This is a genomic window from Streptomyces sp. NBC_01717 (assembly GCF_036248255.1).
Lineage (GTDB): Bacteria > Actinomycetota > Actinomycetes > Streptomycetales > Streptomycetaceae > Streptomyces.
In genome coordinates, this window is the sequence record NZ_CP109178.1 from 8,966,841 (window position 1) to 9,024,511 (window position 57,671).

The 57,671-nt window shown below is 67.7% G+C and carries 52 protein-coding genes (2 of these 52 cut by a window edge); 29 read left to right on the forward strand and 23 right to left on the reverse strand.

What is annotated here, in order from left to right; genetic code table 11:
• The 5 genes from OHB49_RS40510 to OHB49_RS45965 form a co-directional block, all read right to left on the reverse strand.
• Positions 1-68, reverse strand: the start of a protein-coding gene (locus OHB49_RS40510) for a hypothetical protein (RefSeq protein WP_329165951.1). The gene continues 631 nt to the left of window position 1, outside the view; only the first 68 of its 699 coding nucleotides appear in the window; its start codon is at positions 66-68; its stop codon lies beyond the left edge, outside the window.
• Positions 69-558: 490 nt separating this feature from the next.
• Entirely contained in the window at positions 559-1,023 is a 465-nt protein-coding gene (locus tag OHB49_RS40515; RefSeq protein WP_030979859.1) for an SRPBCC family protein, read from the reverse strand.
• Positions 1,024-1,167: 144 nt separating this feature from the next.
• Positions 1,168-1,659 (reverse strand): nucleotidyltransferase domain-containing protein, encoded by a 492-nt coding sequence (locus OHB49_RS40520; protein ID WP_329165952.1) that lies wholly within the window; start codon positions 1,657-1,659, stop codon positions 1,168-1,170.
• 146 nt (positions 1,660-1,805) lie between these two features.
• Entirely contained in the window at positions 1,806-2,558 is a 753-nt protein-coding gene (locus OHB49_RS40525; protein ID WP_329165953.1) for an SDR family NAD(P)-dependent oxidoreductase, read from the reverse strand.
• A 255-nt stretch (positions 2,559-2,813) separates the two neighbouring features.
• Positions 2,814-3,239, reverse strand: a complete 426-nt coding sequence (locus OHB49_RS45965; RefSeq protein ID WP_443079620.1) for an STAS domain-containing protein — start codon at positions 3,237-3,239, stop codon at positions 2,814-2,816.
• A 592-nt stretch (positions 3,240-3,831) separates the two neighbouring features.
• Here OHB49_RS45965 and OHB49_RS40530 point away from each other — a divergent pair.
• The 3 genes from OHB49_RS40530 (at position 3,832) to OHB49_RS40540 (ending at position 7,612) form a co-directional block, all read left to right on the forward strand.
• Positions 3,832-5,028, forward strand: a complete 1,197-nt coding sequence (locus tag OHB49_RS40530) for an NAD(P)/FAD-dependent oxidoreductase (protein ID WP_329165954.1) — start codon at positions 3,832-3,834, stop codon at positions 5,026-5,028.
• Between the two features lie 717 nt (positions 5,029-5,745).
• On the forward strand, positions 5,746-6,642 hold the full coding sequence (locus OHB49_RS40535; protein WP_329165956.1) for an RNA polymerase sigma-70 factor: 897 nt from the start codon (positions 5,746-5,748) through the stop codon (positions 6,640-6,642).
• Positions 6,643-6,835: 193 nt separating this feature from the next.
• Positions 6,836-7,612, forward strand: coding sequence for a sigma factor-like helix-turn-helix DNA-binding protein (locus OHB49_RS40540; RefSeq protein WP_329165957.1), 777 nt, complete (start codon positions 6,836-6,838; stop codon positions 7,610-7,612).
• 164 nt (positions 7,613-7,776) lie between these two features.
• On the opposite strand, the gene OHB49_RS40545 is transcribed toward OHB49_RS40540, so the two are convergent.
• The gene (locus OHB49_RS40545) at positions 7,777-8,910 is read right to left on the reverse strand and encodes a glutathione-independent formaldehyde dehydrogenase (protein ID WP_030979866.1); all 1,134 of its coding nucleotides are present in this window, start codon (positions 8,908-8,910) and stop codon (positions 7,777-7,779) included.
• 170 nt (positions 8,911-9,080) lie between these two features.
• On the opposite strand from OHB49_RS40545, the gene OHB49_RS40550 reads away from it, so the two are divergent.
• Positions 9,081-9,272 (forward strand): hypothetical protein, encoded by a 192-nt coding sequence (locus tag OHB49_RS40550; RefSeq protein WP_329165958.1) that lies wholly within the window; start codon positions 9,081-9,083, stop codon positions 9,270-9,272.
• 180 nt (positions 9,273-9,452) lie between these two features.
• Positions 9,453-10,016 (forward strand): GNAT family N-acetyltransferase, encoded by a 564-nt coding sequence (locus tag OHB49_RS40555; RefSeq protein WP_443079693.1) that lies wholly within the window; start codon positions 9,453-9,455, stop codon positions 10,014-10,016.
• Positions 10,017-10,221: 205 nt separating this feature from the next.
• Here OHB49_RS40555 and OHB49_RS40560 read toward each other — a convergent pair whose 3' ends face one another.
• On the reverse strand, positions 10,222-10,350 hold the full coding sequence (locus OHB49_RS40560; protein WP_257548903.1) for a hypothetical protein: 129 nt from the start codon (positions 10,348-10,350) through the stop codon (positions 10,222-10,224).
• Positions 10,351-10,355: 5 nt separating this feature from the next.
• Between OHB49_RS40560 and OHB49_RS40565 the strand changes: the two genes are divergently transcribed.
• On the forward strand, positions 10,356-10,940 hold the full coding sequence (locus tag OHB49_RS40565; RefSeq protein WP_329165961.1) for a DinB family protein: 585 nt from the start codon (positions 10,356-10,358) through the stop codon (positions 10,938-10,940).
• A 224-nt stretch (positions 10,941-11,164) separates the two neighbouring features.
• Here OHB49_RS40565 and OHB49_RS40570 read toward each other — a convergent pair whose 3' ends face one another.
• Positions 11,165-12,352 (reverse strand): IS4 family transposase, encoded by a 1,188-nt coding sequence (locus OHB49_RS40570; protein WP_329165962.1) that lies wholly within the window; start codon positions 12,350-12,352, stop codon positions 11,165-11,167.
• Between the two features lie 105 nt (positions 12,353-12,457).
• On the opposite strand from OHB49_RS40570, the gene OHB49_RS40575 reads away from it, so the two are divergent.
• Positions 12,458-13,276: an IS5 family transposase gene (locus tag OHB49_RS40575; protein WP_329165963.1), complete on the forward strand. Its 819-nt coding sequence runs from the start codon at positions 12,458-12,460 to the stop codon at positions 13,274-13,276.
• A 37-nt stretch (positions 13,277-13,313) separates the two neighbouring features.
• Here OHB49_RS40575 and grpE read toward each other — a convergent pair whose 3' ends face one another.
• Complete coding sequence (grpE, locus tag OHB49_RS40580; protein ID WP_329165965.1) at positions 13,314-13,910, reverse strand: nucleotide exchange factor GrpE; 597 nt, start codon at positions 13,908-13,910, stop codon at positions 13,314-13,316.
• Positions 13,907-15,778 (reverse strand): molecular chaperone DnaK, encoded by a 1,872-nt coding sequence (gene dnaK, locus OHB49_RS40585; RefSeq protein WP_329165967.1) that lies wholly within the window; start codon positions 15,776-15,778, stop codon positions 13,907-13,909. Before dnaK ends, grpE begins: the two co-directional genes overlap by 4 nt.
• Positions 15,779-16,557: 779 nt before the next feature.
• On the opposite strand from dnaK, the gene OHB49_RS40590 reads away from it, so the two are divergent.
• The 8 genes from OHB49_RS40590 to OHB49_RS40625 all read left to right on the forward strand — a co-directional run bounded on the left by OHB49_RS40590 (position 16,558) and on the right by OHB49_RS40625 (position 21,355).
• Complete coding sequence (locus tag OHB49_RS40590; RefSeq protein ID WP_030980856.1) at positions 16,558-16,929, forward strand: hypothetical protein; 372 nt, start codon at positions 16,558-16,560, stop codon at positions 16,927-16,929.
• Between the two features lie 547 nt (positions 16,930-17,476).
• On the forward strand, positions 17,477-17,650 hold the full coding sequence (locus tag OHB49_RS40595) for a CsbD family protein (RefSeq protein ID WP_078853197.1): 174 nt from the start codon (positions 17,477-17,479) through the stop codon (positions 17,648-17,650).
• 258 nt (positions 17,651-17,908) lie between these two features.
• Positions 17,909-18,085 (forward strand): hypothetical protein, encoded by a 177-nt coding sequence (locus OHB49_RS40600; protein WP_329165969.1) that lies wholly within the window; start codon positions 17,909-17,911, stop codon positions 18,083-18,085.
• 15 nt (positions 18,086-18,100) lie between these two features.
• Positions 18,101-18,760 (forward strand): HemK2/MTQ2 family protein methyltransferase, encoded by a 660-nt coding sequence (locus OHB49_RS40605; RefSeq protein WP_329165970.1) that lies wholly within the window; start codon positions 18,101-18,103, stop codon positions 18,758-18,760.
• Between the two features lie 61 nt (positions 18,761-18,821).
• Positions 18,822-19,004: a CDGSH iron-sulfur domain-containing protein gene (locus OHB49_RS40610; protein WP_329165971.1), complete on the forward strand. Its 183-nt coding sequence runs from the start codon at positions 18,822-18,824 to the stop codon at positions 19,002-19,004.
• A gap of 241 nt (positions 19,005-19,245) precedes the next feature.
• A complete protein-coding gene (locus OHB49_RS40615) occupies positions 19,246-19,794 on the forward strand; it encodes a hemerythrin domain-containing protein (protein WP_329165972.1) in 549 nt (182 codons plus the stop codon).
• A gap of 197 nt (positions 19,795-19,991) precedes the next feature.
• Positions 19,992-20,933: a non-homologous end joining protein Ku gene (gene ku / locus OHB49_RS40620; protein WP_329165973.1), complete on the forward strand. Its 942-nt coding sequence runs from the start codon at positions 19,992-19,994 to the stop codon at positions 20,931-20,933.
• A gap of 107 nt (positions 20,934-21,040) precedes the next feature.
• A complete protein-coding gene (locus OHB49_RS40625) occupies positions 21,041-21,355 on the forward strand; it encodes a hypothetical protein (RefSeq protein ID WP_329165974.1) in 315 nt (104 codons plus the stop codon).
• Positions 21,356-21,659: 304 nt separating this feature from the next.
• Here the strand turns inward: OHB49_RS40625 and OHB49_RS40630 are convergent, their stop codons facing one another.
• Positions 21,660-22,169 (reverse strand): DinB family protein, encoded by a 510-nt coding sequence (locus tag OHB49_RS40630; RefSeq protein WP_030980859.1) that lies wholly within the window; start codon positions 22,167-22,169, stop codon positions 21,660-21,662.
• Positions 22,170-22,464: 295 nt separating this feature from the next.
• Here OHB49_RS40630 and OHB49_RS40635 point away from each other — a divergent pair, with 295 nt between their 5' ends.
• A complete protein-coding gene (locus OHB49_RS40635; RefSeq protein ID WP_329165976.1) occupies positions 22,465-23,064 on the forward strand; it encodes a DinB family protein in 600 nt (199 codons plus the stop codon).
• Positions 23,065-23,233: 169 nt separating this feature from the next.
• Here the strand turns inward: OHB49_RS40635 and OHB49_RS40640 are convergent, their stop codons facing one another.
• The 5 genes from OHB49_RS40640 to OHB49_RS40660 all read right to left on the reverse strand — a co-directional run bounded on the left by OHB49_RS40640 (position 23,234) and on the right by OHB49_RS40660 (position 29,375).
• The gene (locus tag OHB49_RS40640; RefSeq protein ID WP_329165977.1) at positions 23,234-24,982 is read right to left on the reverse strand and encodes a thiamine pyrophosphate-dependent enzyme; all 1,749 of its coding nucleotides are present in this window, start codon (positions 24,980-24,982) and stop codon (positions 23,234-23,236) included.
• 13 nt (positions 24,983-24,995) lie between these two features.
• Complete coding sequence (locus OHB49_RS40645; protein ID WP_443079621.1) at positions 24,996-26,579, reverse strand: FMN-binding glutamate synthase family protein; 1,584 nt, start codon at positions 26,577-26,579, stop codon at positions 24,996-24,998.
• 305 nt (positions 26,580-26,884) lie between these two features.
• The gene (locus OHB49_RS40650) at positions 26,885-27,253 is read right to left on the reverse strand and encodes a PRC-barrel domain containing protein (protein WP_329165979.1); all 369 of its coding nucleotides are present in this window, start codon (positions 27,251-27,253) and stop codon (positions 26,885-26,887) included.
• 354 nt (positions 27,254-27,607) lie between these two features.
• Positions 27,608-27,769 carry a hydrophobic protein gene (locus tag OHB49_RS40655; protein WP_329165981.1) on the reverse strand — a complete coding sequence of 54 codons (162 nt, stop codon included), beginning with the start codon at positions 27,767-27,769 and terminating at the stop codon, positions 27,608-27,610.
• A 625-nt stretch (positions 27,770-28,394) separates the two neighbouring features.
• A complete protein-coding gene (locus OHB49_RS40660) occupies positions 28,395-29,375 on the reverse strand; it encodes an aldo/keto reductase (protein WP_329165983.1) in 981 nt (326 codons plus the stop codon).
• Between the two features lie 345 nt (positions 29,376-29,720).
• On the opposite strand from OHB49_RS40660, the gene OHB49_RS40665 reads away from it, so the two are divergent.
• Positions 29,721-30,608 (forward strand): helix-turn-helix transcriptional regulator, encoded by an 888-nt coding sequence (locus OHB49_RS40665; RefSeq protein ID WP_329165984.1) that lies wholly within the window; start codon positions 29,721-29,723, stop codon positions 30,606-30,608.
• Between the two features lie 113 nt (positions 30,609-30,721).
• On the opposite strand, the gene OHB49_RS40670 is transcribed toward OHB49_RS40665, so the two are convergent.
• From OHB49_RS40670 to OHB49_RS40680, 3 genes are all read right to left on the reverse strand, one after another.
• Positions 30,722-32,053, reverse strand: a complete 1,332-nt coding sequence (locus OHB49_RS40670) for a PP2C family protein-serine/threonine phosphatase (protein WP_329165985.1) — start codon at positions 32,051-32,053, stop codon at positions 30,722-30,724.
• A gap of 263 nt (positions 32,054-32,316) precedes the next feature.
• The gene (locus OHB49_RS40675; protein WP_329165987.1) at positions 32,317-32,481 is read right to left on the reverse strand and encodes a hypothetical protein; all 165 of its coding nucleotides are present in this window, start codon (positions 32,479-32,481) and stop codon (positions 32,317-32,319) included.
• A 29-nt stretch (positions 32,482-32,510) separates the two neighbouring features.
• Entirely contained in the window at positions 32,511-32,918 is a 408-nt protein-coding gene (locus tag OHB49_RS40680; protein WP_030979975.1) for an SH3 domain-containing protein, read from the reverse strand.
• Positions 32,919-33,539: 621 nt separating this feature from the next.
• Between OHB49_RS40680 and OHB49_RS40685 the strand changes: the two genes are divergently transcribed.
• Positions 33,540-34,298 (forward strand): IclR family transcriptional regulator, encoded by a 759-nt coding sequence (locus OHB49_RS40685; RefSeq protein ID WP_329165989.1) that lies wholly within the window; start codon positions 33,540-33,542, stop codon positions 34,296-34,298.
• Between the two features lie 39 nt (positions 34,299-34,337).
• Here OHB49_RS40685 and OHB49_RS40690 read toward each other — a convergent pair whose 3' ends face one another.
• Entirely contained in the window at positions 34,338-36,725 is a 2,388-nt protein-coding gene (locus OHB49_RS40690; protein WP_329165990.1) for a SpoIIE family protein phosphatase, read from the reverse strand.
• A gap of 589 nt (positions 36,726-37,314) precedes the next feature.
• On the opposite strand from OHB49_RS40690, the gene OHB49_RS40695 reads away from it, so the two are divergent.
• From OHB49_RS40695 to OHB49_RS40710, 4 genes are all read left to right on the forward strand, one after another.
• On the forward strand, positions 37,315-39,402 hold the full coding sequence (locus OHB49_RS40695; protein WP_329165991.1) for a SpoIIE family protein phosphatase: 2,088 nt from the start codon (positions 37,315-37,317) through the stop codon (positions 39,400-39,402).
• A gap of 170 nt (positions 39,403-39,572) precedes the next feature.
• Positions 39,573-40,370, forward strand: a complete 798-nt coding sequence (locus OHB49_RS40700) for a VanZ family protein (protein ID WP_329165992.1) — start codon at positions 39,573-39,575, stop codon at positions 40,368-40,370.
• 245 nt (positions 40,371-40,615) lie between these two features.
• Positions 40,616-41,077, forward strand: a complete 462-nt coding sequence (locus OHB49_RS40705) for an ATP-binding protein (RefSeq protein ID WP_329165994.1) — start codon at positions 40,616-40,618, stop codon at positions 41,075-41,077.
• Between the two features lie 156 nt (positions 41,078-41,233).
• On the forward strand, positions 41,234-41,494 hold the full coding sequence (locus OHB49_RS40710; RefSeq protein WP_030979981.1) for a hypothetical protein: 261 nt from the start codon (positions 41,234-41,236) through the stop codon (positions 41,492-41,494).
• A 299-nt stretch (positions 41,495-41,793) separates the two neighbouring features.
• Here the strand turns inward: OHB49_RS40710 and OHB49_RS40715 are convergent, their stop codons facing one another.
• Together OHB49_RS40715 and OHB49_RS40720 are read right to left on the reverse strand one after the other, a co-directional pair.
• Positions 41,794-42,798 carry a bile acid:sodium symporter family protein gene (locus OHB49_RS40715; protein WP_329165995.1) on the reverse strand — a complete coding sequence of 335 codons (1,005 nt, stop codon included), beginning with the start codon at positions 42,796-42,798 and terminating at the stop codon, positions 41,794-41,796.
• A gap of 690 nt (positions 42,799-43,488) precedes the next feature.
• Positions 43,489-43,968 carry a winged helix-turn-helix transcriptional regulator gene (locus OHB49_RS40720; protein ID WP_329165997.1) on the reverse strand — a complete coding sequence of 160 codons (480 nt, stop codon included), beginning with the start codon at positions 43,966-43,968 and terminating at the stop codon, positions 43,489-43,491.
• Positions 43,969-44,062: 94 nt separating this feature from the next.
• Here OHB49_RS40720 and OHB49_RS40725 point away from each other — a divergent pair, with 94 nt between their 5' ends.
• The gene (locus OHB49_RS40725) at positions 44,063-44,356 is read left to right on the forward strand and encodes a hypothetical protein (RefSeq protein WP_329165998.1); all 294 of its coding nucleotides are present in this window, start codon (positions 44,063-44,065) and stop codon (positions 44,354-44,356) included.
• A 271-nt stretch (positions 44,357-44,627) separates the two neighbouring features.
• Entirely contained in the window at positions 44,628-45,797 is a 1,170-nt protein-coding gene (locus OHB49_RS40730) for a thiolase family protein (protein WP_329166000.1), read from the forward strand.
• Between the two features lie 387 nt (positions 45,798-46,184).
• Here the strand turns inward: OHB49_RS40730 and OHB49_RS40735 are convergent, their stop codons facing one another.
• Positions 46,185-47,063, reverse strand: a complete 879-nt coding sequence (locus tag OHB49_RS40735; protein ID WP_329166002.1) for an isocitrate lyase/PEP mutase family protein — start codon at positions 47,061-47,063, stop codon at positions 46,185-46,187.
• A 751-nt stretch (positions 47,064-47,814) separates the two neighbouring features.
• Here OHB49_RS40735 and OHB49_RS40740 point away from each other — a divergent pair.
• From OHB49_RS40740 to OHB49_RS40760, 5 genes are all read left to right on the forward strand, one after another.
• Positions 47,815-48,717, forward strand: a complete 903-nt coding sequence (locus OHB49_RS40740; protein WP_329166003.1) for a phosphotransferase family protein — start codon at positions 47,815-47,817, stop codon at positions 48,715-48,717.
• Between the two features lie 516 nt (positions 48,718-49,233).
• Positions 49,234-49,575, forward strand: a complete 342-nt coding sequence (locus OHB49_RS40745; protein WP_329166004.1) for a DUF6299 family protein — start codon at positions 49,234-49,236, stop codon at positions 49,573-49,575.
• Positions 49,576-52,317: 2,742 nt separating this feature from the next.
• Positions 52,318-54,378 carry a phosphocholine-specific phospholipase C gene (locus tag OHB49_RS40750; protein WP_329166005.1) on the forward strand — a complete coding sequence of 687 codons (2,061 nt, stop codon included), beginning with the start codon at positions 52,318-52,320 and terminating at the stop codon, positions 54,376-54,378.
• Between the two features lie 663 nt (positions 54,379-55,041).
• Positions 55,042-56,031 (forward strand): LacI family DNA-binding transcriptional regulator, encoded by a 990-nt coding sequence (locus OHB49_RS40755; RefSeq protein WP_329166006.1) that lies wholly within the window; start codon positions 55,042-55,044, stop codon positions 56,029-56,031.
• A gap of 238 nt (positions 56,032-56,269) precedes the next feature.
• A protein-coding gene (locus OHB49_RS40760; RefSeq protein WP_329166007.1) for a pectate lyase family protein crosses the window boundary here: on the forward strand, positions 56,270-57,671 show its 5' portion. 146 nt of this gene lie beyond the right edge of the window; only the first 1,402 of its 1,548 coding nucleotides appear in the window; the start codon lies at positions 56,270-56,272; its stop codon lies beyond the right edge, outside the window.

Genomic DNA, 57,671 nt, shown 5'->3' on the forward strand with positions numbered 1-57,671 from the left:
AGGTCGCCCGTCACCTGGGCGATGTACTGCGATGTCAGTCCTGTGGCGTGGGCCTGAATTTCAGACATGTCATGGGCCTTTCTGCAGCTCGCGGGTACGGCGGTGAGAAGCACGAACCCGGTACGCGAGCGGGTGGAGGCAGGTGCCCAGGCTGTGCTGACTGGGACACCCGCAGGACATAACTGCCGCAATGTGCAGCAGTGTCTAGAGATAGTACGCACGAGTAGAGCCCTCATGTGCCAGTCGAGTGATGTCTCACTCTTCCCTTGAGGGTGAGGAACCAGCAGATGCGGGGCATGCGACGACGAGACCGACCAAGGCACTGTCACTGTTGATGCACCGTGTGGCCCACCCGGGCCTGCTCGGGAGGCAGGCGTCAGATGGCTTCGCCGGTATCCCCGTTGACGGGGCAGATGGGACTTGTGATGTGTCGGGCACCGGCTTTGAAGGTGTTCGAACGTGGGTCCCATGGCACATGGCAACCATTGCGGGACCGCCCGATGGCATCTCCGGCTGCCTACTGTGATCGGTCCCAAGGTCCGTCAGGCAGTGGGAGGTTCAGCTGCTGCGGCCCTCTACCGCCGTGGCGACGTCGTCCAGGTCCTTCGCGATCGCCTTGCTGACGGCCCGTGCGCCCACTCCGCCCAGGACCTTGGCGAGCAGGCCCGTGAAGCCGCCGGCCGGCACGGCCGTGAAGGTCATGCGGACCGTCGTCGTGGCCGGGCCGTCCGCCCGCAGCGCCCACTCCGAGACGTAGTGGGTGCCGTGGGATTCGGCCTCCACCACGTAGCGCCTGGGCGGCTCGCTCGCGCTCACCCACATCTCCTCGGTGGCGTCCTTGCCGAACATGCGCCGGGTCTCACGCCACCGCGTGCCCACGTCAAACGCCCCGTCTGTGAGAACTTCGGTCCTCGAAACGCTGCTGAGTACCTGCTCCATGCCCCTGAGATCGGTGAGGGCTTCCCATACGGTTCCCTGGGCTGCGGCGATGCGGCGCTCGACGACGACTGTCCTGCTGGTCATGGACCCCATAGAACCACCGGGGTTCGGCAGCCGCCTGCTGCAGCGGTGCACCGGGGTGCGCCCGGCCGGAGTCCGCGAGGTTCTCGTCCGGGGGCGGGACCGCTCAGCCGAGTTCGTTCGCGTGTTCGCCGAACGCCGCCCACGTCAGAAGTGCGTGGCGATTCCGAAGGCATGCCGGAGCTGGGCCATGTCGTGACGGTCACGGTCGGTCGGCTCGTAGCCCTGGTGGAAATAGACCTGCTGCTCGGCCGACAGACATGGAACCGACGTGTCACCGATCATGCCGGTCACGAAGCACGGCGCGGGATAGACGAACGGGCGCTCTGCGTCGAGGGATGCCTGCACGGCAGAGCCGTCCGCTGCAAAAGTGAGGGGGTGGAGGTCGATTTCCCGTCCGCCCGATGCCGCGACCACGAACCGCACGGGCCGCCAGTTCAAGCTCTCCACGAAGCCGACACCGTTCAGGGCTCTCACGACATCGTCTTCCCGGCCCCCGGGGTGCAGGAGATCCAGGTCGCGGTGCTCACGGGTCTGCTTGCCGAGCAGGGCATCTATGCCCCATCCCCCGCCGATCCAGACTCCGACCCCGGCCCGTCGCATCAGCGCAAGCACAGACAACACGTCATCCGCCGTCATCACCCGAAGCACGCTAGTACACCGAGACCTGCGCAGGCCGAGTTCAGCCGGATCGCCTTCTTACCTCGGCGGAGCCGATTCTGTTACCGCGGGGGAGTCCAAAGGACTCGGACAGCACGGCACCTGTCGCTGGGCATGCGCCGTGATCAGGCGAGTTCGAGCCCGCCGTCGACCGTGAGCACTTGGCCGGTGAGCCAGGCGGTCTGCGCGTCGGCCAGGCGCAGGATCCATTCGGCCACTTCTTCGGGTTCGCCACGGCGGCCCAACGGAATGCGTGCTGCCTCGGCATCCTTGAGGTGATCGATTTCCTTGGCGGACAAGCCGGCGCCGGCCAACGCTCCGCTTTCGGTGGGGCCGGGAGCCACTGCGTTGACCCGGATGTTGTCGGGCGCCAACTCCAGTGCCCAGCTTCGGGTCAGCTGTTCGATCGCAGCCTTCGAGGCGCCGTAGTGAGAGGCGTGCGCGATTGGCCTGTGCCCGAACGTGCTGCTGATGTTGACGATCACCCCCTGGGAGCGCCGCAGGTACGGAAGGGCGGCGCTTGCCAGAAGGCTCGGAGCGGTGACGTTGGTGGCCAGTACCTGGTTGATGCCTTCGGCGGTCACCTGACCCAGGGGCATCATCGCGAGGACTCCGGCGTTGTTGACGAGGACATCGATGCGGCCCCATCGATCGACCGCGGCCTGCACGATCCGTTCGGGTGCGCCTGTGGCGCTGACGTCGGCACTGAGCGTCTCGATGGCCGGATGGAGATCGGCCGTCTCCCGCAATGCCTCGGCTCGTCTCCCGACTCCCAGCACCCGCGCTCCCGCTTTCGCGAACGCCAGTGCGGCAGCTTGCCCGATCCCGGAACCAGCTCCGGTCAGGATCACAACATGGTTGGCGAAACGGCTGGGCATCACTGGCACATCCTTATTATTCGATGTCTATCGAAGATTGAAGAGGTTGTGGAACGAGCCGACTACGGGCAGCGGTGGCAAAGTCGTCCCTGAGCCATCACCTGAAGATCCTCACGCGGACGAAGCTGCAGAACGGTCACGCTGTCCGCGGTGAGGGCACCTCCTCCGGTACCCCGGCCGGTTGTCGCGGTGTCGGAGAGGGGAGGGCGCATGCTCTGCTGGCGCGGAGCCCGCCACCGTGCGGCGCGAACTGTCCTATGCCGTGAGGGCCGTGCAGACGTCGCGGTGGAGCGTGACAACTGTGTCCATCCCGGTCAGCCGATACGTTTTCTCCAACGTCGGCGAGAGACCTGCAAGGGCGACTGAGGCCCCGACGTCGGTCGCGCTGCGGTATGCGGACGCGACAGCTCCCATGCCGCTGGAGTCCCAGAAGGACAGGAATGAAAAGTCCAGTACCAATTTCCGGGCGCCCGCTGCGATTTCCTCCAAAGCGGTGGCTCGCAGCGCGCCGGCATTGGCCCAGTCCACAGCGCCCGTCACGGCAAGGACGACGCGACCGCCGTCCATACGTGTGACGTGGATGCAGAACGGCCTGATACTCGAGGCCGTGGTCGGTCGAATTCCGGGGCAGCCATGGCGATGGGGCGGGGACGCAGGCCGGTCGTGACAGTTGGAGAACATCGACTTCGCCTTTCGCTCGCAGTTGGATGTCCGCTTTCCTGGGCCCGGGGCCGAAACGAGGGGTCCTGGTCACCCGCCGGTCGGTGCCAGGCGTGACGGAGCGAGTGTCGGACCCTCCCGTGTCGATCACGTGAACCATCGAGAACCGACGTTCCGCGGTGGCCATGAGTACTCCGGTTGCAATCGCAGTTGTGGGTTCGTCGGCTATGACCGGCTCTCCTTGCAATTTGTGACATGACGGCCATTTGGTCTCGGTCCGGTTGGCCGACGACCGGGCCGGGCCATGCCGCGCGCCGAGGGCGAGGACGTGCCGAGGTGATGCCGAGCATGGTGCGGTGGGGACGCCACCGACCCTCTGGCGGAACCGCGGAGGATCTTCCAGGCCCTTCTGCGGGCGAATTCCGGGAAGGCGGAGCGCAACACCTTGCGCGGCCCGGGCCATGCCCGCGTCCAGCACGTGCCGGCAGGGGCGACTGCGCTCCGGATCCGGTGGCCCGGCAGCAGAGATGCACATCAGATTCTCCGTCCTGTCACACTTCGCCTCGCCGTCTTGCCAACGCTGCGCAATCGTCAACGCGGCATGGGAGAAGAAATGAAGGACGTCCTTGTCATCGGTGGAGGATTCGCCGGCGTGTGGAGCGCGGCAGGAGCCGTGCGCGCCACGCGTGAGGCAGGCGAGGAGGTGCGGGTGACCCTGGTCAGTGGTGGTGACGATCTGGTCGTGCGGCCCCGTCTCTACGAAGAGGAACCGGAGAGCAAGCGGGTGCCTCTGGACCGTGTTCTCGGGCCCATCGGGGTGCGCCGGGTCACAGCGACGGTGACCGGTATCGACACCGGGGCCCGTACGGTGCGGGCCGTCGGACGAGCAGGCGAGGATCTGACACTGTCGTACGACAAGCTCGTGCTGGCCGCAGGCAGTCGGCTGGTGCGCCCCGACTTCCCGGGCGCGCGCAACGTCTTCGACGTCGACACCCTGTCGACGGCGGCCGCGTTCGACCATCACCTGCGGCGGCTGCCGCAGCGGGCGCCGTCCCCGGGCCGGTACACGGCCGTCGTGGTGGGCGCCGGCTTCACCGGCCTGGAAGTGGCGACCGGCCTGGGAGAACGGCTGCGGGCGATCGCCCACGCGCACGGCGCGGGCGAGGAGGTGCGGGTCGTCCTGGTCGACCGCGCCGACGTCCTCGGACCGGAGCTCGGTTCTGGACCCCGTCCGCAGATCGACGGCGCGGTCGACGAACTGAAGATCGAGCGACGCCTGGGACGCACCGTGGCGTCGGCCACCCAGGACGACGTCACGCTCTCGGACGGTGAGGTGATCCCCACAGCCACCGTCGTGTGGACGGCCGGCATGGTCGCCAGTTCTCTGACGGCACAGATCCCGGGGGAACGCGACCGTCTGGGACGGCTGAGCGTGGACGCCTACCTGCGGGTGACGGGAGTCCCTGACGTCTACGCCGCCGGCGACACCGCCTCCGCCCTCGCCGAGGAAGGGCATTACACGACTCAGAGCTGCCAGCACGCTCAGCCGATGGGTAAGTTCGCCGGACACAACGTAGCCGCCGACCTCCTGGGCACGGACCCGCTGCCCTTCACCCCTGATCCCTACGGCGTCTGCCTGGATCTCGGGCCGGCGGGCGCCGTGGTCACACAGGGCTGGGACCGCACGGTCCAGATGACCGGCGAGGGCGCCAAGTCCCTCAAGCGGGACATCAATACGCTGTGGATCTACCCCCCGGTCGATGACGCCGAGCAGATCCTCGCCCAGGCAGGGCGCTTCTCCAACCTCTGACAGCGCGGGCGACCGCGCATCCCGCCCGCCGGTCCTGCCGGATCGCCGCCGGCTCCACGGCGAAACGGCATTGCGGACAGGCATCGCTCTCGCTCGGTGAGCGCGATGCCTGTCTCGTGGCGGCTGGGCAACCGGCGGCGGTCCCGCCCGTGCCTGTCCCCGCTGTACGGCCACGAGAAGTCCGAGGCGTCGGCCAGGGCCGATGACCGGTCGGCAGGTGAGAGCCCTTCCACGACTCATGTCGGCCGTTCGGGTTCTGTGTCGTCGGCTTCGAGAGATCGGGTCACACATCAATGGACTACTCGGTCATAGCTATGAGAAGCATGTTCTCGCTACGGCCGAGGAGCAGCTATGTACACGTCCGAAAGGCGGATCGCCACGTCCGTCCTGGTCATCAGTAGGGAGGATTCGGCCTGCTCGACGCCGACGAACTCGCCGGACGCAGGGTCTGCGTCCTCGCGGGTGGGCAAGCGGCCGAAGACGGATGGATACGGTAAGCCTCGAGGATCACGGCACCGGGGTCGACGGCCTGTACGCGATCGGCGAGGCGTCGAGCGCTCTGCACTCTCGACCCTGCGCTGCAGGTCAACCGGGTGTGGTCCGGTCCCGGGCCGGTGGAACGGAAGGCCGTACCGCCCGATCCCCGACGACATGCGGCGCTCATGCGTGAGGTCTCGGCCGCCGGCAATCCCGTCGAGTAGCAAAGGGTCACGAACCATGTCGTCGAAGAACGATCCAGCGGAAGACGTCGAGAGCCTTCAGGGGGCCGAGGCGGTGTTCCGCAATGCCCGCGGTCGCATGTTCGGGATCGCCTACCGAATGCTGGGCAGCGTCAGCGAGGCGGAAGACATCCTCCAGGAGGTCTGGATCCGCTGGCAGACCTACGACCGGTCCAAGGTGCAGAACGCGCAGGCGTTCCTCGCGACGACCACCACGAGGCTCGCGATCAACGTCCTGCAATCCGCGAGGGTCCGTCGTGAGACCTATGTCGGTCCGTGGCTGCCGGAACCGGTCGACACCAGCGGTGACCCGGCGCTGGGCGCCGAGCGCGGGGAGGCTCTGGAGGTCGCGGTGCTGATGCTGCTGGAGAAGCTCACTCCTACGGAGCGTGCGGCATACGTTCTGCGGCAGGCGTTCGACTACCCGTATGAGCAGATCGCGGAGATCATCGGTCAGACGAATGCGAACGTACGCCAGTTGGTGAGCCGGGCGCGTAAGCATCTGGCCGCGGAGAAGCGTGCGAGTGTCGCGGCTGACGAGCACCAGCGGTTCCTGACCGCGTTCGTGGCGGCCGCACAGACAGGGAATGTGACCGCATTGGAGGAGCTGTTCGCACAGGACGTCGTCTCGTACTCCGACGGCGGAGGGGCCGTTCGGGCCTCGAAGTTCCCCGTTGTGGGCCGTCACCGTGTGGCGAGGTTCGTCCACGCGTTCGCCGACACCTTCTGGTCCGGTGTGACGGTGGAGCCGGTCGAGAGCAACGGCCGGGCCGCGGTGCGTCTGTACCGTGGCGGGAACGTGATCGCCGTTGTCACGGTGAGTGTGAGTGCAGACGGTATCGACCGGGTGCTGTGGATGATGAACCCGTCGAAACTCGCCGCCATGGCCGCCTGAGCCATCCGGCCCGCCCCGTCCCACCGGGCACGGATGATCAACGGGCCGGCGGAAGCGACTGGGGGCGCACCGCGGCCACGCGGTGGCTGTGCGGCGCGTTGTCCCATCGCTTGTGCGAGGACCGCGTACCTCCGGCATCCGACGCGAGCCCGGTGGCCGTCGTCCGACGCTCCAGCAGAAAGGATCATCCCTCATGGATGAGAACCAGGAAGAGGACCTGTCCATTGCTGAGGTCATCGAGGTACCGCAGGTGGGGCTGACACACGTCGCTGCACACATACGCCTCGACATCCTCGACTCCGCCCGGCACCGGCGGAAGCTGTACGTGGGTGAGTGGCTGCCTGAGCCGGTGCCGGACGGGACGACCACCGTGGCTTCGACTCCGGTGAGGGCGTCGGTCACGCTCGACAAGTCCGGGAAAACGGCGCCGATGGTCATGCTGGAATCCCTGACGCCTGCGGCCCGGGCCGCGTTCGTCCTGCGCGACATGTTCGCCCTGTCGTTCGGAGAGATTGTCGCGATCGTCGGCCGTACCCCGCAGATGTGCCGAAACCTCGCGTCCTCCGCCTGTCGGCACGTGCGCGACCGGCGTCGACAGGAGACCGCGTCCGATGTGCACACCCGCATCGTCACGGCCTTCTGGGCCGCCTGCGACACCCGCGACCTCGCCGCTCTCGTCTCGCTGCTCGACCCGGAGGCCACCACACTCAGCGACGGTGGCGGCAAGGTACGCGCTGCCCTGAAGCCGATCCACGGCGCGGACCGCACGGCCCGCTTCATGCTTGCCGCACTGTTGCAGTACCCCAAGCTCGAAGCCACCCTGCAATCGGTGAACGGCAAGACCGGTCTGGTCCTCCGCCACGACACCACCGTGTCCGGTGTCGTCAGTTTCCACGTCCGAAGCGAGAAGATCACGGACGTGTGGCTGGTGCTCAACCCCGACAAGCTCCGCAGCTGGAACCGCAGCTGACGGGTGGCTCTTCGGAGGGGACCGGCCCGTCTCCGGCGGGCCCCCTGCTTCGCCACCGGCCGCCCCTCCGCTCCCCGAGGCGGGCCCGCTGCTCCCCGGCTCCGACACCTCTGGCATGGCCTGTCGCGCTCGGCGATGCATGGCGAGCCCTGTCGAGCCTTCCGCTACGGGTGCAGCACGACCTTCGTGTAGCCCTCGATCCGCTTGTCGAACTTGTCGTACGCCGACGACGCCTGGTCCAGAGGAAGTTCATGCGAGACGACGAAGCTCGGCGTCGCCCGGCCCTCGATGATCATGTCGCGCAGGTACCGGTTGTAGCGCTTCACGTTGCACTGCCCTGTACCGATCCGCAGGCCCTTCTCGAAGAGCTTGCCGATCGAGACGAGGAGCATGCCGTGCTTGGCCTGCTCGTTGGGGCCTCCGGGGTCGGCCGGGACGTAGAGTCCGGGCACGCCGAGCGCTCCAGTGGCCCGGACCGTGCCGACGAGCGAGTTCAGGACCGTCGCCGGTTCCTCGCGGTCCGTGCCCTGAGCCGTCGCCTGGTAGCCGACGGCGTCCACGCCCTTGTCCGTGCCGATGCCCTCGGTCTGCTCCCTGATCTGCTCCACGGGATCGCCCTCGGCGAAGTTGATCGGAACCGCACCGATCTCCCGGGCCTTCTCCAGCCGCTCGGGGACCCGGTCCACGACGAACACCTTCTTCGCGCCGCGCAGCAGGGCCGAGTACGCGGCCATGAGCCCGACCGGCCCGCCGCCGTACACGGCGACGCTCTCGCCCGGGCGGACATCGGCGAGTTCACAGCCGTGGTAGCCGGTGGGGAAGATGTCGGCGAGCAGCATGAAGTCGGTCTCCTGCTCGTCTCCTGGTGGCAGCTTCAGACAGTTGAAGTCGGCGTAGGGAACGCGCAGGTATTCTGCTTGGCCGCCCGGCCAGGGTCCCATGGCGACATAGCCGTAAGCGCCGCCCGCGAAGCCGGGATTGACGGTCTGACAGAATCCGGTGAATCCCTCCACGCAATTGATGCAGAACCCGCAGGCGACATTGAAGGGCATGACCACGCGGTCGCCTTCTTTGAGCGAGGTGATGCCCTGGCCGATTTCCTCGATGATTCCCATGTTCTCGTGGCCGAAGACGATGCCGGGCTCAGCCGCGGTGCGACCCTCGTACATGTGCAGGTCAGAGCCGCAGATCGCGGTGGAGGTGATCCGTACGATCACATCGTTCGGGTGCTGAATCCTGGGCTTTTCAACGTCTTCGACCGCCACGGTGAACGGTCCCTTGTACACGACGGCTTTCACGCTGCCACCTCCGCTCGGCGAAGCACGCACGCTTCCCACCCCGGGCCCTGCGCTGTTCCGCGTGACCCATCTCTCATGATTCTCCGGCCTGCGCCAACAGACAACCCGGTAATCTCGGGAGAAATACCCACCCAGGTGTCGCACCGAGATATGGAAAAGGAGGGCGAGGAGTGGCAGCACAACGGCTCGGGACCCTGCTCGTCCCAGTACCTGGCCTGTCCGGTACCACGTACCCGCCCGGCACGACGGTGACTGTCCGCGGTCGCGGCGCGACTGTGGATGCCTTCGTCAACGGCGACTGGCTACCCCTGTCGTGGTGGGAGTTCTCCGACGGCCTCCGCGAGGACGTCGCCGACCGCTGAACCCGGCGCGCCAAACGCGTTCGGCGGCTTCGACGGGCTGACTGCTGTGCGAACCGATGAACCACGAACCCTCGATGATGTGCCGCGTGGCCGGAAGCATGGGTCAGTAACGGGGCTCGGCTGACACCGCGATGCAGGAACTCCGGCTGATTCTTTAGGGTGCCCCTCATGAATACGGCCATGACCAGCAGCGGGACTGCTGAACCCGTCATCCTTGACGTGGCGGAGCTGACGTCCGATCCAGAACTTGGAGCCCGGTTGGTGGAGTCGACCCACCGGATCCTGGCGGACCTGGTCCGGGAAGGTGCCGCGCTGGGTTGGGTCGAGCCCCCCTCGCGCGATGAGGTGACGGAACTCCTCGGCCACGTCGTCACTGCCGTGCAGGCCGGGGACGGGGCGCTGCGTGCCGCATACCTCGACCGTCGGCTTGTCGGGTTGGGGTACTGGCTGCGCTACGTGCGCCCGACTCATCGACCGCACGCTGATCTGGAGAAGATCGCGGTGGATGCTGCTGTCCAGGGTCGTGGCGTCGGTCGTGCGCTGACCACTGCTTTGATCGCTGACGCCCGGCGGGCGGGTGTGGAGGTCCTCACCCTGGACGCCCGCGGCGACAACAGCGATGCCCTGCGCCTCTACCGGTCGCTGGGCTTCACCGAGTACGGCCGTCTGCCCGACTTCGTCGCCGTCGGTGAACGCCGCTACGACAAGGTCTTCTACATGTTGGACTTCCGCCGACACGGCTGACACCGCACACGAGGTCAGGGAACGGCCACATCGCCTGCAAAGACTCGGCAGGGTCGAGATGGGCCGCGTCGCCCGGGATGACGTGAACTTGTCGTCGGTCAGCTCGATGGCCGCGCCGAGGAGGTTGTTGGCTCCTCATGCCGTGGACCATGTACACGGCATGCCGCTGCTCCTGCATGAGGCAATTCCCGACTCGGAGGGTGTCTCACGTGGCAAGTTTCGCGAGTTTCTTGTAGCAGGTCAGGGCGGCGGCCATGGCCAGGCCTCGGCTCTGCCAGTCGTTGCGGACCACGTACGGGATCTTGAGACCACGAGCAGCCCATGGCAGGCTCATGCCGCATGATCGATGAATTCGCGAAAGACAATCTGCACGGGAGACTGCGGCGGGACCGCGAGGCGCTGCTCTGGAAACTCGACGGCTTGTCCGAATACGACGCCCGCAGACCTTTGACGGCGACCGGGACCAACCTGCTCGGCCTGGTCAAGCACGTGGCCACCGTCGAGGCCAGGTACTTCGGCGAGGTCTTCGACCGCCCTTCCGCGGAACCGCTGTCCCGGTGGCAGGACTCCGACGGCGGCGATCAGTGGGCGGCCGAGGACGAGACCCGCGATCAGATCATCGGGTTCTACCGGCGCACGTGGGAACACTCGGACGCGACGATCAACGAGCTTCCCCTCGACGCTCCCGGCCACGTGCCGTGGTGGCCGGAGCCTTACTCCAACACGAACCTGTTCGCTGTCATGACCCATGTCCTCGGCGAGACCGTCCGGCATGCCGGGCACGCCGACATCCTGCGCGAGGGCCTCGACGGCCGGACCGGGGTGCGCGTCGAAAACGAGCAGCAGATCGACGAGGATGCCCGTGCAGCCCACCGCGCGAAGATCGAGCAGGCCGCCCGGTCGGCCGCACCAATCAAGGCTTAGAGGCAATGCCGTTGCTTTACGGGTCTGGAGATCTGGGTCGTCTGATGCGGATGGCTTGGGTGCCGGTGTGGGTGGGTTGGGGCCATGTGTAGTGCTCAGCTCGTTTGAGCCAGTAGTTGGACATCTTGCGCTTGACGACACGGGGCTGGCTCCTGGGTCGTCTGGTGGGCAGGAGTCTTTCCAGCAGGTCCTCTTGGAGTACTTGCAGTGCTTGGACCAGAAGTTCAGGGGGAAAAACCGCCCGGGGTGACAGTCACACTGCGGCGGGCGGAGCGCAGGGTCTCGGTGAAAGAGATGCGGTCAGGGTCGAGTTGGCGTGTGGCTGCGGTTCTCAGCATCAGTTCCCGCAGCGCGTGGTGGACCAGGAGGTGAGCCCAGATCTGTTGGAGGACACCGTCGGGTGTCTTGCTGCTGAGGACCACCTTCGCGCCGCGCTGGCAGGTCTTGATCTCGGCGAAGACGGATTCGATTTCCCAGCGCTCACGGTAGAGCGCGGCCAGCTGCCTGGCTGGATAACGGCGGGGGTCCAGAAGAGTGGTGACCAGGCGGTAGCCGTCTGGTCCAGCGGCGCTGCCGGTGTCTTGGAGTTGGTAGGCAAGGACGCGGACCTGCGCCGGGTCTCGTTTCGCAGGGTCGGTGCCGGCGTGGATGTCGGAGAGCCATGATCCGTCACGAAGCAGCTTGCGGACGGGCAGGACGCGGTTGGCCGGCACCCGCCACAGCAGGTCAGCCCCGGTGGCAGTGAAGGCTCGCCACAGCGGGACGCCGAGGAACCCGCGGTCAGCCAGGACCAGCTGGCCCGCGCCGCAGGACCGGGGCAGGCGGCCGACGAGGGTGACTTCACCAGTCCGGCAGCCGGCGAGTTCCGCGTCCAGCACCGCATGGCTGCCTACTTCCACCAGGGCCGCCATCCGCACCTGGACGAATGCACTGCGCCTGGTTCCGCGGCCGTTGCCGGGACGGCCGAAGGCGGCCTGGTTGGCTTCGGTATCGGCGACGTCCCAGCAGGTCCCGTCGACGGCCAGCAGCCGCAGGCCCCGCCAGAATGCGCCAGGCGTCGACTCGTTGGCCATCGGCTTTGCAGTCGCCGCGAACAGCACCTGGAGCGGTTCGAAGCCGAGCCGTTGCCGGGCTCTGAACAGCGAAGACTTCGCCGGAACGTTCCATTTACCCAGCAGTACCAGCCCCCGCAGACCCGCGATCAGATGCCGCATGACCTCGAGATAAGGAGCAGGCGAGAACAGTGCCAGCCCTAATACGAAGTACACGACCAACCGCGCAGGAAGCAGTCGCCTACGTTGCTCTGAACGTCCGCACGCCGCCACCACCCGGTCCACCAACCCCGGCGGATACACCCAGGTCAACAGACCAAGACCCGATAAGTCAGACGCACTCGCAGCCACCCACACCACCCCCGGGACCCACTGCCAGCCAGCCTACGCTCACGGCAAAAGCAACGGCATTGGGCTTAGAGGTTGTCTCACGTGACTTGATGTTCGTGGGGCATGATGCCGGTCGTGGGTGCTGATCTATCGAAGCGTCTCGTTCCTGCTGAACTCTGGGAGCTGGCCGCCCCGTTGCTGCCGTCGTTCGCTGCTCGTCCGCAAGGTGGTGGGACCGCTCCGTGTGACGAGCGGGCCGTGTTCACGGCAGTGGTGTACGCGCTGACCAGCGGCTGTGACTGGCGGCATCTGCCGCCGACGTTCGGCACGTCGCCCGCCACCGCGCATCGCCGCTTCACGGTATGGACCGAGGCCGGCCTGTGGCGTCGGCTGCACCGGGCGGTGCTGGACGAACTCGGGGCCCGGGGCGAGGTGGACTGGACCTCGGCGATCGTCGACGCGGCCTCCGTTCGCGCCAAAAAGGGGGGATCGCTGACCGGGCCGAACCCGGTCGATCGCGGCAAGGAGGGCAGCAAGCTGCACGTGCTGTCCGATGCCCAGGGCATCCCGCACGCCGTCGCCGTGTCCGGCGCGAACATGCACGACAGCCTCGCCCTCAAACCGCTCATCCGCGGCATACCCGCCGTCCGGTCCCGCCGGGGACCACGGCGGCGCCGACCCGTCAAACTCCGCGCGGACAATGCGTACTTCTCCGCCGAACACCTGGCCCGGCTGCGCGAGCGCGGGCTCGTCGCGCGCATCGCGCGGCCCGGCATCGAGTCCGGCGAACGCCTCGGTCGGCACCGCTGGAAGATCGAACGGTCGATCGCTTGGCTCTTCGGCTACCGTCGCCTCACCGTCCGATACGAACGACAGGGCTCGCACTTCCTCGCCTTCCTCGGCCTGGCCGCCGCCCTGACCTGCTACAAGAAGCTCGCGAAACTTGCCACGTGAGAGACCCTCTGAGCCTCGGGAATTGCCTCATCCAGGGCTATGCGGCAGGGGCGGGTCCTGCCACCGCCACCTGGGCCGGGCGCAGGAGGTGGTCGCCGACCCGGTAGCCGTGGCGCAGCACCTCGGTGCACACGGCTTCATGGTCCGCACCGGACGCGCGGTAGTCGAGTGCCTCATGGGTGTTCGGGTCGAAGGGTTCGCCCGCTGCACCGACGGTGCGCAGCCCCAGCGCCGCCATCCGCTCCTCGAGTAGGTCGAAGAGGACCGCCGCAGCGCCGTGGCCGTCTCCCTGCCGTCGAGCCGCCTCCACGACATCCAGGACCGGAAGCAGGCCGGTGAGCACATTGACCACCGCGATCTCCCGTACGGCCAGGCGGTCGCGGCGCACCCTCTTGCGGTAGTTGTCGTACTCGGCCTTCACCCGCTGCAGATCCTCGGTCAGCTCCGCGATCTGCTCACGCAGCCGTGCGGCGTCCGCCCGATCGGAGTCCGGGCGTCCCTGACCGACGCCGTCCGGACCGGACACATCCTGGCGTCGCCGGGACTGCAGGATGACCGGGTCGATCCTGCGCACGTCGCGCACCACTACAGGTGACCGCTCACCCTGATGCCTGAGGTGCGGGTCCTTGCTCATCCGGCGCCTCCCTTCCGCTCGTCATCGACGATCTCCGCATCGACGACGTCCTCGTCGCCGGTGCTGCCCGCGCCCTCAGCCGTGCTGCTGTCGGCCGCGCCGCCCTCACCGGTTTCGGCCTGTGTCTGCGCGTACAGGGCGGTGCCGATCCGCTGTGCGGCCGTACTTGCCTTCTCGGTGGCGGTACGGATCTCGGCGGTGTCCTCGCCCTTGAGCTTCTCCTTCAGCTCGGTGAGCGCGTCCTCCACCTCCGTCTTCACGTCACCAGGGATCTTGTCCGTATTGTCCTGCAGCAGCTTCTCGGTCTGGTAGACCAGGGACTCCGCCTGGTTGCGGGTCTCGGCGGCCTCGCGACGGCGGTGGTCCTCCTCCGCGTACTGCTCGGCCTCCTGCACCATGCGGTCGATGTCGTCCCTGGGCAGCGAGGAGCCACCGGTGACGGTCATCTTCTGCTCCTTGCCGGTGCCGAGGTCCTTGGCAGCGACGTGCATGATGCCGTTGGCATCGATGTCGAACGTGACCTCGATCTGTGGGACACCACGCGGGGCCGGTGGCAGACCGGTCAGGTCGAAGACGCCGAGCTTCTTGTTGTACGCCGCGATCTCGCGCTCGCCCTGGTAGACCTGGATCTGCACCGACGGCTGGTTGTCGTCGGCCGTCGTGAAGGTCTCGGACCGCTTGGTCGGGATCGTGGTGTTGCGCTCGATGAGCTTCGTCATGATGCCGCCCTTGGTCTCGATACCGAGGGACAGCGGCGTGACGTCGAGGAGCAGAACGTCCTTGACCTCACCCTTGAGGACACCGGCCTGGAGCGAGGCGCCGATGGCGACGACCTCGTCGGGGTTCACACCCTTGTGCGGATCCTTGGAGGTCAGCTCCTTCACCAGCTCGGTCACTGCCGGCATCCGCGTCGAACCGCCCACCAGGATCACATGGTCGATGTCCGACACCTTGATCCCGGCGTCCTTGACCGCGTTGTGGAACGGACCCTTGCAGCGCTCCAGGAGGTCCGCGGTGAGCTGCTCGAACTGCGCACGCGTCAGCTTCTCGTCCAGGTGCAGCGGGCCCTCGGCCGACGCCGAGATGTAAGGCAGGTTGATCGTCGTCTCGGTCGCGGACGACAGTTCGATCTTCGCCTTCTCCGCGGCCTCGCGGAGACGCTGCAGCGCCATCTTGTCCTTGGACAAGTCAACGCCGTAGCCGTTCTTGAACTGCTTCACCAAGTGGTCGACGATCTGCTGGTCCCAGTCGTCACCGCCGAGGTGCGTGTCGCCATTGGTCGCCTTGACCTCCACCAGGCCCTCGCCGATCTCCAGCAGGGATACGTCGAAGGTGCCGCCGCCGAGGTCGAACACGAGGATCGTCTGTTCGTTCTCCTTGTCCAGGCCGTAGGCCAGCGCCGCGGACGTCGGCTCATTGATGATCCGCAGCACGTTCAGGCCCGCGATGTGGCCCGCCTCCTTGGTCGCGGTGCGCTGGGAGTCGTTGAAGTACGCCGGGACGGTGATCACCGCGTCGGTGACGTCCTCCCCGAGATGCGCTTCGGCGTCCCGCTTCAGTTTCTGCAGCACGCGCGCGGAGATCTCCTGCGCGGTGTACCGCTTGCCATCGATGTCGCCGGACTCGGGAAAACGCCACTGCGCCTCTCCCATGTGCCGCTTGACCGACCGCGCGGTGCGCTCGACATTCGTCACTGCCTGCCGCTTGGCGATCTCGCCGACGAGCACCTCACCCGTCTTGGCGAACGCCACCACCGACGGAGTGGTCCGCGCACCCTCGGTATTCGCAATGACCGTCGGCTCCCCGGCCTCGAGCACAGACACCACGGAGTTCGTCGTTCCCAGGTCAACGCCCACAGCCCGTGCCATCACTGCCTCCATTTCCCGGCAATGCTTGATGCTCTTCCATTGATAAAACCTGAGTGCATCTGGGTCAATTATGGTCCACCTCTCTGTCTGGATCGCGGCGGTCCACCTGGCATGGGTGCGCGTGAGCGAGCGGCTCGACGAGGCGGGCGGCGTCGCTGATGTCGATCGCACTCCGGGAGGGGGACGCCCTGACGCCGACAACCCTGCAATTCGGGGGCGAACCGGCTCGGAGTACCGGGCGGCCACGTGCTGATACTCCCTGTGGCCATTGTCCCCGTTCGCCGTGTCACCGGCCTGCTCGCCGGCGTTTCGACCCTGCGGGCCCTGATAGCCAGGGTCACCAGTTCCGCATCACCGAGAATCCCGCGGCCGATCGGTGTGAGTGCCGCGGCAGAGTGCGATGAATACGCCGCCTCGCCGACGATGTGATCAATCCCAAGGACCGAAGCCGCCACCGGGCTACAAAGGATGCGAACTCGGCCCGGTGGCCTCACTGACGCGAGAGGACATCCCGCCCGGCCGGCCCTGTGGACGACGGGACCGGAGTCGTCGGACATGCCTGTGGTCGTGCGGCGGCCCCGGAGTCGTCGTCGGCCGCAGAAGAGCCATCGAGCCCCGACCGGCATGGAATCCGCAGCCGTCGGCTGTTCCAGGGACGCCTTGCTGAGGAAATTCTCGACGGCGCGATGGAGACCAGGACCGCGTTCACAGCATTGCGAAGGGGCTTGGACGAGGCACCGGATCCGGCCGTCCTCGCAACACGACAATGAGGAGAGGTCATGGCGCGGGTGGAAGTGGAGGGCACCGATATCGTTGTTCGCCTCTCATGGTGGGAGAGGGCGGCGACACGCCACCGCGAGGTGCGGGTACCGGGATCGGCACTTCGCCGGCTGTATCTCGAGCCCGACTGGTGGCGGGCGCTCCGTGGTGGGCGCGGCCGGGGCACCTGGATTCCTGGACGGCTGTGCGCGGGCATCCGCCCACTTCAGGAGGGGCAGGACTTCGCGTTGGTACGGGCCGGCGGGCCGGTGCTGTGTCTGGAACTGCGCCGGTGTGCACCGTTCAGCAGGCTGGCGATCTCCGTCACCGACCCTGAGGCGGCGATGCGGGTTCTGCTGCCGCTGGTCCCGCGGGATCGGCTGGGAACGTGAGCGCCGGTCATTTGATGTCGCTGATCGGACCCTCCCTGGCCGACTCCTTCGTCCGACCGGGACATGAAGCCCGGCGGACTGTGCCCCACGGAGCCCGCCACCCGGACGGGGGGAATCGGCAACAGGTGCTGCCGCCTTGCGTCAGGGGACATGTAATCCCGGACAGTTCACTCTCCGCTACGCCGCATCGATTCCGACCGGGAACCGAGAGTTCGGTCCGGTGCCGATGCCCAGCACAGCGAATGGAGTTGCGACGGCCGCCGTCGCTGCCGGGGGGCGAATCGTCATCGGTGCCTCAAGGGCGCTTTCATCATCCGTAACCCCGACGGCGCCCTCTTCACCGTGTCCGACACGAAGGGCGGCGACCTCATTCAGCGTACTCAAGTCGACTGCGCCGACCAGGTGCGCGGCCGGCCGCGGGCGTGCGCCCCTACGACCCTTCCTCGCCGGACTGCTCTCATGCGCGCGGCACCTCACCGATTGCGGCCTCAGAGTGATCGGCGCAGGGTGAGTACGTCAGTCCCCCTCACAGTGAAGGACAGCATCGATGAGCAAGGCAAAGGCGAAGGCCAAGCAGGTCAAGGGCAAGCTGAAGGAAACCGCTGGCGATGCCATGGGCGACAAGGGCATGCAGGCGGAGGGCCGCAGCGAGCAACTGACGGGCAAGGCCCAGGAGACCGCGGCCAAGGCGGCTGAGCGGCTGAAGAAGTCCGGACGGTAGTTGCCTGGACGCAGGAAGGACCGCGCAGCCGGGGTGACGGCATCTGTGCTTCACGCTCGTGCGCCGGGGCTTCAGATTTCGGTGCTACTGAACTTCGCCGGCGTTCAGCGAACGCCGAGTCGAGTTGCTTGCAACACCGGTTCGGAGGCCGATCACCCGGCATGCATGCCTCTCCACAGGTGGAGTCATCGCGCCCGGCCCGTTGTCCCGCGCCCGCCATGGCTGTTCCTGAGCGTTCGTGTTGCGCACAGGACAGCCATGGCGGGGTGGACGGGTCTTCGGACCTACTCCTTTCCATGGCTGGACTCCCAGCGGCACGCCTCGTACGCATGGAGCCTGCTCGGCGTGGCCGCACAGGCCGCGGGCGGTGACCATCGGCAACTTTCCGCCGACGGGGCGGAGAAGATCCTGCTGCCCGCTCTGCGTGAGTGTTGAGAGTCGGACGCGACAGTGAAACTCCTCAAGCCTCCAGGTGTCTACGCGCCGCAGGAAGACACAGCCATGCTGATATCCGCTCTGCGGCGCGAACATCTGTCACCCCAAGCCGATGTGCTCGATGTGGGCACCGGTACCGGTGCAGTGGCGATCGCCGCAGCCCACCACGGTGCTGCCCGCGTTGTCGCCATCGACACGTCGGCGGCGGCGGTGCTCACCACACGGCTGAACGCACTGCTGTCCGGGCAGGCGCGGGTAATCCGGGTCAGCCGCGGCGACCTGACGGAACCTGTGACCGGTCTGAGATTCGAGCTGGTGCTGGCGAACCCACCGTACGTACCGTCTGCGGACGTCCGCATGGCCGGACGCGGTGCGGCTCGGGCGTGGGAGGCGGGGATCGACGGCCGGGTGGTCATCGACCGGCTCTGTGCCAAGGTTCCCGCTCTGCTGCGCCCAAAGGGTGTGCTGCTCGTGGTCCACTCCGTGATGAGCAACCCGGCGATGACCGTGGCACGACTGACTGAAGCCGGACTGGACGTCACCGTGACCGAGCGCCGGTTCGTTTCCTTCGGCCCTGTGCTGCGTGAACGCGCCGACTGGCTGGAGGCCCAGGGCCTGATCGAGCACGGCCAGGAGAAAGAGGAACTGGTGGTGATCCGTGCAGAACAGCCGTAATGAACCAGGGACCGCGCCTCGGACGGCCGCACGACGCGTCATGCAGGAGCCGGGCGGACCCATGCTCGTGGAAGGGCCCGTCGAAGTCCTCCAGGAGGACGGCACCATTGCTCGCTCGGACCGGCCTGTCGTCGCACTGTGCACCTGCCGTCGGAGCCTAATCTTCCCTTGGTGCGACACGAGCCACCGCGGCCGGAAGAAGCGGAAGGCCCCACCGCCGGCTTCAGAGCGGCGCGTGGAGTGAGGACTCGCCGTCCCGCCGTGTGAGTGGCGAGGGGCCGACGCCCTCCGATACCGGCTTGTGGGCGTGCCCTGCCGTAGGGAAGGGGGCCGCTGGGGAAGTGGCTGGGGCGTGGCTGCGCCGGGGAGGTGAGTGCGGTGTCCGTCTTCGCGCGCAGAGCGCAGGTTTTGCTTCCTTGACCTGTTGTCTTAGGTGTCTGCGGCTCCGTTCTGCGGAGAGCGACGAACCCGACGAAGGGACTGTCATGGGACACGGCGGCAATGTGATCGTGGAGCTCACGGCCGATCATCGTGAGCTGGAGGAGTTGTTCGCGCAGATCGAAGCGCAGCCGGTCGACCATCCGCGGCGACGTGAGCTGGCTGACCGGCTGACCGCGGAACTGGTGCGGCACTCCGTCGCCGAGGAGATGTACCTGTATCCGACGGTACGCAGACACGTACCGCACGGTGGGGCACTGGCGGACAAGGAACTCGCCGATCACGCCAAGGTGGAGCAGATGCTCAAGGACCTCGAAGACCTGCACGCCGACGATCCGCAGTTCAACGACATCGTTGCGAAGCTGAAGTTCGAGGTCGCCTCCCACGTGCGTGAGGAGGAGCACGAGCTGTTCCCGACACTCGTGGAGTCGTCTTCATCCGACGAGTTGGACGATCTGGGGCGGCTGGTGCGCCGGGCCAAGGAGATGGCCTCCACCCGACCGCACCCCTCCCTCCCGAACACCCCGCCCGCGGCCGGCGTCGGACTGGTGGACCGTGTACGCGACCTGCTCAGCAGCCGCACGACCACAGGCTGAACCGTCGACCGGTGTCCGCAAGGGAGCACGGCACCATGACGGGACTTCTCTTGCCCTGCGTATGCGATCACGGCCGGTTCGCGTAAGGATCGGATTACGGGCGGTGGCCCGGTTGCGCCCCGACCTTGCGTCGGCCCCTTCCCCGGCGCTCCGGTCCGCTTCCCGGCCCACACTGCCAGGGGGGCCTGGAGGAACGCATGCCGCGGCCCTTGTGGACCGGTGCCATCTCGTTCGGCCTGGTCACGATCCCGATCAAGATCATCAGTGCGACCGAGGACCGTTCGTTGCACTTCCACCAGGTGCACCTCGAGGACATGGGGAGGGTCCGCACCCGAAAGGTGTGCGAGATCGAGGACGAGGTCGTACCGCAGGAGGAGATCGGCAAGGGCTACGAGATCGGTGCGGGACAGGTCGTCCCGGTCACTGACGAAGAGCTCGCGGGGATGCCGCTGCCGACGGCGAAGGCGATCGAGATCGTGGCGTTCGTCGACGCCGAGAGCATCGACCCGATCCGTATCACCGACTCCTACTTTCTCGCGACCGACGGACAGGTCGCCGCGAAGCCGTACACCCTGCTCCGCAAGGCCCTGGAGCGCTCCGACAAGGTCGCCGTCGCGAAGTTCGCCTGGCACGGCCGTGAACGCCTCGGCCTGTTGCGGGTACGCGAGGGCGCGATCGTGCTGCACTCGATGCGGTGGCCGGACGAGATCCGCAGCCCCGAATCCCTCAGACCCGAAGTCACCGACTTGGATGACGCCGAGATCGAACGTGCCGTCCAGCTCACTGACACCATGGCCATGGACGACATCTCCGGATTCCGGGATCAGTACCGCGACGCGCTGGAAAGGCTGATCGCGGCAAAGTCTGAGGGCAAGGAGCTCCAGGAGCCGGCCGAGGGCGAGGAGCGGGAGTCCGGCAAGGTCGTGGACCTGATGGCCGCCCTGAACGCCTCGGTGGAGGCGGCCAGGAAGAGCCGTGGTGAGCACGGTGGGGACGCGACTGTGCACGAGATACGACCCAGCAGGAAGCCGGCTGCGAAGAAGGCGGTCCCGGCGAAGAAGGCCACGGCGAAGAAGACAGCGGCTGCGAAGAAAGGCACGGCCAGGAAGACGTCCGCGAAGAAGCGCAGCGCGTCCTGACCGAAGCGGGCACTGTCCCCGGACCGCAGGCCATGGTGACAGACCACCCGACATGGCCGGGATGTCCGTGCCGCCCAAGTGCTGAGGTTTGCTCCTACCCTCGTCCCATGACCGAGAACGAGATCAAACTCAAGGCCATCGCGGCGCTCACCGCACTGCGCAGCGGGGTCGGCACGGACTATGTCTCGGACCTGCTCGGGGAAGTGGTTCCCGAGCATTTCGTCGTGTCTGCCGCCGCGGGTCCGCGCGAGGTCGGGCTATCTGTTCTGGGCCAGCTCTCTCAGCCGCTCAGTGCACTGATCACCGGATTCGTGCTCGCGTTCCAGGCCGTTGCGGATGCCTTTGACGAGACAGTACCTGCGGCACCGACGGAGGAGATTCTTCAGGTTCTTGCACTCGAACTCGCGCGCGAATCAGATTGAACCGTTCTCGATGGCCGCGCGCGCTCACGTATCCGCTCGTCGATCCGGTGTCAGGCCGGCAGCTCGACAGCCGGGTCGGCGCGGGTGGTCTTCTCGGCGGCAGCGGCAGCGTCGCCCTGGCGATCGAGGTGCGCTTCGGCCGGTCGAGCTTCGGCGGCTCGAGGCTTCGTTCGATCGCCGGCCCTCGAACCATGGTGAGAAGCCCCGCCCTTCAGGGGCGGGGCGGGGTCGCCTCGGCGGGCGCCGGGAGAGCGCGAAGGCTCTGGCTGCCTTCCGGTCCTCGGAGGCGGTGCCTCTCGCGGATTCAGGCTCCCACAGTCCCGTCGAGCCCTTCCCGCAGTAGGTCCGCGTGTCCGTTGTGGCGGCCGTACTCGAGGAGGACGTGCACCATCACCATCCGCAGTGATACTTCCTCGTCCCATCTCGGCTGGTACCCGGCCAGGTCGAGGGAGTCAGCCTCTCGCTCGATGGAGCGCGACTTCTCCACCTCGGCCTCCCAGGCATGGAACGCCTCGTCCCTGGTTGATGCGCCCGCGTCGTACGCCGCCTGGAAGTCGGGCTTGTCGGACCAGACCATGGGCGCGTCGTTGTCTTCGAACACTCGACGGAACCAAGCGCGTTCCACCTCAGCCATGTGCCGTACCAGGCCGAGCAGTGAAAGCGTTGACGGTGGCATCGAGTGCTGCCGCAGCTCCTCGTCGGTAAGCCCTTCACACTTCATGGCGAGAGTCGCACGGTGGTAGTCGAGGAAGGCCCGCAGCATGTCGCGTTCGCTGCCAAAACTGGGCGGTCCTATGCGATTGTCGCTGGTCACTGGTCGTACCTCTCGTCCTGGCCGTATTCGGAGCTCAGTATCCACCCCCTACCTGTGCCCACCCGGTCGACTGCGCCAAGTCGGCTACTGGTGGTCCACGTTGAGCTGGATTTCTGTATCGAGTGGGCAAGGGCTCACGGCGCTCCGAAGGATCGCGGAAGGACGGTCACGGCAGAGGCGGGTTGGCGGCCGGCGAAAGCGCCGACCGCGGTATCGCGAGGCAAGGTCCCTGCAGCACCGTCGTGCGTTGCCCTGTAGAGCCTGGTTGTCAGTGCCGGATGGAAGACTGCCCGGCATGATCGAACCGAACCCGAAAGCGGATCTTCTCCGTTACCTGCAAGACGCTCGTGACGCCCTGTTGTGGAAGCTCGACGGGCTCTCGGAGTACGACATCCGCCGCCCTCTGACACCCACCGGCACCAACCTGTTGGGACTGGTCAAGCATGTCGCCGGCGTGGAGGTGGGGTACCTCGGCGACACGTTCGGGCGGCCGTTCTTCGACGACGAGCCGCCGCCCTGTTGGTACACGGAGGACGCCGAACCCAACGCGGACATGTGGGCCACTCCGGACGAGTCGCGTGAAGAGATCATCGAGCTGTACCACCGGGTGTGGGAGCACTCGAACAGCACGATCGCGACGTCGGCCCTTGACGCGATCGGTCACGTCCCGTGGTGGCCGGAGGAACGACGGGAGGTGACACTGCACCACGTCCTGGTGCGTGTGATCGCTGATTCCCAACGGCACGCCGGTCACGCCGACATCGTGCGAGAGCTGATCGACGGGGCTGTCGGGATGTTGAAGGGCAGCGACAACGTGCCACCGGGCGATCAGTCATGGTGGGAGAACCACCGGAGCCGACTGGAGCGCGCGGCGCGGGAAGCAGGCAACGGCTGATCCGGCCCTGCTGCGGCCGACCCCACCCGGCCCTGAGGTCGGCCATGCGGCGCTGCTCAGCCGGCCGCGTCTGCGGCCCAACCGTGGCCCCGGTATCGCTGGTGGTGTGGGCGTGCACCGCGGTGCCGACAATTCCCGGCACGGGATGGCGAGCCCGGCGGTACCCGGATCAGTGCGAGTCGGGCTCGCGGTGACTCCGTACGACCTCCTTCACCTTGGCGACGGCGAACCCAAAGCCCTGTCCGACCGTCGGTTTGGCCGGGATGGCGATTTCGTCAGGGTTCGTCAGTACGTCGAGCAGGACCGGTCCCGGTGTGGCGAACGCGCGTCGTACCGACTCCTCCAGATCGGCGGGGTCTGTGACACGGATGCCGGTGATGCCCATGGCGGTGGCCACCGCGGCGAAATCCGGGTTGTCCAGCAAAGTGCCGTACTCAGGCAGTCCCGCTTGCTCCTGCTCCAACTTGACCATGCCGAGGCGGCGGTTGTCGAAGACGACGAGTTTGACGGGGAGATCGCTGGTCTTGAGGGTCATGAGATCGCCGAGAAGCATGCTCAGGCCGCCGTCACCGCAGAACGCGATCACCTGGCGATGCCGGTCGAGGTACTGCGCTCCGAGAGCATGTGGCATGGCATTGGCCATGGAGCCGAGGTTGTACGAGCCGAGGAGCTGTCGCGCACCGCGCATCTCCACGAATCGTGAGAGCCACACGGTGGCCATTCCGGTGTCGGAGGTGAAGACGGCGTTGTCGGCGGCGACCCGGTCTACGCTGGCGGCCAGCGCCTCGGGCCTTATTCCGTGTTCGGGATTGTCGAGCGCCGAGCGGATCCGCCCGACCGCACCCTTGTCGTGCTTCGGGTCGGCGAGCCGGGCCTGACCGTCGCGCCAGCTTTCGAAACGTTCGCGGGCGTGGTCAAGATGCTTGCGGTCGCGCGCTTCTCCGGAACCCAGGCACCGGAGCAGGTCTCGGACTGTGGCGCCCACGTCGCCGACGAGCCCCGCCTCGACCGGGACGCGGCGTCCGATGTGCGTGGCTTCGGTGTCCACCTGGATGACAGTCCGGCCGTCCGGATACCACTCCCGGTAGGGAAAGTCCGTACCCAGCAGCAGAAGCGTGTCGGCTTCCTGCATGGCGGAAGCTGCAGCCGGATTACCGATCAGCCCGGTCTGGCCGACCTGGAAGGGGTTGTTGTCTCCCTCGAAACCCTCCTTCGCCTTGAGCGTGAGCACCATGGGCGCGGCGAGGCGGTCAGCGAGTGCCAGGACGTCCTCGCGGGCTGCGCGGGCGCCCTGACCGACGAGCAGGGTGACCCGTTCGGCACGTTGGAGGAGGCCGGCCGCGCTCTGGACCGCGGACTCCTCCGGTCGCGTCACCCCCGGGCTCAGCGAGAAGCGGGCTTTGCGGTCTGTGCTCAGCTGCCGGTCGCTGATGTCGCCCGGCACGGTGAGGACGGCAACCCCGTTACGGCCCAGAGCGTTGCGAACGGCGGTCTCGAGCAGTTGCGGCAGCTGGTCGGGGGAGGAGATCGTTGCGCGGAAGACTGCGACATCACTGAAGAGGGCGTCGTTGTCGACCTCTTGGAAGTAATCACTTCCCATGTCGGTCAATGGCACCTGTCCGGCGATCGCCAGGACCGGAGTGCGACTCTTGGCCGCGTCGTAGAGACCATTGAGCAGGTGAATGGAGCCGGGACCGACGGTGCCCATGCAGACGCCCAGGTTGCCGGAGAGCTGGGACTGGGCACTGGCGGCGAAAGCTGCGGTCTCCTCGTGGCGGCATCCCACCCACTCGACGTCCTCGGTGGTGCGGATGGCTTCCGTCAGCGGATTGAGTGCGTCCCCGACGACGCCGAACACCTGGCGCACGCCGAGTTCGCTCAGCGCATCTCCGATGAGGCGGGCAACGGTACGGGTCACAGGATCCTCCTGGTCAGACAGTGAAGTGGTCGGGGTCGGCAGCTTCCCAGTCGGCGGCCCAGGACGAGGGGGGCTCGGCGAGCAGTTGCCCTGGCGCGAGGCATTCGTACATCTCGTCGAGAGACCGCAGGGTGTAGGGGTCGACGCGCCGTTGGAGCATGTGCGGACGCAGTTGGTCGGGGTCTGCCACACCCATGGAGGCCATGATCTGGAGGGCGCTGGCCACGGTTGCCGCCTGGAGACGCTGAACCCGCACCGACTTGTCTCCGACGTCCAGGGCGCGTGCGCGTCGGGGATTTTGTGTGGTGACCCCAGTGGGGCAGGTGTTGGTGTGACAGCGCTGCGCCTGTATGCAGCCCACGGCGAACATCATCGCGCGCGCCGAGTTGCCGTAGTCGGCGCCCTGGAGGAGGCGTTTGACCAGGTCGGCGCCCGTGGCGATCTTGCCGCTGGCTCCGACCTTGATGCGATTTCGGAGGCCGGCGCCGACGAGGGCGTTGTGCACGGTGAGCAGACCATCGGTGAGCGGGGCACCGACATGGTCGGCGAACTCCAGCGGCGCTGCCCCGGTGCCCCCCTCGGCACCGTCCACGATGATGAAATCAGGGGCCGTGCCCTCCTCCAGCATGGCCTTGCACACGGCGAGGAACTGCCGCCGCGAGCCGAGACAGAGCTTGAATCCTGTGGGTTTACCCCCGGACAGGTCTCGCATCCGTGCGACGAAGCGGACCAGTTCACGAGGTGTGGAGAAGACCCGGTGGTACGGGGGCGAGATGACCGTCCGCCCCTGGGGCACGCCCCGTACCTGGGCGATCTCCGCGTTGACCTTGGGCCCCGGCAACACTCCGCCGATGCCGGGCTTGGCGCCCTGCGACAATTTGAGCGACACACATTTCACGTGGTCGTGGGCCGCCTTGTCGGCGAATTCCGCGGCGTCGAATCCGCCGTCCTCGGTCCTGCATCCGAAGTAACCCGTGCCGATCTCCCAGACGAGATCCCCGCCGGGCCGCAAATGGTATTCCGACAGGCCGCCTTCACCGGTGTCGTGGGCGAAGTGCCCGGCCGCCGCACCAGCGTTGAGAGCCAGGACCGCATTCGCCGAGAGGGAGCCGAAGCTCATGGCGGACACGTTCAGCAGCGCCATGTCGTACGGCTGCGTGCAGTCGGGGCCGCCGATCCTGACGCGCGGCGGTGTCCGGGGGACCGCGCAGGGCGCCATGGACGGCACCAGGAACTCGTGGCCGGGCCGGTAGACGTCTCGCTCCGTGCCATAGGGCTCCTCGGCATCCGTGCCCTTTGCCCGTTCGTACACGATGCTGCGTACGTCTCGGTCGAAGGGGCGGCCGTCGAAGTTCCGCTCCACGAAGTACTGCTGGAGCTCGGGGCGGATGCTCTCCATGAGGAAACGGGCGTGCCCGATGACTGGGTAGTTGCGCAGCACCGAGTGTCTGCGCTGCGCAAGATCCCAGATCCCGAGCATGCCCAGCAGAGCGAACAGCACACCGGCAATCCACCACCAGGACGAGATCCACGCGGCGGCACCCATCGCCGCGAGAGCCGCGAACACACTGAGACCCACCAAGCCGATTCGTGTCACCACAGACGGGTTGCCGAATTACTGCAGCCCACACCTGTGAACAGCCCCAAGAGACTCCCAAGGACCAGCGGACAGGGCCGGTGGACGGCGGCTTGCAAACTCCAGACAGCACTGGCCCTTCATGCTTGTCCCGCGGGCACAGGCCCTGCGGTGGTGACCGACGATCTGCCGGGTCGGAGGCGGCACCTCTGACGGGACATGGCCAGGAGGGTCCTGTCGGTCGGCGGTCGTTGCCGGGGCATGCGACGGCCCCCGGGACTCGTCGAAGAGTCCCGGGGGCCGTGCTGCACAGAACAGACCCAGGGTCAGATGAACGGGCCGCCGAAGGGTGTGCCGGCGCCGTAGTAGGTGCCCAGCTGGTCGTGGTAGCCCGGGTCGCCGAGGTGCTTCTCCCGATGGAATTCCGGGGCGTCCTTGATCTGCTGCTTGGTGCGGTCGACGAAGATCTTCTGCTCGTCCGGGTCGATACTGACGACCGTGCTCGCCGGGAGCAGGACTTCCCGGCCGAAGATCCACGCGCCGGTGTCCACCACCAGGTAGGCGTCATCCACCTCATCGGAATGCTTGTCGACCTTCCCGATGCTGCCGTCCGTGGCTTCGACCTTGTAGCCGGTGAGGTCGGGGCCCGTCACACGGCCTGCAGTCGACTTGTAATTCCACACATTCTCAGTCACACGAAACAACTCCTCCGGTAAACGGAGGACAGCAGGGATTCCTGCCGGCCTCCTTTTTCCGTACGTCTTGCACAGCGGTTTCATCCGACGCGTGCGGTTCGGGCGCCCCGCATCCGGAGATTCACGCCCCCGATCAAAAGCGAATCGGGACCCTCTCCGATCTCCAGAAAGGCAGGTATTTTCCCTGCTGAGTCACGGCGGCCACCCGGCATCCTCCGCCTTCCCGCGACATCCGACTTCAATCCGCGACCGGAAACAGCGGCGGCGCCTGCTGTGACGGCGGTGGCCTGCTGCTTCATCCGGAAGACGACGGGCCACCGCCATGCACTGCTTGGAATGCGCCGAAGGTGTCGGCTACCAGCGATACCAGCGGCCGCTGCTGCCCTTCGGGCGGGCGACGAAGCCGATCAGCCACAGGACCAGCACGGCGATCGCGATCCACCACAGAATCTTCAGCGCGAAACCAGCTCCGAAGAGAATGAGGGCCAGCAGAAGAACGAGAAGCAGGGGAACCATAATTATCAACCTCCGTACCACCGCCTGCCCCGCAATTCTCCAGCCATGCCCACGAATTGAGATCATCCTGCATTCGATCGCGTCAGTACGGTCTGACCTGCCCTCTTCTGAAATTGAATATGCGGCTGGAATGGGGGTGCTCCTGGCCGTGGACGCCCACAGCGCTGTCGCTCTCGTCCGGAAGGCGGCCGATGGTGGGCGCCGGGGACGTCGGCGCCGCTGCATCGGCACCGGGTTCCCCAGCTTCTTGATGGCCTCGCAGCTGAAGGACCCCGCTCCGGGCATGTTCTTCCTCAGCGGCCCGGTCAACCGTTCGGCCGGGGGCATGTGCAACGAGAGGTGGGGTTCACCGGCTGCGCAGCTGCCTCCTTCGCGTGGCGCGTACTTCAGGACATCGATGCGGCCGAACCGGCCGGCGACGGCCTGCACGGCGGACCGCGCGTCGTCCAGGCTGGTGGCCCATCAAGTTGTCCTGCGGGCCGCCGAGAGTCTTCTCGACCTGTTCGGGGAGGCGGCCGGTGGCGACGACCCGGTGGCCCGCCCTGAGGGCCTCGCGGGCTTCAGGCGCCGTCGGCACCCATGCGGTGAACATGTGGGGTGAGGCGAAAGCAGTCGGCGACGGTGGTCAGCGGTCGATGGCGGCCATGTTCGCCTCGTCGTGGCGCTCGCCCGAGGCCGGGGTGAGGTCGTTCAAACGGTCCAGCTGAGCGGCGCTGAGTTCGATGCTGTCGGCAACAGTGTTCTCCTCGACGCGCGAGACCCGGCGGGTCCCGGGGATGGGGGCGATGTCGTCGCCACGGGTCAGCAGCCACGCCAGCGCGGTCTGCGCCGGCGTTGCCCCGACCTCGGCGCCGATGGCCTGCACTTCATCGACGATGCGCAGGTTGCGCCGAAAGTTCTCGCCGGTGAAACGCGGGTTGGTCTTGCGCCAGTCGTCATCGGCGAAGTCGTCGACGGTGCGGATCTGTCCCGTCAGAAGGCCGTGGCCAAGCGGCGAGTAGGGAACGAAGCCGATACCGAGCTCGCGCAACAACGGGAGAATTTCGGCCTCGACGTCGCGGGTCCACAAGGAGTATTCCGTCTGCAGCGCGGCCACCGGATGCACGGCGTGCGCACGGCGGATCGTGGCAGGGCCGGCCTCGGACAGCCCGATGTGACGCACCTTGCCCTCGGCGATCAGTTCGGCCACAGCGCCGACTGTCTCCTCGATGGGAACGTTCGGGTCGACGCGGTGCTGGTAATAGAGGTCGATGTGGTCGGTGCCAAGCCGCCTGAGCGAGCCTTCGACCGCGGCCTTCACGTTGCCGGCACTGCTGTCCACAACGCCGGGACCGCCACCGGAGTGGGAGACCAGACCGAACTTCGTCGCCACGACAACTTCGTCACGGCGGCCCTTGATGGCCCTGCCGACAATGTCTTCACTATGGAAGGGGCCGTAGATCTCAGCGGTGTCGACGTGCGTGACTCCGAGGTCCAGCGCCCGGTGGATGGTGCGGATCGACTCGGCGTCATCGAGCCCTCCGCCCGTCGTGTAGGTGCCGGCCATGGTCATGGCGCCCAAACCGATGCGCGAGACATCGAGCCCGCCCAGGGAAACGTGCTTCATCGGATACTCCTTGTCGTGGCGGCCGTCAGGCCTGGTCGGTGAGCCGGCGGCCGGTCTCTGCGCCGATACCGCTGCTCTCGCAACGGTGACGAGCGGTGCCGGTCAGTTTCGGAGCCATGAGGGCAGTGTCCTTTCCTCCGGACACGAGACGTGGCCTGTAGGGCGTCACGCCAGGTGAGAGGGGGACCTTGCGAGTGCCGTGATCAGTGCATCTCAGGGGCCCGCCTTCCAGGCAACCACCCGACAGCCACGCGCGGACCCTTGTACGGGGTACCGCTCCACCGGGGGTCTGCCAGTACCTCCTTCGCGGGCTGAGACGCATGGGGGCCGCCGTACGGTGGATGTATGGACCGGAGCAGTGAGATCCGCGAGTTCCTGCGTACCCGCAGGGCCCGGATCACCCCTGAACAGGCCGGCCTCACCCCTCACCAGGGCGCCCGCCGCGTTTCGGGACTGCGGCGCGAAGAAGTCGCCCAACTGGCCGGAGTCAGCGTCGACTACTACATCCGCCTGGAACGGGGCCGCATCCAAGGTGTCTCGGAAGTCGTCTGGGAGGCCGTCGCCCGCGCTCTGCAGCTGGACGACACCGAACGCGCCCACCTCTTCGACCTCGCCCAGCCCGCCACCGGCCGGACCCGCCGCAGGCGTCCGCTCGCCCCGCAGAGGGTCCGTCCCGCCCTCTACCGCACCCTGGACGCCCTCGGTGTCCCCGCCATCGTCCAGGGCCGGCGCATGGACATCCTGGCGGCCAACCGGCTCGGATACGCCCTGGTCGCCGACTTCCAAGCCCGGCCCCACCGCGACCGCAACGCCGCACGCTTCGTCTTCCTCGACGAAGCCGCCCGCTCGCTGTACACCGACTGGGAACGGGTGGCCGCCGACTGCGTCGCCATCCTGCGCCTGTACGCCGGCCGCCACCCCGACGACCCACAACTCACCGAGCTGATCGGCGAACTGTCCCTGCACAGCGACGCGTTCCGCCGCATGTGGGCCGACCACGACGTTCAGGCTCACACCACCGGTACCAAACGCCTCCACCACCCGCTGGTCGGCGACCTCACCCTCGACTACGTCGTCCTGGCCGTCGAAGACGACCCCGAGCAGACTCTCGTCATCTACACCCCGGAACCGGCCTCACCCACTGCTGAAGCCCTCAACATCCTGGCCAGCTGGACCGGCACGCCCCCCACCTGCCGGCCCGCTCCCGATCGGACGCCCGACACAGCAGGCTGACCCCGCGCCGTCGGCTGCGGGCGCGAGCGGCACGTCGGCCGTGCAACTGCGCCTTGCCGACGCAGCCTGTCCGGCGCCGGACCACTCCCTGCATCCTGCCCGGCTGCTTTGACTCATTCGGCCGTCTTGGGGGCCTGACTCCAGTTGTTGCCGGCGCCCGCCGGGTGTGGAGGGTGTGCGTGAGGTCTGCTGGGTCCTGCTGTCGGCCCGCGGTCGTCAACGCTGTGCACCACGCCATCGGCCCCCCTACCCGGATGATGCCGATCGTGGTGGGGGACCTGCTGACCGGGCGGCTTGCTCGGACTGCCCGGTGATTCGTCGCGCTGGACGACGATCATCGCCATGTCGTCGTTCAGGGGGCCTGCTGCGTACGCCTTGAGATCGGCGGTGATCTTCTGCACCAGTGGTCCGGGGGCCTGATCGCTCCAGGCGGCGGTGCGCTCGGCGAGCGGGTAGAAGGTGCCCTGTCCGTCGCGCGTCTCGCTGACGCCGTCGGTGTAGAGCAGGAGCCGGTCGCCGTAGGCGAACGGGAAGGTCGCCTGGACGTAGGACTCGTCGGACAGCCCGCCGAGACCGAGAGGCAGTGCGGGGGTGGGCACATTGAGCGCGGTCGCGGTGCCATTGCGCAGCAGAAGCGGCGGCGGATGCCCGCAGCTGATCACGTGGACCACCGGCTCGTTGTCCGGGATGTCGACCACCACGGCGGTCACGAAGCGCTCCCCGACATCCGCCTCGGACCCTGAAGACTCCGAGAACTCCGCCAGGCCCCAGCGGACGGCGCCCTCCAGGTACGCGACCAGCTCCGGCAGTGGGGACTGGCGGTGGGCCGCGGCGCGGAAGGCGCCCAGCATGATCGCGGTGTCGCTGATCGAGGCGAGGCCTTTGCCCCGTACGTCCCCGATGACCAGCCGGGTGGAGTCGGAGGCGCGGGCAACGGCATACAGGTCGCCGCCGATGCGGGTGTCGGCCTCGGCGCTGCGGTACTCCGAGGCGATGGACACCGGTCCGGCCCTGTCCGGCAGCGGGCGCAGGACGACGCGCTGTGTCGCGTCGGAGACCGAACGTACCCGGAGCAGCTCCAGCCACAGTCGGTCCCGCAGAAGAGAGAAGATCACCAAGAGGGTGGATAGCGCCGCGAGGGAGCCGAACTCGACGAGGACACTCTCGGTGGTCAGGACGCCGCGCTCCGTCCCCGCGACGATGAGAGAAACCACCGCGAGCCCGCCGATCAACGCAGTGAGCCGAGGGCCCGCGACGACGGAGGTGACCGCCGGGGCCACGATGAGCAGGTGGCCCAGATGGATTTCCGGAGGCAGGAAGTGGTCGGCCACCGGTATGGCGACGATCAGCACCAGAGGCACCACCAACCACAGAGGACCCGGCGCCGACCGTCGCCAGGACCGCAGGAACTGACCCAGTGGTGTGGTGATGCTCGCAGTTGTCACGTCGCTGCTCCTCGCCCTATACCTGCCAACGCGTCGCCGACCGTCGCTCATTCCGCCGTGCGCCGGTCAGCCGGTCACGGCCGCCTCCAGAGACCAGCGAGGATGACCACGGTGTCGGGGCGGGGACGGGACAGTCACCCGGGGATCGGAAGGTCAGGCGGGGGTGTGCGGCTGTGACCGGCTGGATTCGACAAGTGCCCCCGTACCCGGTGGGGCAGGGGAGCACATCGGACCGGAGCCGGTGAACAGGGCCGGTACGGCTGTCAGAGGTGCTTGCCGAGGAAGTCGGTCAGCTTGGAGACGGCCGGAGTGACGGCCTCTTCTTTGTCGCAAGGGCCGACGTGTGTCGCGCCCGCGTCACGCCGGAACGGGGTACCGTGACGGACCGTGGTTGCGGGCGAGGTGCCACCAGGACTACGGTCCGCCACGGTGCGAACGTTCTGACGGACAAGTCCTCTCAGCCCATGGCGTCGGTGGCCTGCGGGGTGTGAGTGAGCCGGTTCACCTGGATGTCCTTGCAATACGGGACGGTCCCGGTCCGCACTACGTAACCCGCCGAGATCCATGCCTGCGTGTCACGCAACAGGTACCAGACGTCGTTGCCGGCGATGGTCTGCGCCCGGACCTTGCATCGCAGGCCCACTTGATCCTGGTACTCGAGGATGTTCACCACCGACGAGTCGGTGCTGGGGTACTGCCGCTCGTTCAAACCACTCTGACTGGTCACCGTGGCATAGGGCTGTACGGGAGCAGTGACCTGAGCAGGAGCAGCAGCGGCAAGCAGCGGAGAACCGAGCACGACGACTGCGGCAGCACCCGAGCCCGCCGCGATGCGCCGAGCGCGCCTCTCCAAGATCTTCAACATGACCCATCCCTCTCGCTCATTTCCTGACTCCGGATCACATCGGATCATTCCTGGGGGCGTACGCCTCGCACCCTGTGCTGCGCCAGCGCGTTGATCCCTCGAAAAGGCGATCACGACCGGGCGACCGGGCCACGCATGTCCAGATCGTGGTCGGGCCCCGAGCTGTGCCGGTTTCGGCGCCGGGAGGCATCGCCGGGCGCCGGTGCATGGACTGCTGTCACCCGCCGTGCGCCGCTGAGCCTTCAGCCACTGCATCGCGTACTGCCACCACCACCCGGCCGAGCTGTGCCCGGCACATGCATCAGCCAGTGGTGGGTGGCCGACACACTCATGGTGTGTGGCGACGCCCGCACCGATGGTGCGGATCGGGTCACTCCTTCCCGCGCAGACAGGGCCCGAAGAAGCGCGTATTCGGTTGCAGTGACGGCACTGCTCTCTGACCAGCACACAGGCGTGGTCACCGGCCCCCGCGATGCTTGAGACCTGCGCCAGGTGATCCCGGACACCGGTGAACGGGCCGGACTTCCACATACGGTGGTTGTTCCTCACTTCATGCGCACCAGGTCGGGCACGTCGCAAGGCGCCTTGCCGCCCTCAGGCACCGGGTCCATGCTTGGTGGCATGGGTGACCAGGTCGGCCCCGAGCTCATCGCGTCCGTCGAGCGCTCCCTGCGCCTGTTGGAGGCCGTAGGGGCGCACGAGGCAGGCGCCCCTGCGCAGCAGCTGGCCGTGGAGACGGGACTGCCCTTGGCCGGCGTCCGTCGGTTGCTACCCGCACTCGCCCGGGACGGATACGTGACAGAGCTGGACGACGGCGCATTCGTCCTCTCCTGCAGACATCACCCGCTCGGCGCGGATTACAACGGGAAGGAGCTGGTGGAGCGCATACGCCCGGTCCTGATGTCTCTACGGGACGATTTTTCGGTCGCTGTCTATCTGACCATGTACGAGCAAGGCGAAATCCGTGTCATGGAAATCGTCGACAGTGCGCAGGCTCCGCGTGTGGACTTCTGGGTGGACTTCCAGGACGCCGGACACGCCACCGCGCTGGGCAAGAGCGTGCTCCGTGAGCTGGACGAGGAGGCGCGCGCCGACTACCTCTCCCGGCACTCCCTGACCGAACTCACGCCCCGCACCATCACGCGCAGGGAGGAGCTGATGCGGCAACTCGACTCCTCACTGACAGAACCGGTTGTCATGGACCGGGAAGAGTACTCCCGCGGAACGACGTGCGCCGCGGTGCCCGTGTACAGCGGTGACCAGGTCGGTTCGCTGGGTATCTCCTTCCGGTCGGACTGGATGTACCGGACCACCCGGGTCCGGACGGGGATGCTGTCGGCGGCGATGTGCTTGACCAGGAGGCTCTCGCTCCCTGACTGACCCCGGTCCGCCTGCCGCGCCCCCACGTAGCGCGTGCCCCTACTCGGGAAGGGGCTGCTCGGTCCAGATGGTCTTGCCTGTGCAGGTATGCCGCATTCCCCAGCGCTCGGTGAGCTGGGCGACCAGCATGAGGCCCCGTCCGCCCTCGTCAAAGATGCGGGCACGGCGCAGGTGGGGTGCGGTGCTGCTGGCGTCGGAGACCTCGCAGATCAGTGTCCTTTCTTTGATCAGCCGCAGCTGAACGGGTGCGGAAGCGTAGCGGATCGCGTTGGTCACCAGCTCGCTGACCACGAGTTCGGTGACGTAGGCCAGATCGTCCAGTCCCCAGGCGTGTAGTTGGGCGGTCGCCTTGGAACGCGCCTCGGCCACAAAGGCCGGATCGGCGGGAAGATCCCAGACGGCGACGTGCCCGTTGTCCAGGGCGCGGGTACGGGCGATGAGCAGCGCGACATCATCGGCGGGCCGCTCGCCGAGCAGAGTGTCGAGCACGCGGTCGCAGGTGGTCTCCAACGACGGAGCCGTGTCGGCGAGGGCCGTGCGCAGCGCGTGCAGGCCGGTGTTGACATCGCGATGCTGGGCCTCGACAAGGCCGTCGGTGTACAGGGCCAGGAGGCTGCCTTCGGGCAGTTCGCGTTCAACCGCCTCGAACGGCAGTCCGCCAAGGCCGAGCGGTGGCCCGGTGGGCAGTTCGAGGAAGTCCACCGTGCCGTCAGGGGTCGCCAGAGCGGGCCATAGGTGGCCTGCGCTGGCGAGCGAGCACTTGCGGGAGATGGGGTCGTACACCGCGTACAGACAGGTGGCTCCGAATTCTCCGAAGGGTGCCCCGGTTCCGGCCTCGGGCCCGGACTTGAGCCGGACGACCAGGTCGTCCAGATGCGCGAGCAGTTCGTCCGGGGCCAGATCGACGTCGGCGAGGGCGCGTACCGCGGTGCGAAGGCGCCCCATCGCGGCAGAGGCGTGGATCCCGTGGCCGACCACATCGCCGACAACCAGGGCGACGCGGGCGCCGGAGAGCGGGATCACGTCGAACCAGTCACCGCCGACACCGATTTTCGAGTCTGCGGGCAGGTAGCGGCTGGCTACGTCGACAGCGACCTGCTCGGCGATCCCCTGAGGCAGAAGGCTGTGCTGGAGGGCCAGTGTTGTCGCGTGTTCGCGCGTGTAGCGGCGCGCGTTGTCGAGGCAGACCGCGGCGCGCGCCGCAAGCTCCTTGGCGATCTGCAGGTCTGCCTGCTCGTACGGCGCGGCGGACGGATCCAGACGGGCGAAGAACACGACGCCGAGGTTGGTGCCGCGGCCGCGTAGCGGCACCGACATCATCGAGTGCGCGTGGTGCCGACCCATCCAGGCGGACCGGACCGGGTCGTTGGCCAGCCAGCGGGTGATCTCGGGCTCGCCGACCTGGTGCACGGTGCCGCGACCGGTGGCCAGGCTGCGAGCAATCGGCGAGAACTCCGGGTAGCGGGACAACTCGCCGACCGCGACGACAGCCTTTACACCGGGGCGGGTCGCCACGCGCCGCAGCACCAGCGGACCGTCGTCGGGAACCGGTGGGGGCTCGTCGCCGCGCAGCACGGCGTCGAGAAGATCGACCGAGACGAAGTCCGCGAGGTCGGGGACGGCTACGTCGGCCAGTTCCTGCGCGGTGCGAGCGACGTCCAGGCTGCTGCCGATACGCTTGCTGGCCTCATCGAGCAGCGCAAGGCGTTCGCGGGCCGCGTACTGCTCGGAGAAGTCGAGCGCTGCCTGCTGCACGCCGTGCACCAGGCCGAGGGAGTCCTTGAGCGGGGTGAAGTGGATGGTCCAGGCATGGGCTTGGGACTCTCCTGGCACCTTGACGTAGTTCTCGATGTGTTCGGGCTCCCCGGTACGCAACACGTGGTCGACGGACCGTTCAGGGGCCCGGAAGGCCGGATCGGGCATGTGCTCGGTGATCCGGAGCCCGCGAAGATCCTGCTCCGTGGCGGCGAGCTGCTTGGTCATGTGCTCATTGACCCGCAGGAACCGGCCCTCGGTGTCGTAGATCGCCAGGGCGAACGGGGACTGGTCGAACGACCAGCGGATCAGAGGGTCCATGTCGCGGTTCTCCTCCCGCTCCCGAACGCCCTCCAGCAGCCATCCGGCTCGCCCGTCACCCGTGGGCAGCGGACGCGCCCGCAGTCGGCATTCGACCGCGCTGCCGTCCCGGTGGCGCAGTACCACGTGTCCCGTCCAATCCTCCTGCCGATCGAAACGCCCACGGACACCAGCGGGGAGGGGCGAAACAAGCAGCGCCGCCGCGAGCCGGCCGACGGCCTCACCGGCGGAGTACCCGAGCAACTGTTCCGCACCGGTGCTCCAGCCGGTCAGCGTTCCGTCCGCAGCCGCCACGGCCAGAGCCGCGGCGGAGGTGAGGGAGTCACCTGGCATGCTTGCCGGTGTGTCCATGGGCCGATCATCTCGCCTTCGAGTCCACTGGTGATTCAAGGATCTCTCGGTCCTGCCGCCAGATCGCGTCAAGCGGGATCGCACGTGCTGGACGCAGTGAATCGGACTCCGGGGGAACCAGCGAGACACGCCACAGTGACGGTCCGTAACGGTTGTCGGCGATCGACTGCCGGCACCGCGCCGATCATCGGGGGATCTGATCCGGTGGTGCCGCGCCTGCTCCGCAGAGTGAGGCGGGACAGCGGTCGAGTGCCGTCCGCCGGACGTGTCGAGCTTCCACCACCCGTGGGGGAGCCCCGCCGGAGGCTCCTGAGGGCCCCGCCCGGCCGTGTGAGACCACGGTTCCCACCGCCTTCGTGCCCCGGCTGGGGTCTGCTCGCCCTTCGACCTGGACGGATGGCTGCCACCCGCCCACACCCCGGCCTCCAGCCGGAGGATGCCTCATGCTGATCCTTTGCGCCTTCCTCCATCCGCCAGGGCCTCAGGCTGTGGTCAGTAGCGCCGGGAGAGAGGATGGAAGACGATGAGAGGCCTGGTGAGGGGGCCACGGAGTCGGGCACGGCGATGAATTTGGGAGAAGAGGTGCCTCATGGGTGCCACCGGTGCGTTCCCGGAGGGACCTGCCTCGGTGGGGGTCGCCCCGGCCGAGCCGGGTGGGCTGCTGGACGTGCTGGGTGTGGCCGCGGTGGTGCTGGACAGCGCGGGACGGATCGCGTTGTGGAGTCCGCAGGCCGAGGAGCTGTTCGGCTGGACCGCCGACCAGGCGCTGGGCCGGTTCGCGGCCCCCCTGCTGGTGTCCCCGGAGCACTTCGACCTCGTCCTGCACCTGTTCGCGCAGGTGATGAGCAGTGGTGAAACCTGGGCCGGCGTGTTTCCCGTGCGGCACAAGGACGGCAGTACGCGGCTGGTGGAGTTCCGGAACATGCGGCTGCTGGGCGAGCACGGACAGCCATACGCCCTGGGTATCGCCACCGATCAGGCCACTTTGCGAGAGGTGGAACGGGATCTGGCGCTGTCGGTGCAGCTGGTGGCCCAGTCCCCGATCGGCCTGGCCGTCCTGGACAGCAACCTGCGGTACGTGATGGTCAATCCGGCGCTGGAGGGCCTCAACGGTCTGCCTGCCGCCCAGCACATCGGCCGTGATGTCCACCAGGTCCTGCGGTTCCTGGACGATACCGGGGCCGTCGCGTCGATGATGCGGCAGGTTCTGGACACCGGCAGACCGCTGATCAACCACTTCATCGTTGGCCGGTCACCGACCGACCCGGGCGATGAAATAGCCCGGTCGGTGTCGTACTACCGGCTCGAGAATCCGGCCGGGCGGGTGCTGGGTGTGGCGGCATCGGTGGTGGACAGTACCGAGCAGCACCGCGCCGGCTTGGAGGCGGCCGCTGCCCGCAAGCGGCTGGCGACCATTGCCCGGGCCTCGGCGATGGTGGGCACCACCTTGGATGTCGAAAAAACCGCCCGGGAGCTGGCCGACATCCTGGTGCCCGAGCTGGCCGACCTGGCCGCCGTCGACATCCTCGACGCAGTCCTCGACGACCGGCAACCGGAAACGGTGTCCCCCGGAGCGCCCGCCCTGTTCAGAGCGCTTGCAGTCACCGCCGCCTATCCCACCGACGCCGTCTACGCGGCCGACCAGACCGGGCACATCGCCACCTACGCCGCCGACCGGCTGATCACCCAGTGCGTGACCACCGGCCGCCCCGTCCTGGTGAATCAGGTGACCGATGCGGACCTGCAGCACATCGCCGCCGAGCCACGGGGAGCCGCCCTCCTGGCCCAGGCCGGCCTGCACGCCTACCTGGCCGTGCCGCTGATAGCCCGCGGGGAAGTCCTGGGCGCCCTGGACCTGTGCCGCGCCCGGAACCAACTGCCGTTCGACCCCGACGACGTCGTCCTGGCCGTTGAGCTGGCTGACCGCGCTGCGGTGCGCATCGACAACGCGCGCCTGTACCAGAACCAGCGGCGGACCGCCCTGACCCTGCAACGTCACCTCATGACCCACCAGCCGCCCCAGCCGACCGGCCTGGAGATCGCCTACCGCTACCAGCCCGCCCAGGTCTCCGCGGAGGTCGGGGGTGACTGGTTCGACGCCATCCCCGTTGCGGGCGACAAGACCGCCCTGGTCATCGGTGACGTGATGGGCAGCGGGATCAACGCTGCCGCGACCATGGGACAGCTCCGCACCGCCGTCCGCACCCTGGCCGAACTCGACCTCGACCCCGCGCAGGTCCTCCTGCACCTCGATCACATCGCCGCCGGCCTTGAGCCCGGCTTCGCCACCTGCATCTACGCCGTCTACGACCCGCACCGCATGCACTGCGTGATCGCCCTCGCCGGCCACATACCGCCCGTCCTGATCCGGCTCGGCCGACCGCCCGAACTTGTTGACCTGCCCACCGGCACTCCCCTCGGCGTCGGCGTCGCCGAGTTCGAACAGACCACCTTGCAGCTCGATACCGGCGACCAGTTGCTGCTCTATACCGACGGCCTCGTCGAAACCCGCGACCAACCCATCGACACCCGTCTGAACACCCTCCTCGACCTGCTCACCGAGCCGCAACCGACACTCGAAGCCACCTGCGACCACCTCCTGGGTGCGCTGCGCCATCCGCACGACCACGATGACGTCGCCCTCCTCATCTGCCGCGCGAACGGCCACCGACCGTGACAGCGGGGACCACTGGCATCCCACCCGTGCCTTGCCACAGGGAGACTGCGGGGTGCGGTGGATCGTCAAGCGGCCCTGCTTCGCCTGACTCCATCCCCCTTCCGGCCCGCGGGCGACATGAAAGGGCGTCGCGCAGGTGTGCTCGTGGCCGATGAGGGCAACTGTGTGCCATGGCTGCAGAGGTGGATCGTGAAGAGCGGAGACGCAGGGTGTGGGGAACCACGCTGCTGCGGTTGCTCGTCCTGGTGGCGACATTGCTGGCCCTGGCCGCCTTCTCCATCGCTTTGGCGAAGGTGACGCTCACCCCATCACCGGCATCGGAGGACCTCGTCCGGTCCAACCTCCGGCCCGGAAGGTCGTTGCGACAGTACGCCGAGGACTACACCTTCCTCGCGGCCTGCAAGCAGGCCGGCGGAAACCTCCTGCTGGGCGTCCCGTTCGGCATCCTGCTGCCGATTCTCGTGCCGCGCCGGCTTCGGATGCTGCGCATGGTCGCGCTGACGGTGACGGTGATGGTGGTGATCGAACTGGTCCAGGGCGCCCTGGTCCCCGGGCGCGCCTTCGACATCGACGACGCGATCCTGAACACGAGCGGCGCGCTGCTCGGATATCTGCTGGTGGGGCGGCGGATCAGCCATCGCTATCACCTGCTGGCGGAGGGGACGACCAGAGTGGAGGCGACTCCGGAGCCCAAGCGGAAGGTTGCGCCGAAGTCCGGACCGAAGTCCAAGACCAAGTCCAAGTCCAGGCTGACGTCCAAGCCCAGGCCCAAGCTGACGTCCAAACTGTCGTCCAAGCCCAGGCCCAAGCCGTCGTCCAGGACCAAGGCCACGCCTGTATCCAAGGCCAAGTCCAAGGCGAAACCGAAGTCCAAGTCCCGGAGCAGGGCCGCGACCGACCGTAACGCGTCCGGGCTGGTTGCCTCCGGACGCGCACTGTTCGGGCGACTTCTGACCCGTGACCGGTGACCTGTGATCCCAGTCCGGGCGCCGCACCGCATCTGCTTCGTGCCTGCACTTCGACGAGAACGAGCGCGGCCGTTCATGGCGTACGGCTCTTGGGCGACCGTGCCCGTTGCGCGTTCTTTGCTGTTGTCAGTGGCCCGCCTGCGGCCCGCACTATGGAAGTGGGCGCCTTTGCGTCTATGAGTACCTGCTTGCGGCCGAACGGCCGTGCGGCTCGTGGGTACGGGCCGGAGCGGAGGTGTGCGGCCATGTCCAGTGGAGACGTGCTCATGCGTATCGATGACGGCGGGTGGGTGATCGACTGGTCTCCTTCGGCCGGCGAGGTGTTCGGATGGTCCGCGGAGGAGGCCGTGGGCCGGTCCGTAAGTGCTCTCATGCACGAGAACGCTGCCGCTGCCCGCCGACAGCTCGAGGCCTGGAAGGTCGACGAGGACAGCACTTTCACCACCGAACTCATCGTCAGCGAGCTCGTCGGCAATGCGGTCCGCTACGGCGCCCCACCACTTCGGCTGCGTCTGATTCTGGACGGGATGCTCACATGTGAGGTCAGCGACGCTGTGAGCAGCGCACCGCACCTCAAGCACGCCCGAACCATCGACGAGACGGGACGAGGGCTGTTCATCGTCGCCACTGTCGCCGACAACTGGGGCACCCACTACGAAGCGCAGGGGAAGACGGTCTGGGCGCACCAGCTCAACGGCGCCGCATAGCGCGCATCACACTCGCAGCTCACTCGGCTGTCCGACGAGGATCGTGCCCCTTGGAACACGCCGGTGATCTGCTCAACAGGGCAAGGGCACCCGCCTCTTGAGATCCACCGTCCGAAACGTGCTGGTTGACCTGGGCCCGCTGGAAGGATTTCGGCCATGACCGACAGCGCCCCCGGCCAGAAGGCCTGCGAACTGCTCGCCCAAGCGTCCCGGCACCCGGTCGCCAGTCCCCAGCGCAACGCATTGGTGGCGGAAGCAGCCGTATGGGCACAGTTGGAGCACGCAGCCACCATGGACAAGCACGCGGCCGTAGTCGTCGATATCGAGTCCGCCCTGGCCTCACTTGCCGACTCCGTGCAGAAGCTCCGTAGCGAGGTCGGCAGTCTGACCGAACGAATGAAGCTCAGCCAGAAATGAGCGAGCGCGCCGGTGCACGCTCCATCAAGAAGTCATGGCGCTGCCGTTTCTCTGGACCGCCCGCGCGCTCTCCACGCAGACCACCCACGCCGGCGGGACCGGCCCCGGACGGGGCACCGGCCTCGTGCGCCGTCCGCCGGCTGCAGCCAATTTCGCGGCCCTCAGGCGACGTCCTGACCAGTAGCCGAACCCGAGCACGCTGGTCGGCCCGCCGGACGTCTGCTCGCGGCCTGATCAACCGGCAGGTTGCCACGACGCCGCGAAATCGGCGCCGGCACCGACCGTCCGGACATTTTCCGTCAGGCTTCCTCGGCCGTGGTTGTGGCCAGTGCGTGGCCGGCGCCCGCGGGTGCCGGCCGACTGTGCCGTGACCGGTGGGACAGCCAGGCGGCGACCAGGGCGCCCGAGATGTTGTGCCACACGGAGAACACCGCTGCCGGTAGGGCGGCCAGCGGGCTGAAGTGAGCGGTCGCCAGTGAGGCGGCGAGCCCCGAGTTCTGCATGCCGACCTCGAAAGCCATGGCGCGGCTGGCGGGTCGACCGAGTCCGGTGGCCTTGCCCACGCCGTAGCCCAGAGCGAGACCGCAGCCGTTGTGCAGCACGACGGCGATCAGCACGCTGACGGCGGCAGATTTGATCGCACTGGCACTGCCTGCCACGACGGCGGCCACGATCGCGGCGACGGCCAGCGATGACAGCCAGGGCATCAGACCCAGCACCCGGTCGACGAGTTTGCCCGCGACCAGACGCACCAGCAGGCCGCCGAGCACCGGAAGCAGCACCGTCTTGAGAATGTCCGTCATCATCGAACCGGCGTCCACCGGGAGGTACGCACCGGCCAGCAGCAGTGTGAGCGGCGGCGTCACCAGCGGGGCGAGCACGGTCGAGACAGTGGCGACGGAGACGGACAGCGCCACGTCGCCGCGGGCCAGGAAGGTCACCACGTTCGACGCCGTGCCGCTCGGCGCGCAGCCGACCAGGATCACACCGGCCGCCAACTGCGGCGGGAGCCCGAGCACATGGGCGATGAGCCAGCCGAGCCCCGGCATGATCACGTAGTGCGCGACCAGGCCGATCGCCACGGCCCACGGACGCTTGGCTACGCCTCTGAAGTCGAGTGGGGTCATCGTCAGCCCCATGCAGAACATGACAGTTCCCAGCAGGTAGGGAACAGAGCTCGTCCAGCCCGCGAACGAGCCGGGCGAGACCAGGCCGGCTGCGCCCGCCACGAGTACGAGTACGGGAAACACGGTGACGGCGCGTCGGGCTGCCTTGTCGTCGGACGCCGGTTGATCAGTGATCATCTGTTCGGTTTGCACGAGCGTGATGAGACGACGCGAGCCCGGTCCTTCGCAACCGCGTCTCGGTATCTGGTCACAGTGTCCAGGATGCGAGCGGCCGTCCTTGGGGGTGGTGTACGGGTTCGATCTGGCGGCCGGTAATTCGGATTACCCGTGATAGTTCCGTCGACGGTCCCTCAAGTTCCGGAAGAACGTCCTTACATCGCCGACCAGCAGGTTCGGCTGTTCCACGGCCGCGAAGTGCCCGCCGGGGTCGTAACTCACGCTCGCGCAGTGCCGACGCGCGGCGTCGCAGCCCGCGCGACGGACTCGGCCGACGAGGCGCGGCGTATGGCACAGACAGTGCTCGCCGACTGATGGCCTGTCAGACGACTGTGTGGCGGGGGCCGAGCCAGTGCTGGGTGCAGTGTGCGTATGAGCCGCGTCCTTCGGCGCCGACGTGTCGCTCGACCTCGTCGCGTGCCCACTCGCTTGGAAGTTCCGGTCCAGGTGGTGGTTCAGCACTGCGGTGGCGGAGTGTGGGCTGGTCGAGCAACGCCGACCACAACGCAGCGCGGAACGTCTTGCACCTGTACCGGATGGGCCCCGCGCTCATCTCGGCTGCCGGGAGGGCAGTCGTCAGGCGCGCTCGTCGCGTCAAACCCGCTGCCGCAAGGTGAGCAGGAATCTCCTGGCTTCAGCCGGGAGAGCACTTCAAGGGGCTTGCACCGGGCCGTACCGGTCCCAGCCGGGGGTCAGCTCCTCCCGGTGGACGTCCTCGCCGTGGACCTGTTCGCCGCAGGTCACGCAGACCGTATGTGTGACGAGTTCGTGGTCCCGGTGACGGATCCGGCTGGGCGGCGCGGTGACGACCCAGCGGTCGCCCCAGCCGATGAGCTCGCGGGTGATGCCGCCCAGATCGCGCCCCGCCTCCGTCAGGTAGTAGCCGCTGTAGCGTGCGTCCTCCGGCAGCGGGCGCCGTTCGAGGACGCCGCTCTCCACCAGCGCCTTCAGGCGCGCCGCCAGGCGGTCCGTGGGGGCGCCGGTGTTCCTGGCGATCTGCCGGAACCGGTGGTTGCCGAGCATGACCTCGCGGATCGCAGGCAGGGCCCATCGGTCGCCGACGATCTGTAGGGCGGCGGAGAGCGAGCAGGGGCGTCCGGCCATGTCCTGGGGATCGATACGCGTGGTCACGGCCCCAGTATGACCCCGGCAGGTTTGATTTCCAAATCACTCCGCGGTCGGCTCGCGTCTATCGGTCTGCCCCTGGGCGCTCTGGTGGCCGCCGGTGTGCACGCCCCTGTCGGTGCACCGTGCGGCGACCGGGTCGGCGCTGGTCAACTCCGTCCGTCAGATCTCGGTCACGGTCGGCGTCGCCGTCCTGGTCGCGGTGGTCGGTTTCTCCGTAGGTGCCGCCTCACGTCCCGACTTCCGGATCGTCTGGTGCGTAGCCGCCGTACGGGGCCTGTCGGCGTCGGCGGTCGGTGTGCACCTCAGCCGTGGCGGCAGCTCGGGCCGGACGGCGTTCGCTTTGCCGAAGGAGACCGAGGCGGATGCGCGGACTCTGACGGACGCCTCCTGACCGATGACTTTCCCTTCGCTCGGCGGCGGTTGGGGCCGTGCCGGCGTTCGGGTGCGACGGGTGTCAGGAGGTCGGGGCAGGAGGATACGCCGGCCGGGTTCGACGGACGGCGATGGAGCAGGGGCGCGGATCCTTCGTGGCTGTCATGACGCCCGGTCCAGGATGGTTTGATTTTCCAACTGTTGGAGTTATCCTGAGTTTGATTTTCCAACTCATCGGTAATAGCGCCGGGCGGCCCGCCCGTCGCCCCGGCGGCCAGGAGGCCCGCACCATGCGTGACGCAGTCATCGTCGAAGCCGTACGTACGCCGATAGGCAAGGGCAAGCCGAACGGCGCCCTCGCGCACGTCCACCCCGTGGAGCTCCTCGCCCACACCCTGCGCACCCTCGTCGAGCGCTCCGGCGTCGATCCCGCCCTCATCGACGACGTCATCGGCGGCACCGTCGACCAGGTCGGCGAGCAGGCCATGAACACCACTCGGTACGCCGTGCTGTCGGCGGGCTTCCCCGAGACGGTCCCGGCGACCACGGTGGACCGCCAGTGCGGTTCCTCCCAGCAGGCGGTGCACTTCGCCGCCCAGGGCGTCATCTCGGGCGCGTACGACCTGGTCGTCGCCTGTGGCGTCGAGTCGATGAGCCGGGTGCCGATGTGGTCGAACGTGCCCGCCGGCAAGGACCCCTTCGGCCCCGGAGTCGCCGAGCGCTACCCCGAGGGCCTCGTCCCGCAGGGCATCAGCGCCGAACTCATCGCCGCCAAGTGGTCCATCTCGCGCGAGCGGATGGACGCCTTCGCCGTCTCCTCGCACCACAAGGCTGCCGCCGCTTGGGACGCGGGCCTGTTCGACGCCGAGACCGCGCCCCTGGAGGGCGTCACCCGCGACGAGTGCGTACGGCCCGGCAGCACCCCGGAGATCCTGGCCGGCCTCAAGCCCGCCTACTACGAGCCCGGCTTCGGTGAGCGCTTCCCGCAGATCGAGTGGAACGTCACCGCGGGCAACGCCAGCCCCGTCAACGACGGCGCCTCGGCCGTCCTGATCACCTCCAGCGAGACCGCGGCCCGCCTCGGCCTGCGCCCCCTCGCCCGCCTGCACAGCTTCGCCGTCACCGGCTCCGACCCGCTGCTGATGCTCACCGGCGTCATCCCGGCGACCGAGAAGGTGCTGCGCAGGGCGAACCTGCGGGTCGACGACATCGACCTGTTCGAGGTCAACGAGGCATTCTCCAGCGTGGTCCTGGCCTGGCAGCAGGAGACCGGTGCCGACCTCGCCAAGGTCAACGTGCACGGTGGCGCGATCGCCATCGGCCACCCCCTCGGCGCGAGCGGCACCCGCCTGACGACCACGCTGGTCCACGCGATGCGCGAGCGCGGCGCCCGTTACGCCCTGCAGACGATGTGCGAGGCGGGCGGACTCGCCAACGCCATGGTGTTGGAGGCGGTCTGACGGGTTGCCCGGGTGCGGGGACGCCCGTCCGGTGGACCGACGAGGCGCCTGTCCGGTGGATCGACGGATGGCTGTGGGGGACGGCCGGGGTGTGCGTGAGGTGGCTTCACGCGTGTGGGCGTCCGTCGGATCACGGCAGGTGCGCGTCGGGTGGATCAGGGGTCACTCGGGCATCGCGAACCTCCTGCACCACGTCCGTGACCGCACCTACCGTGAGGAACACTCCGAGGTCCGCACCGGCCACCCCTGCCCCGCACCATGGCCGGCCTGCGAAACCTCGCCATTAGCGTCTCCGCCAGAACGGCAAGACCATCCTTGCCGCCGCCCTCCGCCACACCGGCCACCTCATGCATTTCTCAAGGACCAATCACCATGTAGGACACGGTCCTACTGTTCGGACTGGTAGCGCCGCTCGAGTTCGGTGTGCTCGCCAAGACCGATCAGCGAGGTGAACTCCTCGAACTGGATCAGGTTCGCGAGTGCGCCTCGCGTGTCGCCTGCAGTCGCGAGCACCTCGAGGTAGTCCCGCATTCCCTTGGCGGCCGCGAATGCTGTCCCCACCGGGAAAATCGCGAGGGCGTATCCCATGTCCTGGAGGACGCCGACACCGGGAGTCGGCGTCCGGCCGCCTTCGATCTGGTTGCTGAGAAGGGGGACGGTGCCGCGGAACGCCTCGCAGATCCGCCGCATCTCCTCCTCGCTCTCGGGGGATTCGATGAACAGCATGTCGGCGCCGGCTTCGTGGTAAGCGGCGCCCCGATCGATCGCCTCGTCGAGTCCGTGTGCCGTCCGCGCGTCGGTGCGGGCAATGATGACGAAGTCGGGGTCCTGCCGCGCGTCGACCGCTGCCTTGATCTTCTGGACCATTTCGTGGACGGGGACGACCTCGCGTCCCAGCATGTGCCCGCAGCGCTTCGGGAAGGTCTGGTCCTCGATGTGCATCGCCGCGGCGCCGGCCCGTTCGTAGGCGATGACCGCGCGGCGGACGTTGAGCGGGTTGCCGAAGCCGGTGTCGGCGTCGGCGATCAGCGGCAGGTCCACCACATCGGCCATGGCCGTGACTCGTTCCACCATCTGTGTGTGCGACAGATAACCCACGTCGGGCTGCCCCAGGATGCTGGCAGCCGTCTCGAATCCGCTGAGGTAGAACGCCTGGAAGCCGAGCTGCTCCACCAGCCGGGCCCCGGTTCCGTCATAGGTTCCAGGAGCCACCAGGATTTTCGGGTCGTTGAGCAGTTGCCGCAGGCGGGTCGTGTGTCTGGGCATGGCCGTCCTCCTGCGCTGAATGGGGGTGGGCGCCGACCGCGGTCGCCGCGGCCCCGGCGCCGTAATGGCCCGTATGCCGTTCGTGCCCCTCGGGACGACCACGACGTCCGACTGTCGACGGCACGGGTTATCCGTTGGTACTCCGGACTCCGGGATCCGCCGGCACCAGCACGGCCCTACCTCGGATAATAGGCACAAACAAGGACGAAGTGCCCTAGTGGATGCGGATGCGGCGGGGCATCCGCCGGTCCGACGCGCTCACCTCTTTCTCACGGCCTGGACCACCCGGGCCGCGCACGGGTGAGCGGTCGCGCCCCAGGATCCGGATCCGGCGGTTGGCATGCGAGGAGCCGCACGCGATCGGTTCAGGTAGGAGGGGGCAGGCCCGAACCACGCTGGAACATGCTCGGGCGGCGCCGCAGCTGACCGGCACCGGCTTTGTTCACGTCGGGCGTTTCTGGCTCAAGTTCCGTGGGGCGACTACCTGATCGGTGACCTCTGCTATTTCCACGACAAGTACCGCCGTCTCGTCCGGGCGCTCGGTGTGAAGCCTGTGATCGCCCGTCGCAAGAACTCCGGGCGGGCGTCGGTGCTGGCTACGGTCCGCCTCGTGCCGGTGGAGTTTCTGACTGAGCAGCACGGCAATCGCCTCCCATGAAGGCTTTTGCACGTGCCGCCGTCCGGATGATGAGGTGGCACGGTGACCAACCACGATGAGGTGGCGGCTGTCCGACCGTTGACCCTGGTTTGGGTGAGCCGGCACCTGGAGGTCGGCGAACGGATCGTCAGAACCGAGGCGCTGCACGGCGGCATCACTGCCGAAATGCGGAGGCTGACCATCGGCACGCGGGACGGAGGCACCCGTGACCTGGTGCTGCGGACCTTCGTCGACGTGGAGCCCGCCGAGGACTCGCTGAACAGGGAGGCCGGCGCCCTGACCCTGCTCCCGGGGACCGGCGTGCCGTCTCCTGGACTGGTCGCGGTTGATCCGACCGCCGCGCATTGCGAGTATCCGTCGCTCCTCATGACACATCTGGCGGGCCGGACGGTCCTGGACGATGAGGGATTGGAAACGCGCGTCGCTCTGCTGGCCCGTCAACTCGTAGCGATCCACGCGTTGCGACCCGCCGAGCGGCCTCGGGAGTATGTGGCGTTGACGACCGCCGACACCGTCGTGACTCCGCAGGGCGCCGACGCGGCGGCATGGGCCGCGGCGATCGACGTGATCCGCAAGCCCGCGCCGCCGTATGAAGGGCGATTCCTGCACCGGGACTTCCACCCCGGCAACGTGCTGTTCGACGTGCCGCCCTCAAGGCCGGCAGGAGCCCGCATCACCGGCGTCGTCGACTGGGCGGCTACCTCCTGGGGCCCGGCGGATCTCGATGTGGCGCACTGCTCCACCAATCTCGCGCTGCTGCACGGCCCGGCGTGGGGTCTGCGGTTCGCTGAGGCGTATGAGGAGGCCGGCGGGGTGCTGGCCACGGCCGCGAGCGAGCGGCTGTACTGGCGGGTGCGGGACGGGCTGGCGTTCTCGGAAGAAGTGCAGTCGGTGTCGCAGCCATGGCGGGAGGCAGGGAGGACAGAGCTGACGACGCGAGCCGTGGAGGAGCGGCTGGATGCCTATGTCACCGCCCTGATGGACGCGCTGGGCTGAGCCAAGGCGATCCGGGGCGCGGCGCCGGCCTCATCGGCCACCGCTCAACCAAGTGGGGAATCGAGCAGACCCTGGGGAATTTTCGGGGATCCCCATCAACAGCCTCCCTTGACTTGGTGCAGAGAAGGCGCAAGCAACGCCACGCCGACACCGTGGAGGCCCCCCGGGGTTCCATCCGTACGCTTGTGGGACCGCCGGAGAGCGCGCGGCTCAACTGGCTTGTGGCACGCGGTCGCTCGCCGCTCGGTGCGGGCACGGGGCGGCTTCACCCAGGCGCAGCCGCCCATGCCGGCCCTGGTCCCGCGCAGCTACGGCCAGGTGGCGTAAAGCGCGCCGCAACTGCTCTGGTCGTCGTTTCCGCCCCCGAGGCATCTCGTTGATCTGCGGGAAGATTCTTACGATCAAGGAGATCAGCAAGTGCGAGGAAGTCTTGTCGCCGCCGCCGGTGTCGTGGCTATCGGCGGCGCTCTTCTGACAGCAGCCACGGGTCCGGTCGGTGCCGCTGATGTTCAAGCAGTGTCCGCCGCCCCGACCGGGACGGTATCCACGGACGGGACTGTCACCCTCTCCGGCACCTATCGCTGCTCGCCGTTGTCGGATCCCGGGCCGGTCTTCGTGTCTTCCACGGTGGGGGCCGGCGAGAGGCGGCACGGCATCGGCGGCACGGCAGCAACATGCGACGGCGTCGAACGCACGTGGGTGAACCAGGACAAGCCCGTGCACGGAGCCCTGATGGCACCGGGGCCGGCCGAGGTGGAAGCGACCCTTGTGCACCTGGACACGAGAAGCGGCCTGCCCATCCCAAGCATCATCGCGACCGACCGACACGAGATCGAGCTACGCCCAGCGAAGGGCTGACGGGCCCGGCCGATCGAGCGCTACGGGAAGGGGCTGCGGGAGGACGCACAGATCGCAGCCGGCGCAGAGGCCGAGACGCCGCCCGCGCTCCGTCATCGGCTGACCCGGGGACGCGCGGCCGGAACCTTGGGCGCCGGGGCGGCGGGAGCCTCAGGGGTGGATTGCTTCACGCTGGGTGCCTTCGCTATCGGCGCACGACGGGCATGCCCGGCGGATCGCCACCGTCTGCCGCCTCGGCCTGGCCGAGGCGGCTGCGCTCACCCTGGCCGACGGACCGTTTCCCGGCGGCCGGAGCTACCGCCGGGTAGCCATTGCCCCCGCACCTTCCTGCACGCTCCCAGCCCCGCCCACCTGGCGCCCGGGCTGGCGCTACACGCTGGCTCCCGACTGGCCCGCCTCAATCCGGTGAACCTATTCGGGGAGGGCGCCTAGCGGCGTGTGTCACCGTGAGGCTCCGTCCGGGCGGGCGGGGAGCGGCCCCCGTACGCTCCCCGGGCGGGGAGCGGCCCCCGTACGCTCCCCGCCGTAGACTTGTTAGGGAGCTTGAGCCTGTCAGGCGTCCAGTTCAGGTGTACCCCGCGAGATTGATCCCGTCGAGGGTGGCGGGATCGGAGTTTCCCACGGCTCCGGCCATCGCGGGCTCTCTCCAATGAGCGGAAGCCTCTGCCTCGCTCTGTGAGCGGTGGAATCCCCTCAGGAAGGACGTGGGCCAGATGAGCCACCCTGTGAGCCAGGTGCCCATCAGTGACATCACAGTGGCCGTCACTGATGTGCGCTGGATTTTTCCCGTCGGCATAGCAGTGGTCGTAGTCGTCGTTCTGCTTGGCCTCCTCTGGTGGGACGCGCGCCGTCGGTCTCGAGCACGACAGCAGGGATCACGGGCCGAGCGTTCCGCCCGAAGCCAGCGGACTTTGAGGGATGCAGATGATTTCGGGGAAGGTCTCAGCCCATATGAGATCAACCGGCCCTCTTCGCCAAGGGACGCACACAAGGATGACAACAGTGGGGCTTTTGGCAGTGGAGGACCCGGCGGCTGACGGGGCGGCGGCATCGGCGGCACTTGCTGAGATCATCGCGCCGTCAAGATCTACTTTCGACACACGTCTTGGCTGTATCGACCTGTAGCTGAGCTGCTCGGCCAGTCCGACGCTGATGCCACCGGGGCCGCGGACATAGCAGGGTCGATAGCTGTCCACAGCAGCGATTCGCCCACGCCGCCGCTGGCCCGCCCGAGCACAGGGTCGAGAGCCTGGGCCATCCCAGCAATACTTCAACGACGCACGCGCCGCCCCCTCCCCGTCTGCGCCACCTGGCCTGCCGCTGCGGTGCTCCCCGACTACGAACATCTCGACGTCGTCGCCTCTCGGGCCGAGAACCTGCACCGGACCCCCTGCCCGGCGCACCGGACCCCAAGGAGACGGTTGGCCGGCCCGGTCCCTCGACCATCCGGGACCCCCTCCGGACCGCCGCCCTCCTCACCCTCGTCGCGCAGACCCTCGATGGGCCCTGGCGCAGGACACCGCCGAGCAGCACGCTCCGCACAGCTCGCCCGCGAAGAAGACTGCGATCAGCGACAGCACTTGCTGTCGCCGCGGAGCCGTCGGCCCACCCGCGCTGTTCCACATCCGGCCAGCCACCATGGCCGGATCGACCTTGCCCGCATACCCCCGCTCCTTCTGAGCGTGGGCCACCTCGCTGCACGGACTCGACAGACCCGCTCTCCTGCTGCGCCGCGACGCCGTGATCCGCCTAGTGCAGATGGTCCGAGGCGGATCCCGCGCCGAATCGGCCCGCTACCTCGGCATCACACCCGGGGCCCGGACAGGGAGGCACGCGTCAGGTCGATCAGTTCGTCTCGAGCAACCGGGACGATGAACACCGGGAACGAGAAGGTGCTTTGAGGTCGACGGCCGGAATTAACCCACCGCTCACGGGTCCGCCCAGGGTGGCAGATCGGATCTTTCACCTACCGGCGTAGGGAAGTTGGGGTGTGACAGGTCCATCCTTGGCGGCGCGACGCTTGGTGCGCTGCCTGGCCCATCGTGCGAAGAAGGGCCGATCGATCTGATCGATATGAACGATTGGACGATCCCCTTGATTGTTCGGCGTCAAACAAGCACTATCGCTTTCGGAGCCGGACGCTCCACAGCAGATTCACGGCAGGTGTCGGGTCCGAGTCGGAGGTGCACTCACCGTTGAGGGCCGCGCCACCCTCGTTCGGGTTCGTCCGACCGACAGCCGGAGACCGAACTCATCAGCCATGGCGGCCAATTGTCGGCTGGTGATGGATGTCGCGTAGATCGGCGGAGGGAGGATGTACCACTACTGCCTGTACCAGGTCGTCGTCGGCGATGGCCGCCGCCCGGCTCGTGCACCGCTGCTGGACGTTCAGCAGAGGCCGGTGTCCCGGCCGTGCGATGGATGGCCGCAGGCTCATCGTGCTTGGTCGGGTGGCGGGGGAGGAGGAGGCCACCTCGCAGCCGCGGCGCGACGTCCATGGCGCCATCATCCAGAGCCTGGAGCGCGACTGGCCGCTGCATTTGGGGACTGTCCGGTGCTGTTGCGCGGCGGGTTGATCCCCATACTTTCCTGGCCAGTTGCGCGGGCCATCGGATAGTGACCTTCGATTCTCCGGCTGTACGGCCAGATGTCACACAAGAACCTCCGTCCGGTACCCGGGGGCCGCTGTCCTTGGGGTGCCCTCAGCTGCCCGCCACCTTCACCCGCAGAGGTCGTCACGCCATGACAGAGGTCAACCGCCGCAGGTTCCTGCAGATAGCCGGCGGCACTGCCGCAGCGACGATGCTGAACGAGAGCATTGCGCGAGCCGCCGCCGTTCAGGCCCAGGTCAGCACCGGCACGATCCAGGACATCGAACACATCGTCGTCCTCATGCAGGAGAACCGGTCCTTCGACCAGTACTTCGGGGCGATGAAGGGTGTGCGGGGCTTCGGCGACCCGCGGCCGGTTCTCCAGGACAACGGCAAGTCTGTCTTTTATCAGTCCAACGGGACGAAGGACATCCTCCCCTTCAACCCGCAGGTCAACGACCTGGGTCTGCAGTTCGTCGAGGGCCTCAACCACGACTGGGCCGGCGGCCACCAGGCGTACAACAACGGCAAGTACGACAAGTGGGTGCCGGCCAAGACCGCCACGACCATGTCGTACATGACGCGGAACAACATCCCGTTCCACTACGCCCTCGCCGACGCCTTCACCGTGTGCGACGCCTACCACTGCTCCCTCATCGGTGCCACGGACCCGAACCGCTACTACATGTGGACCGGCTACACCGGCAACGACGGCACCGGCGGCGGCCCGGTCCTGGGCAACCAGGAGGCCGGGTACGGGTGGAAGACGTACCCCGAGCGTCTGGAGGCCGCCGGAGTCTCGTGGAAGGTCTACCAGGACATCGGCGACGGCCTGAACGCCGCCGGCTCCTGGGGCTGGATCAGCGATGCCTTCCGCGGCAACTACGGCGACAACTCGCTGCTCTACTTCAACAACTACCGCAACGCCCAGCCCGGCAGCCCCCTGTACGAGAAGGCCCGCACCGGCACCGACGTCAAGGCGGGCGACGGCTACTTCGACCGCCTGCGCGCCGACGTGGCGAACGGCAAGCTGCCCCAGGTCTCGTGGATCGCCGCCCCGGAGGCCTTCAGCGAGCACCCGAACTGGCCCGTGAACTTCGGCGCTTGGTATATCTCACAGGTCCTGGACGCGCTGACCGCGAACCCGGCGGTATGGGCGAAGACGGCGCTGTTCATCACCTACGACGAGAACGACGGCTTCTTCGACCACGTGGTTCCGCCGTACCCGCCCACCTCCGCCGCGTGGGGCCTGTCCACGGCGGACGTCTCGAAGGACCTGTACACCGGTGGCGGCGGCTACGCGGCCGGACCGTACGGCCTCGGCCCACGCGTCCCGATGATCGTGGTCTCCCCGTGGAGCAAGGGCGGCTACGTCTGCTCCGAGACCTTCGACCACACCTCGGTGATCCGCTTCATGGAGAAGCGTTTCGGTGTGCAGGAGCCCAACATCTCCCCCTGGCGCCGCGCGGTCTGCGGCGACCTGACCTCGGCGTTCGACTTCAGTCGGGCGGACGCCTCCCCGGCCGCCCTCCCGTCGACGGCCGGCTACATACCGCCGGACCACAACACCCACCCGTCCTACCACCCGGTGCCGCCGTCCACGGGCACCCTGCCGAAGCAGGAGACCGGCTCCAAGCCGACCCGAGCCCTCGGCTACAGCCCGTACGTGGACGGCAAGGCCACTTTCTCCACGGGCCAGTTCACCTTGTCCTTCTCCAGCGGATCCGCTCTCGGCGCCCACTTCCACAGCACCTCGGGCAACCGCACGGATGGCCCCTGGCCCTACACGGTCGAGGCGGGCAAGACCCTCTCGGACACGTGGAGCACCAGCAGCTCCACCGGCAACCAGATCAACCTCACGGTGTGGGGCCCGAACGGCTTCCTGCGCGCCTGGAAGGGTCCGGCGAAGACGGCCGGCCCCGAGGTCACGGCCCGTCACGTCGCCTCCACCGGCAACTTGGCCCTCACCTTGACCAACCCCGGCGCCGCCGCGGTCAATCTCACCGTGACCAACGCCTACGGCGGCACGGCCCAGACCCTCAAGGTCAACCCCGGCGCCACCGTCTCCCACACGGTGAGCTCGGCCACCACGAGCCGCTGGTACGACGTCAAGGTCGTCTCCGACGCGGACAGCACCTTCCTGCGCCGCTTCGCCGGCCATGTGGAGACGGGCGCCCCGGGCGTCTCCGACCCTGCGATCAAGACCGTCTGAGCCGGTCCTCCGGGGTATGCAGCCCCCGTCGGCGGCCGCCTGCCAGCAGCACGCCGGACGCCGACGGGGGTCCGCCGGGAATCACCTCCAGAGCTTCGGTAGGCACTCGTCGGTCGGGGCGTGGCCTGACGGGGCGCCGATGCGCATCGAATCCCCCTGCAGCTCCCCGTCGGAAACCCTCGAGGACGACGACCTGGTCGCCGGCCTGGCGGTGCCGGTTTCCTTCTGGGCCTGACTCGTCGGCGGAGCAAGGACGTTACACAGAACGGGATTTGGCCCAAGCATTGACATGCTCAGGACTCGCCGCCACTCTGATGCCAGCTCGGAATGCAACCGGTTGCATCCCAGTGTCTGAGGGTCGCATGCCGGAGGGGCGAGGTATCCCCAAGCTTCGTACACCCCATCGACCCCCGGCCGAAAGGATTTCCGGTGCTACATGGCACAGAACACGGCTGACGCCAAGGCGTCCGCGGAAGCAGGTGTGGAGTCGGAACGGTCAACTCCGCCCCTTGTTCGCTACCCATTTGTGCAACCGGTTGTAGGAAGAAGGGTGGCACCGTCGGTGCGGGCTAGTGTGTATGCCTGACGAAGAGTCGGGGTCGCCGGGATCGGGCAGAGGTCGGCCGACAGTGCTTACGGCGGGCAAGGGAAGCAACCGTGGTCATGACCATCCGTGACGTCGCCCAGGCTGCCGAGGTTCACGTCTCGACCGTCTCCCGGGCCTTTTCCGCTCCACATCTGGTGAAGCGGGAAACCCGCGAGCGGGTGCTCGCCATCGCCGCGGAACTGGGCTACCGGCCCAACGAGACCGCACGCGCCCTGACCACGGGCCGCACACGGAATCTGGGACTGATCGTCTCCGATATCGCCAACCCCTTCTTCCCACCGCTCATCAAGGCCGCTCAGGCCTACGCGCGGGTCCGCGGGTACCAGGTCTTCGTCGCCGACACCGACGAGGACGCGGCCGTCGAGGAGGAATTGATCCAGACCCTGGCCCGCCAGGTGGACGGTGTGATCCTGGTCAGCCCCCGGCTGGCCAACGACGTCATCGGCCGTCTGGGCGGAGAGCTGCCTTTCGTCCTGGTCAACCGCTCCGTGTCGGGGCTCTCGGCCGTACTCATGGACGTGGCGAACGGTGCGGCCCTCGCGGTGGATCACCTCGCCGGACTGGGTCACGAGCATCTGGCCCTGGTCGGTGGTCCCCGCGGCTCGTGGACCAGTGCGCAGATGCGACGGGCTGCCGGGAAGGCCGCCGCCGACCAGGGGGTCCGGCTGGACGTCCTCGGCCCCAATCCGCCGACGGAACACGGCGGCATCGCGGCAACGCCCGCCGTCCTGGGGATGGGCGCCACCGGGGTGATCGCCTACAACGACCTGGTCGCCATAGGGCTCATCGAAGGGCTCGACGACCGGAACGTACACGTGCCGCGGGACATCAGTGTGATCGGCGTGGACGACACCGTCGCGGGCAGGCTGAACCGCCCCCGGCTCACCACCGTCGCCATGCCCACCGCCGCGGCGGGGCGCACGGCGGTCGATCTGCTGATCCAGGCTCTGGAGACGCCCGGCGAGCCGGCCACGGCCCAGACCGTGCTGGCGACCTCCCTGGTCATCAGGGACTCCACCGCCGCCCCGGAGCAACCGGCCGGCTGATCGTTCGTCTCAACTTCTTGACGGGTCAAAGCGGGTGACGTACCGTCACCGCTGTTCACATACACGAACTCGGTTCTCATACGAAAATTGTTGCGGAATCGGGAACGGCCATCACCACCCACATCTGGGCCGACCGGCGACCAGCCCGGCAACAGGTCGGCAGCCTCTACGGCCCGCCGAAATGAGCACGGTACGTAGCAGCAACACCCAGCATTCGACAACGAAAGGTGAGGCGAGGATGAGACGACCAGTCGCACTGCGACTCAATGCGGCGCTGGCCACGATGGCCCTTGCGGCCGCGACCGGTGTGGTCATGTCGATGCCCGAGGCGTCGGCAGCAACCGGTACCGCCACCGGCTACGCGACCCAGAACGGTGGGACCACCGGCGGTGCGGGCGGCCAGACGGTGCGGGCCACCACGGGGACCGCGATCCATGCGGCCCTGTGCGGCCGGGCCAGCAGCAGTACCCCGATCACCATCGAGGTCGAGGGGACCATCAACCACGGCAACACCTCCAAGGTGTCGGGCGACAGCTGCAACACCGCCGACGGCGTGATCGAGCTCAAGCAGATCAGCAACGTCACGATCGTCGGCGTCGGCGCCGGAGCGGTCTTCGACCAGCTGGGCATCCACATTCGCGAGGCCAGCAACATCATCATCCAGAACGTGACCGTCCGGAACGTCAAGAAATCCGGCTCGCCCACGTCCAACGGTGGTGACGCCATCGGCATGGAGAGCGACGTCCGCAACGTCTGGGTCGACCACACCACCCTTGAGGCGTCGGGTGGGGAGTCCGAAGGGTTCGACGGCCTCTTCGACATGAAGGACAACACCCAGTACGTGACCCTGTCCTACAGCATCCTGCGCAACTCCGGCCGCGGGGGCCTCGTCGGGTCCAGCGAGACCGAGCTCTCGAACGGCTTCATCACGTACCACCACAACCTGTACGAGAACATCGACTCCCGCACCCCCTTGCTGCGTGGCGGCATAGCCCACATCTACAACAACTACTACGTGAAGCTCAACGAATCCGGCATCAACTCCCGAGCCGGAGCTCGCGCGAAGGTGGACAACAACTACTTCAAGGACTCCAAGGACGTCCTGGGCACCTTCTACACCGACGCGGCCGGCTACTGGCAGGTCAGCGGCAACACCTTCGACAACGTGACCTGGTCCAGCCCCGGCAGCGAGAACAACCCCGCCGGCCCCAACCCCCAGTCCAACACCACTGTCAGCATCCCCTACTCCTACAACCTCGACGCGGCCAGTTGCGTGCCGGACATCGTGACCCAGACCGCAGGCGCCAACAAGGGGCTGCAGGTGTCGAACGGCAACTGCTCGCCGCAGACACCGACACCGACACCGACCACCCCCACGCCCGACCCCACCACTCCCACACCGGACCCGACCCAGCCCAGCGGGACCAACCTCAGCATCGGCGCCGGCTCCGACGGCTCCGGCAAGGCCGGCGGGACGAGTTTCGGCAACGTCCGCGATGGTGACATGAGCACCTACTGGTCGCCGGCCGGCTCGACCGGTTCCATCTCGATCAAGTGGGCTTCCGCTACTGCCGTATCCAGGATCAACATCCGGGAGGCGTCAGGCTCCGAAGGCAGCATCGGATCGTGGAGGGTCATCA

Bases quoted from the DNA above. Each gene is read 5' to 3' on its own strand.
- OHB49_RS40515 (WP_030979859.1), bottom strand. From the start codon at position 1,023: ATGACCAGCAGGACAGTCGTCGTCGAGCGCCGCATCGCCGCAGCCCAG.
- OHB49_RS40520 (WP_329165952.1), bottom strand. From the start codon at position 1,659: ATGACGGCGGATGACGTGTTGTCTGTGCTTGCGCTGATGCGACGGGCC.
- OHB49_RS40525 (WP_329165953.1), bottom strand. From the start codon at position 2,558: ATGCCCAGCCGTTTCGCCAACCATGTTGTGATCCTGACCGGAGCTGGT.
- OHB49_RS45965 (WP_443079620.1), bottom strand. From the start codon at position 3,239: ATGTTCTCCAACTGTCACGACCGGCCTGCGTCCCCGCCCCATCGCCAT.
- OHB49_RS40530 (WP_329165954.1), top strand. From the start codon at position 3,832: ATGAAGGACGTCCTTGTCATCGGTGGAGGATTCGCCGGCGTGTGGAGC.
- OHB49_RS40535 (WP_329165956.1), top strand. From the start codon at position 5,746: ATGTCGTCGAAGAACGATCCAGCGGAAGACGTCGAGAGCCTTCAGGGG.
- OHB49_RS40540 (WP_329165957.1), top strand. From the start codon at position 6,836: ATGGATGAGAACCAGGAAGAGGACCTGTCCATTGCTGAGGTCATCGAG.
- OHB49_RS40555 (WP_443079693.1), top strand. From the start codon at position 9,453: ATGACCAGCAGCGGGACTGCTGAACCCGTCATCCTTGACGTGGCGGAG.
- OHB49_RS40560 (WP_257548903.1), bottom strand. From the start codon at position 10,350: ATGAGCCTGCCATGGGCTGCTCGTGGTCTCAAGATCCCGTACGTGGTC.
- OHB49_RS40565 (WP_329165961.1), top strand. From the start codon at position 10,356: ATGATCGATGAATTCGCGAAAGACAATCTGCACGGGAGACTGCGGCGG.
- grpE (WP_329165965.1), bottom strand. From the start codon at position 13,910: ATGAGCAAGGACCCGCACCTCAGGCATCAGGGTGAGCGGTCACCTGTA.
- dnaK (WP_329165967.1), bottom strand. From the start codon at position 15,778: ATGGCACGGGCTGTGGGCGTTGACCTGGGAACGACGAACTCCGTGGTG.
- OHB49_RS40590 (WP_030980856.1), top strand. From the start codon at position 16,558: ATGGCGCGGGTGGAAGTGGAGGGCACCGATATCGTTGTTCGCCTCTCA.
- OHB49_RS40595 (WP_078853197.1), top strand. From the start codon at position 17,477: ATGAGCAAGGCAAAGGCGAAGGCCAAGCAGGTCAAGGGCAAGCTGAAG.
- OHB49_RS40600 (WP_329165969.1), top strand. From the start codon at position 17,909: ATGGCGGGGTGGACGGGTCTTCGGACCTACTCCTTTCCATGGCTGGAC.
- OHB49_RS40610 (WP_329165971.1), top strand. From the start codon at position 18,822: ATGCTCGTGGAAGGGCCCGTCGAAGTCCTCCAGGAGGACGGCACCATT.
- OHB49_RS40615 (WP_329165972.1), top strand. From the start codon at position 19,246: ATGGGACACGGCGGCAATGTGATCGTGGAGCTCACGGCCGATCATCGT.
- ku (WP_329165973.1), top strand. From the start codon at position 19,992: ATGCCGCGGCCCTTGTGGACCGGTGCCATCTCGTTCGGCCTGGTCACG.
- OHB49_RS40625 (WP_329165974.1), top strand. From the start codon at position 21,041: ATGACCGAGAACGAGATCAAACTCAAGGCCATCGCGGCGCTCACCGCA.
- OHB49_RS40635 (WP_329165976.1), top strand. From the start codon at position 22,465: ATGATCGAACCGAACCCGAAAGCGGATCTTCTCCGTTACCTGCAAGAC.
- OHB49_RS40655 (WP_329165981.1), bottom strand. From the start codon at position 27,769: ATGGTTCCCCTGCTTCTCGTTCTTCTGCTGGCCCTCATTCTCTTCGGA.
- OHB49_RS40660 (WP_329165983.1), bottom strand. From the start codon at position 29,375: ATGAAGCACGTTTCCCTGGGCGGGCTCGATGTCTCGCGCATCGGTTTG.
- OHB49_RS40665 (WP_329165984.1), top strand. From the start codon at position 29,721: ATGGACCGGAGCAGTGAGATCCGCGAGTTCCTGCGTACCCGCAGGGCC.
- OHB49_RS40680 (WP_030979975.1), bottom strand. From the start codon at position 32,918: ATGTTGAAGATCTTGGAGAGGCGCGCTCGGCGCATCGCGGCGGGCTCG.
- OHB49_RS40685 (WP_329165989.1), top strand. From the start codon at position 33,540: ATGGGTGACCAGGTCGGCCCCGAGCTCATCGCGTCCGTCGAGCGCTCC.
- OHB49_RS40690 (WP_329165990.1), bottom strand. From the start codon at position 36,725: ATGGACACACCGGCAAGCATGCCAGGTGACTCCCTCACCTCCGCCGCG.
- OHB49_RS40695 (WP_329165991.1), top strand. From the start codon at position 37,315: ATGGGTGCCACCGGTGCGTTCCCGGAGGGACCTGCCTCGGTGGGGGTC.
- OHB49_RS40700 (WP_329165992.1), top strand. From the start codon at position 39,573: ATGGCTGCAGAGGTGGATCGTGAAGAGCGGAGACGCAGGGTGTGGGGA.
- OHB49_RS40705 (WP_329165994.1), top strand. From the start codon at position 40,616: ATGTCCAGTGGAGACGTGCTCATGCGTATCGATGACGGCGGGTGGGTG.
- OHB49_RS40710 (WP_030979981.1), top strand. From the start codon at position 41,234: ATGACCGACAGCGCCCCCGGCCAGAAGGCCTGCGAACTGCTCGCCCAA.
- OHB49_RS40715 (WP_329165995.1), bottom strand. From the start codon at position 42,798: ATGATCACTGATCAACCGGCGTCCGACGACAAGGCAGCCCGACGCGCC.
- OHB49_RS40730 (WP_329166000.1), top strand. From the start codon at position 44,628: ATGCGTGACGCAGTCATCGTCGAAGCCGTACGTACGCCGATAGGCAAG.
- OHB49_RS40735 (WP_329166002.1), bottom strand. From the start codon at position 47,063: ATGCCCAGACACACGACCCGCCTGCGGCAACTGCTCAACGACCCGAAA.
- OHB49_RS40750 (WP_329166005.1), top strand. From the start codon at position 52,318: ATGACAGAGGTCAACCGCCGCAGGTTCCTGCAGATAGCCGGCGGCACT.
- OHB49_RS40755 (WP_329166006.1), top strand. From the start codon at position 55,042: ATGACCATCCGTGACGTCGCCCAGGCTGCCGAGGTTCACGTCTCGACC.